Genomic DNA, 56,241 nt, shown 5'->3' on the forward strand with positions numbered 1-56,241 from the left:
GTTGGTCCACATGGAGAAGCCCCCCATGCCCACCAGCTCACCGGTGTCCTTTCGATAGACAAAACCATTGGCGGCATCGACGGTGACTTCATCCATCAGGTACATCGTGGTTCTTCCCACGCCGCTTCCAACGTACATCTGTGGCGCGATGCCGATCACCACGCTCGGGGTCACCGTCGGTGCGCCCTTCTGGATGTGAACGTCCCGGTTGTTGACCTGCCCCATCGAGATGGACATGTTGCCCAGTGACTCGATGTCCGCACTCAGGTTGTTGAGTTCCGCCCCCTGTCCCGTGGCATAGCGATTCGCGTCCAGCGAGCCACCGATGTGCATATCACCGGCGCTGAAGATCAGCGCGTGCTCTCGGTTGCTGATCGTGCTGGCGCCGATGTCCAAGTCGGCCCGCGCCGCGATGGTCGCGGCCTTGGTCACACCATTCGCCGTCTCTGCATCGTTATTGAGCGTGCCCACCGCAATGGAAACGGCGTCGCCGTAGACTCGCCCGGTACCGATGTTGTTGAGCGTGCCCGCATTGATCTGCGTCGCCCCCTTGCTGTCGATCAGGCCACGATTGTTCAGTGTCCCGGCCGCATTGACGATGGTGTCGGTCCCCGACATCTCCGCGTTGGCGGTGTTCTCGACGTTGTTGCCGCCCACCGTCAGGGTTTGGCCCGCCAGCAGCTTGCCGTTGTTGGTGAAGTTGCCGGTCGTGGTGTAGCTGAGGTTGCCGTTGGCGGCCACCTCGCCGTTGTTGACGATGTCCTGGCGCAGCGCAATGCTCAGGTCCTGGCCCGACACCGCCTTGCCATCCCCACTGAAGATCGCCGCATCGATCTTCAAGCTCTTGTCAGCCACCAGCGTGCCGTTGGTGTTGACGAGGTTCAGGCTCTTGGCCCCGGGGTTCGCGCGATTCGGGTCGAGGATGCTCAGCGCGTTGCCCGCGGAGATCAGACCGCCGGTGTTATCGACCGTGCCGCCGCTGGTGATGGTGGCATCGACGTCGGCACGAATGGCTCCGTTCGTATTGCTCAGGTTGCCGGCGTCAATGACGACGTTCTTGCCTTCGATCCCCTGGTCCGTTCCCTGTGTGCCGTCGTTTCCGATGTTGACGGCGCGAATCGTGGTCGTCGCCCCGGAGCGAATCAAGCCCTGGGTATTTCCGAGGCCGACGGTGCCGATCTCGAGGTCGCCCATTGCGAGCGTTTTGCCACCGTTGTTGTCATACCCCGAGAGACCTGTGCTAATCGCAACGCTCGATTGCCCCAACACCATGCCGCCGCCGGCATTGGAGAAGCCATCTGTCTTGGCGGTCAGCGCATTCTTCGCGCCGATGAAGCCGGCAGCGTTGTCGAGGCCGCCGCTCTTGATGTCGAGCGTATCCGAACTCGTGATGCCACCCTGCTTGTTGTCGTAGCCGGCGGCGTTGGTGTTGCGCAGCGTCTGGCCGTTCGTGTCGATGACCATCGCACCGCCGGACTGGATCAAGCCGGCATCGTTCGTGAGTGCGCCCGAACCGATGGTGACCGTGGTGGTTGCGGCCAATGTTCCGAGCGCGTTGTTCAACGTGCCCTTTTGCGTATCGATGGTCAGACTTGCGCCAAAGACCTTGCCCCCGACGTTGCTCAGCCCAGCATTCGCCAGCGTTGCATTTGCACCCGCTTGCATCGTGCCTTTGTCGTTGATGGTTGAGCCCGTGGTGGTTACGCCCAGATCGCCTTCGACCGCCACCACGGTGCCACGGGTGTTGTCCAAGGTGCCAGCTGCGACCGTGGTGTTTCCATTCGCGGCCAGCGTGCCGCCGATGTTGGTGGCGGCGCCGCCGACGGCAACATGAAGATCGCTGACGGCTGTCGCTCTGCCGTCGTCATTGCTCAGGCCGCCAGCAGTGATCGTCATATCACTGCCCGCGCCGATCACGCCTTTGTTGCTGTTGTCGAGTAAGCCGATGACCGTCAAGCTGAGGCTCGAATCTTCGGCCGCGCGGATCGTTCCGCCTTGGTTCGTGAGCCTGCCCGCGGAAATGGTGGTGTTGCCATTGCTGGCGAGGACTCCGCCATTGCTGTTGTCAACCGCCCCCTTCACCGTGATGCGGGTGGCTTCAGTGCCGGTCTGGACGATCTGGCCACCTCTGTTGCTCAAGGAGCCCGCATCGATGGTGATCTGCTTCGCGCTGGTGACGCCGCCATCCTGATTGAACGCGCTCGAAAGAGCGACCACCAGTGCGCCGTTCGTGGTGATCTGCCCGTTGGCGCCGTCGAACCGACCACCGGCGATGGTCAGCCTGCCAGGGCCTGCATGTTCGATCTTTCCTTCGGCGTTTCCGATCTTCGCGGCTTGCAGCGTCAGGTCTTGCCCGTTGCTGGCAATGCGTCCGCCGTCGTTGTTCAGCGTTCCGCTCATCGCGATCGTGGTCGCGCCTTTGCCGACCTGCACGATCTCACCGCCTTGCGTGTTCGTGAGATTCGAGAGCTTCAGGTCCAGTTGGTTCGCGTTGATCTTGCCGGCCTCGTTGACCAAGGCCTGCGCGGCATTGCTGTTGGCGGCGATGGCGAGCGTTCCGGGTGTGACGACGGTAGCCTTGCTGGTGGTCACGTTACCCTGCGTGGCCGTGATCGCGATATTGGTCGCACTGGTTTGGCTAGCCGACACGTCAACACTCGCGCCCTGCAGCACGGCGTCACCGGCCGCCAAGCTGGTGCCGTTCGCAACCAATGCGCCCGAGGTCGTGACCCTCAACTCGCCCACATCGCCGAGCTTGCCGTCGTTCTGAATGCCGGCACCGAGCACGCCGGTGCTGCCACTTCGCAAGCTTCCTGCCGTGATCGTGGTGTCCTGCCCCGCCGTGATGCTGCCGTCGCTTGCCAACTGGCCGCTCACGGCGATCGTGGTGTCGTGGGTGCCGCGCAAACTGCCACCCGCACCATTTGTCAGGCTGCCAGCGTGGATGTCCAGATCAGTAGCAGCGCCGATGTTGCCTTGAGCATTCGTCAGGGCCCCGCTCACATTCAGTGAGGTCGCAGCTTCAGTGGATTGAATCGAGCCCTTGTCATTGTTCAAAGCGGCGGCATTGAGCAAGACCGCCTGTTTTGCAACCAGCGTACCTCCAGTGTTGTCGGCCATCCCTTGGACGTTGACCGTCAACTGCTGGAGTCCGGAGACGGCGCCACCGTTGTTGTTCAGGCTTCCAGCGTTCAGGGTGGTATCGCCGTTCGCAGCAATCGTGCCACTCTGATTGCTGGTGGCGCCGCTCGTGGTGCTCGATACATCGCCTGCCGCGGTGATCCGGCCGCCATCGTTGTCGAGGCTGCCGGCATTCAGGGTCGTCGTGCCACCCGCGCTCATCTCGCCCTGGCGGTTGTCCGCCAGGCCTGCCACCGTGACCGTCAGGTCCGATGTCTGGGCTGCGCGCAAGGTGCCACCCTTGTTGTTCAGACTGGCAGCGGTGAAGGCAAAACTGCCGTTGCTTGCCAGCGTGCCGCCGCTGTTGTCGATAGCTCCGGAGGTCACGATGTGGGTGGCGCCAGTGCCAGTCTGCACGATCTCACCGCCCTGGGTGTTCGCGATGTTCGAGACCTTCAGGTCCAACTGGTTTGCGTTGAGCTTGCCGCCTTCGTTGACCAGGGTCTGGCCAGGCTGCTCATTGGCCGTCACGCTCAGGGTGCCCGGTGTGACGACGGTGGCCTTGCTCGTGGTCACATTGCCCTGCGTCGCAGTGATGGCGATGTTGGCCGCGCTGGTCTGACTACCCGACACATCGACGCTTGCGCCTTGCAGCACGGCATCGCCCGCTGCAAGGTTGGTGCCGTTCGCAACCAGCGCCCCGGACGTCGTGACACGCAAGTCGCCCACACCGCCGAGCTTGCCGTCGCTCTGGACGCCTGCTCCGAGGACACCTGTCGTTCCACCTTGCACACTGCCTGCCGCGACCGTCGTGTGGCGGCCTGCAGTGATGCTGCCGTCGTTTGCCAGTTGGTCATCAGCCACGACACTGACATCGTTCTCGCCCCGCAAGCTGCCGCTGTTGGCGACCGAACCCGCCTTGACATTCAGATCGGTCGCCGCGCCGAGCGAGCCACCGCTGCCATTGATCAGCACATTGACCACGTTGACCTGCACGCCGGCCTGCGCCGACTGGATGCTGCCCTTCGTGTTGTCGAGGCTGCCAGCGCCCAGCACCACCGCTTGATTGGCAATCAGCGTGCCGGCGTTGTTGTTCATGGCCCCTACCACCTGCGCCATCAGGCTGCCAGTGGCCGAGATCGTGCCGCGCGTGTTGTCCGCCTTACCGCCAACCGTGAGGCTGGCATCGCTGCCGCTGGCGAGCGATCCATCGACGTTGATCAGGTCGCCGCTCGTGACGATGTTCAGTGACCCCGCATTGAGCCTGCCGCCGGTGTTGTCGAACTGCCCGACGTTGGCGCTGAAGCCGTTGCTGACGTTGAGCGTGCCGCCGTGGTTGTCGAAGGTCGGCTGGTTGACGCTCATGCTGGCGAGGCTCAGGGTCCCGCCGTTGTTGTTGATGTTCGCGCTCTGCAGCGTGATCGGACCGCCTGCGTAGATTTTTCCGCCATCGTTCAGGATGGCTCCAGCCGCCTGGATGACACCGGGCGACGGTGGCACATAGGGCGCCGGCGTGATCGCTCCGCCGGTGCTCGTGCCGGCCCCAGAGCCGCCGCCGTCGGTTGGTGTTCCGGCGGTGCCGCCGCCCGTGCTGCCTTCAGAACCAGTGCCCGTACCACCACCGGGCTGCGATGGCGTCTGCGCAACAGGCTCCAGCCCGATCACGCCACCGCTGGTGTTGCTCAGTGCCGGCGCAGAAATCTCCAGCGCAGCACTGCTGGTCTGGCGGATCGTGCCGCCATTGCGGTTGTCGATGTTGCCTGCGGCACTGCTCAACTCGACGCGCGCCCCCTCCAACGTGCCGCCCTTGCCGTCGATCGAATTGGCCAGCGTGTCCTGCGCGGCAATCTTCAGATTGCCGCCGCTGCTGATGCGGCCGCTGTTGGCCACGCTCGACACAGCCAAGTTCGCATCGGCCATGGCCTGAAGGGTTCCGATGTTCTCGAGACGGCCGGCGCTCGTCACGACGAGCTGGCCGGCACCGCCCAGTACAGGCGTCCCCGGCGCGGCCTGGATGGTTCCTGCATTGCGCACGCCCAGGCCCGCTTCGGTGCCGATCAATGTGATCTTGCCGGCGTACATGCCGCCCAGCGCCGCCACATCGAGCGCAAAGGTGGGCGCGGCGCCGGTGCCGGCGGTCGGCGCAACCTGGCTGTGATCGGCCGAGACCTGGTTGGCCCCGGTCACCACTTTCAACTCGCTGGCCCAGATGCCCGCGTTGGCTTGCACGGCGCGGGCCAGGATGGCAGCGTAGTCGGTCTTGCTGGCGTCAAGGCCCGCGCCGTCGATGGTGACCGTGCCGCCGCGCACAAGGAAACTGTCGAGCCCGCCCATCGCATTGAACTGGGGCGTCCCGGTGGTGAGCGTGGCGCGGCTCGCGTTGATGAAGCCGCCGCCGTCGACGCTGATGCCGGCCGGGTTGGCAATGATCACTTCGGCCCTCGCCCCGCCGACTTCAATGTAGCCGCGCAACTGGCTCGGGTTGCCGCCGTTGACCTCGTTCAGGATGATCCGCGCGGGCCCGGTCGCGAGGAACGGGTTGCCCTGGACGAAACCGCCCAGTTGCGTCTGCACGTTGGTGCGGCTGTTGTTCAGGATCGCCCCGTTGGGGCCGACGTTGAACTGGTTGTAGATGTTGCGCGAGACGCCTGCGGTCGACGGCGTCTGGATGTTGATCAACGGCACGCCATTGGGGGCAACAAGAACTGTGGGCCGCTGATTGCCCGGAACGTTGGGTGCGCCAACTATCTGCGCATGAACCGGATTCGCGGCGAACATGCCGGCCAGTGCAGCGCCCACAAGCATCGGAGCAAACGCGGCAGACCCGACCAACGCGGCGCCTGCAACCAAGGTCGCTTTGGAGCGCCCTTTGCCCGTGCTGGACGCCGTCTCCTGAACCACCATGCGCATGCCTCGGGCGGCATTGAAGACGATGCGATACAGATGACGATTCATGTCCAGAACTCCCTGAGATTTCTTATTTAGTGCTCGCGTCAACGTTGTATCAAAACGCGTCGCGATCGAATTGTCAGGGGCGGACAGCCTATTGAGCGTGGCGCTACATGCCAGCCCTGCGCACAAGGTCACGAATTGAGGCTTGGCAAATGTCGAGAATTCTTGAATTGATTTTTCAATTAATTCTTAGGTATTCATGTCGACTCAGGCCTGGCCTTGCTGCAGAACAGCGCCGATTCGAGCGATCGACAAGCCGGGGAGCGACCCGATAGGGAGTCCATCACCGTTCAATGCCTCCTGGATATCCGCGTAGTGGATTCATGTCCGGTCCGTCATCCGCAATACGCCGTTTACCTACGCAGTTCTCCGGGCGCGCACGGTGGATGCCGGTGAGCCGTGGTTCCAGCGACGCGATAGCCAACGCCCAGGCGAACGCGGCGAAAAAACCATCATCTGCGTAAGGCTCGCCGGCGTCGCACCCGTGGTCGCAGGGAAGATTTTTCTCGCTCAGCGCATAGGCGTCCGCCGTGGCGCTTGAGTGCTTTCCAGCCACTGCGCCACCGCCACACGCGAAATGTGGCTTGGCGGCCGATCTAGTGGCTTGGCGACGGTGTTGGTGGCTCGAATCCGGTCACCGCTGATTTTCTGGCGCTGATGCCCGTTTCGTCCATCTGAAGTACACGCTAGTCAGACATCTTCGATGGCGTCGTTTCGTGTCTAGATAGGCTCATTTTTGGAATTTATCGACATTTTCCAAAATACCTTATAGAGTCAATCCGGACATTGACTCTCGGAGCGAAAGCCCATGACATCATCGAAAAAATCCGCTAACGGCCAAAGGATCGGCTACGTCCGCGTCTCCAGCGCCGACCAGAACGACGCGCGCCAGCTCGAAGGCTTGGAGCTTGAAAAAATCTTCACTGACAAGGCCAGCGGCAAAGACACGAACCGTCCACAGCTTCAAGCCATGCTCAGCCACGTGCGCGATGGCGATCATCTGTACGTCCACAGCATGGACCGACTCTCGCGCAGCCTTGTGGACTTGCAGCGAGTCGTGGAGTCGCTTGTGGCGAAGGGCGTGAGCGTGATGTTTGTGAAAGAAAACCTGACGTTTGAGAAACCGAGGGACGGCGCTGGCGATCACGCGACCAGCTACGCGCGATTGCTGCTCCAGCTGCTCGGAGCTGTCGGCGAGTTCGAGCGCGCGCTGATCAAGGAGCGCCAGCGCGAAGGCATTGCCATCGCCAAAACCAAGGGCGTCTACAAGGGGCGCAAGCCGTCGCTCAATGCGGAGGCCATCGTGACGCTCAAGGAGATGGCGGCGAGCGGGGTGGCGAAGGTTGATATCGCAACAGCGCTTGGCATCTCGCGGGCCAGTGTCTACGAATATCTCAAGCAGTGAGGCATTGTTCGTAGTCGCTCCATCGTGCCTGCCCATATCATCATGCCAACGAGCCAACGGAGAACCGCATCGTGCTTCTGCATCAGATACAAAACCGGACCTGCGTCAACTGCAACGCGATCGCATCGTTCTCTGTATTGCACGCCGCCCCCGAATCCGTCAAGGTCCCCGCGCAACACGGGCAAATGCGCTGGTCGGAAGGCCCGCGCATCCGCGCGTTCGTCGCATGCGGAAATTGCCGGCAACCGAGCATGCTGACGTTGGAGCCGCACGCATTTCATCGAGGACATGGCATGAACGGTAACTCCCACCTTCAATCGGCGTTCTTGAATAGGTTGCGCCCCTTGTCCACGATTTTTCAGAATGCGCCAGAGAGCATCAAGAACCATTGGGCAGTTGTTGGCAATGAACCGGGGGTTGCGATCAACGACTTCTACGATGTGGTCCGTGAGTTTCCGTCCGCAGCAGTTCAAACCCCCGACGAGGGCGCGCTCCCCCCGAGCGTCAGCACTCAATTGAACCGGTTGGTCAAGGTGCTGCATGAGCCCGTATCAGCCATGTTCGGCTGTCGTCGCACGCTCGAGATCGCATGCAAGGAAAAATTGGGAACTGCCGCCAACGGAAAGAAGCTTTACGAGCTGATTGATGCAGCACTGGCCGACATCGAGGCGACCAAAGAGATTTCGCAATGGGCGCATGCGATACGCCATCTCGGCAACGAAGCCGCTCATGACGTCGAGACAGAACCTACAGAACAAGATGCGCAGGAGGCCTACGAAGTCGTTCGGCTGATGCTCGATCTCTTGTTCGCATATCCAGCGCGAATTCGAAAGCTCCGGCCGTCACCTTGACGTCGTGGTGGCCGGGCCTCCCTGTAGAGGGAGCTTGAACTACTGCTCAGAATAGCCGCATCATCAGGAGAGCCCATGCAAGCAATTACGTCGGTTCCCCGTTTCTCAGCGGAAAACGAAAGCGACCCGCCCCCACCCGAATGGGTGAGCGAATCCGAGCAATGGCCGTGGTGGCGTCGCCGCTTCAAGCACCCTTCGATCCAGGCTCGAATGCGAATAGATGCTTGGAACTCGTTGCGCGCACTCTTGAACCGTCCAGCCACTACGTTGCGGTGGGGTACTTCCGAGGCCCAAGGCATCTTCGGCAATGCTGTCAGCCGTGTTGATACCTTCGGCGACCACGGATGCTCTGCGCTGAATTTTGACGGCTGGACCTTGATCGACGGTCGGTTTCGCCGCATGACGGTGCGATCGCCATATGGCCCGCTCACTATCTCGGCAACCACAGAGAACTTTGTCTTCGATATCACCGAGATCGACGGCATTTCGGAAAGCAAATCTTCAGACAGATACTTCGCCACTGTCCAAGACTTCGGCGCCGATTTCACGACCTATAAGCGAACGCCGGTCGACGCAAATGGACTCGCAACCATGCTCGCTCACGGCGAGGTACGCATCGGCAACCCCGGGACCTCCGACAGCGTAGGTTCGCGTCTCTGGGACGGCAAGCTCTTTCTCTATAACGCTGGGGGATCGCATCACTTCGCAGGGGCAGCGTACATCGCGAAGCAGTTGAACTTCCACGTTCCGCTGCGGGCGCTCCATAAGGCCATTGCACTCAATCCAAAAGCGGTGAGATGGCTGCTATCGACATTCGTATTGCTGGCTGTCCCCAAAGCACTCGCCGCACCGACACAGGTTGCCAAGCTGACCGGCTCTTGCTTCGAGTTGAGCGTGCCCGACTGCATATGCCGGGATGCAACGCTGCTCTTGATTCCGCACGGCAACGAGTCGACGCTGAGGATTGTCGACGCCTTGAGCGGCGCTGGCGCTCGCGATATCGGTCCGTGGTTCAGTGAACTTCTGGCATTGCAATCCGATAGCTTGCGTCGGCTCAAGGAACGCTTCGGTGATCGGATCGAGTACCCATCAACATTCGACGAGTAGGGAAGACCGTAGTTATTGCCAGCAAGGAATGGGGCCGCAGTTGCTCTAGTAACCGAGGAGGGAAACGTATGGGTGAGATCAACATTCCGCGCGCCGAGCAGGAAGCCTTGAGAGCGGTCGACACCGAGGCGCTGAGAAAACTCATCGAGCAGAGTCTGCGTGAAGAGCGGCCGTATGCCTTGCGGGATCTCCGCCTCGAGAACTGCGGGCTATACGTCGTTTCCCGGCTTCGGCAATACGAGACTGCGCTGGCAGAGCATGGCAAGGCGAAGGCGGAAAAAAAGCGTGCGGAGACGGGATATCGCGCTCGTCGCGCCGGCAGTGATCTGCTGGATGCCATCCAGCAGATGAAGGATCGCGTAGAAACGGAAGAGAAAGAGGGGCAGTACTTCTACGTCGACGACCTGATCATGCCGCCCTCCCGCTTCAGCGAACGGGTGACAGTTCGGGTGAACTACAACTGGCGCCGATCAGTGGAGGACAAGTGGGCATACGGCAGCATAACTTTTGTCCACGATGTCGACTCTCGGCCTGACTACACCTTGCCCCAACCAAGCCGGAAGCCGAGCGCCGCCAAACAGGAGCGGGATCGACAGGAGAAGCTATATGACGAATGGAACCACCTTATGAAATTGGGTCTCCATTCAGTCAGAGAATATTTCCGCGAGGGCGGTGACGGAGCGGCGATCCCGCAAACGTTCCAGGCGAAAGCTGATTCCTATACTCGAGGTCTGAACAATTTCAGTGCCAGATTCTGGCTTGCGCGGTCTTCGGCCTCCGAATAGGTGGCCTCAACGCATTGCGCTCGGCTCTCTGTTGGTGCCACGAACTGCCGTTCGCAGCCTCCAGTCGGCAATGGGTGAAGGCGAACACCCGGCCTTCCGCTCTGCTAGCTCGTCCTCGATTTCTTAGGCCACCGCATCTCTCCGACGCGGCAACTGATCAGCGGGTACCGGTCGACGACGAAGAGACCAGGGTCATGAGCGTCTTGGCTGCCGACGAAGAACAGCCAAGCCTTCTCGCGAAGGCCTTTCTTTCCAACGACCTCCTTGCGCGCACGTAGAAGCTCGTGCTGCAACGTCGCCCGTTGCAAGCTGGTCCAGCCCGACCAGTTGATGCGCACGCGGTACTGCATGGTCGGCCGCTTGGCTCCCTTCGGCCACGCACCGGCGTTGAGCGTCCATTCTTCGTAGCCAGTGCCCTTGGTAGCGAAGCCCCAACTCAGAGGAGCATAGAACAAGCCAGTTGGCACAGGTTGAGCACGAACACCAGCGAAGCCAAGTTGTCTGAATGCCGTGCCATACGTACGACCTGCCACTCCGGGGATTCGGATCGCCAGCTGCATTCGGTCATTCGGGAACTCCATGAAGATTCGGCAGATCGGTCGCAGTGTCGTGACCGTGTGGCCGTGATAGACGGGGGCGCCGTGTTGAAGGGCCGGCGGCGAAGGTCTGAGCTTTACAGCCATCGACTGCTTGGCACGCTGCGGCGCGGTCGCGAGAACAGTCCCGAGCACTGAGTCCACGACCAGTCGCGAGGGGAAGGGAATCGGCAGCCCGCCGGAAGCTCGCGTCATGCCGCGCTTACGAGCGGTCGATGTTTTTGCGCTCAAGAAGCCTGCGATACCGCAGCCGTGAGCATGAGTACTGCCCTTGCCGATCTTGAAGTACGGCCGCCGCTTGCTGATGTCCTTGAGGTACGACGCCGGGAACACATCGACCGCACAGCCGGGGCACACAAAGCTACCTCTCTCAATGACCTCCATGTCCCACAGTTGCTCCGCATCGATGATGTGGCTGGTCCGGCGGTCACGTGCGCTGTCCATGACCAGGCCCTCCACTTGCGGATGCTGCCCGGACATTTCGAGCGCGGTGGAGAGCCGTGGGGTGCGCGTGCGCCGCAGTCACCGCCGATCCTTGCGCTGAGCCGTGACGTTACCCATGAGCTTGCGCTTTGGACTTAGCTTCGGCTTGGCCTTGACTTCAACGTTGACGTGGCGCGCCGTCTGGTGTCGGCGCCGGCTCAGCATCTTGCGAACTTGAGGAAGCATCGACTCGGGCACACGCACGGCCACAGTCCTTTCACGGTAAGGGCTGCGCTGGTATGGCGGTCGAGGTTGAGAAGCGGCGGTCCCGGCGATCACAGGCTTGCCGGCGGGTGATGAAGACATATTGATGTTCTCAAGAGTTACGGTTACATCAAATTAGTCGCCGGGCCGGTGCGACCGGCTCAATCCGACCAGGCCAATTCCTTGCAGGAGCTTTCTTCAACGCTCAGCCGTAGGTCGGCATCCGCATGTGAGCCGTGGGGCTCCCGGTCGTCGAGATCGGGCGACCTTTCCCTCCAGTAGCGCGTGAGAACCGCGGCGTCACCAGAATGCGGGCACATGAGGGGTTGCTTGTCCTTCGGAGGCTCGAGTCCGCAGCAACGACTTGGATGCTGCGGAGGTGGGCTGCACGTCTGCGTGCGTCTTGTATCAACGGCGCTTCTTCGGACGAGCTGCCGGTTGCTCATCGTCGTCCACAAACGCTTCGGCCGGGAACAAACCGAGATCGCGTAGAGCGTCGCATGCTTGCTGCCACATCGGCTCGGGCTTCCACCACGTGGCTTGCCGATCGCGCCAGAACTTGCGGACCTTCCGAGCTTGCCGGCTGTTCTTGAATGCGGTCAGCGCGGTCTTCAAGTCGTATTGTTGGCAGATGGAGATGAACGCCAGCTTGGTCAGCTCGTCCAACCCGGCACCGTCAGCATCGAGCATGGTGAAGCCAAAGCGCTTGAACCGGTTGCTTAGTTGGGCGAGCTTGGCAAGGTGGAGGCCGCGCAGCTTTTTGCCGCGGACTTCGACGCGCATCCGCTCCGGTTCGTCGAGCGCAGCATGGAATTGCTTGATCAGGTTGGCTTTCAGGGACTCGCGTCCGAGGCCGCCGCCGTTGCGGTGCTTGGCAAGCTGGCAGAGCGCGGCGTGGATGCGTTCCGCTCGCTTGTCGTACACCGAGGTCATGTAGTCGCTGCTGACGCTGCCGAAGTTGTATGTCTCGACACGGCCATTCTTGGACATGCGTTTGCCGAACACCGTGTGTTGCTGCGCGTTCGTGTACGTCACAAGCATTCGGTCCAGGTTGGCATGCTGGATGTCAACGGCAAAGTCCACAACGTTGATGCGGGGGTGCTTCATCAACTCGTCGTACTCGACTTCGCCGATCAGTCGACGCAGCGTCCGGTGCAGCAACTCGACGTCACCGGGCAACCACTTCGACGGATTGACCAAGACGCGAATGCCACCCTTCTGCCGTTGGGGCTGCAACGCACCGACTTGCACCAACGCTTTGCTGCCGCTGTGGAGCTTGATGTTGAAGTTCAAGTGGTACCGTGCTCCCTTGACAAAGGTGTACTCGCAACGACCAGCCTCGATTGCTTTGGCCAGGCGGCGCTCTACCGCCGCGACCATCTGCTTTTGGTGATCGAAGATGCGGCTGCCCCAGGACAAGATGTAGGCAAGGCGATCACAAACGGGAAGCGCCACGATTGGCTTGAGTTTCATATCGGTTTCCAGATTGGGGAGAGATGTGGAGCCGGTGTCCGGAATGAACATCGACTGCATCGGCCATGCATGACGGATGCGCTCAAGAGAAGCCACAAGGCGTAGCTGATCGCTGCTCGATCTCGATAGCCGAGGCTCTCAGTGCGATTGAGGTACTGGAGCGCAGCTACATGCGCTGGCGATGCACAAAGTATTTACAGCAACCGTCTGAGTGCAGATCGGCACGGTTGGACCGGGCACGCGAACAGCTCCCGATGGCCCAGGGAAAGCAGGAAACGTGGGGGATCGCGAGGAATCGCGGATACGAATGAGATTGCGGGATTCGCCCGGTCAGCGTGGCATCTCTCTCAGACCGTTTACTTCATCTAGTTGGTGAAGATCAGACGATCAGAAGTTGCTTAGCTGTTCTTCACCAGATATCAGCTATCTGTACATATCAAGCATGAGCTAGCCGTAGTTCAACAGCTACATCACCAACAGACCATCTACTGGTCTACATGCACTGACTACACTCTTATTAGTTCCAGGCGACTTGCGCTCGATCCGCGTGGTGCAGACAGCTTCCAACCACACTCAGAGCGAACAGTTCCAGAGCCCGACCGTCGTCTTGCAGTTGCTCGCGCATGCTCGGAGGGAGAGAGGGCGTTCTCCTTCTCTCCCTCCGAATACGCCATATCTGCATATTTGGCGCACAGGATCAGTCCGCGAGGATCGCGCGTCGGATCACGTAGAACGAGCGGTTGACGCCATCCCCGCCCGGCATGTGCACCTGCACCTTCGGACTGCTGCGCGGCCCCCTCTGGAGCAAGCCGCGATCGGTCAACGCGGACACGACGAGGTTCATGTCGACGCCCTTGCAGACGGTCTGCTCGAAGAAAGCGGGCAGCACCAGAAAGCACGCCTCAGTCTCGCCACGGAACGTGTGCTCGTAGCCGCCGAGCGTGCCCGCATGGTCGGCTCCATGCTCCGCCAGCGGCGGGAACTGATTGCCACGCTGCGACTGGAAGTACAGGCGCAACTGGCGCATGACGTCCTCCTGCTTGGCAGGGCGCTCGCGCATGTATTCGCGGTGCCAGAGCTTGAACACGTGAGCGAGCGACTTGGCAATGTTGTCATTTTTCCACGGCACCGCCTTGGCTTCGGTGGCCATCAAGCCCGCATAGAAATAGAGCGCGAAGTCTTTGAGCACCCGATGTGCGACAGGGTCTTGCTCCAAGTCCAAGCCTTTGGATAGCTCGGCTTCCAGAACGCCGATCTCGCCCGCGAAGTCCTCCGGAAGCGAACGAACCTGCTCGATCATGTACGGCAAGAAACGCGAGGCGAAGGCTCCGGCGCTGGCATGGGAAAGCTGCTCGACGGCAGCGGATTTCTCGGCGCCGTTCGCGAACTTACCGAGTTCAGTCCAAACGCCATACCGCTCTTCGACCGGCACGGACACCAATCGGGCGTACTGGCCGCCCTTCACATCGCGGCCAGACTTCCGGATCAGCGACAAAGGCGTTTCCTCACCACCGGAGAGGACGACATTGACATTGCGGAATGTCGCGGCCAAGCCGCCCGATGCGGTCCCGCGCAGCTTGCTGCTGTCGTTGGTCAAGTCATATGCCAGTTCCGAGAAGGCGGCGCCGGTGCTTTGGCTGACCTCGTCGATCGGGCAAACGCGATCTTGATAGTTGCGTACAGCCGCGTTTACGCCGTTCTTTGTCGACTGCCACGTCAAGGTCGTGGCCGGGCCATACAGTGATGCGGCGAAGCGCAGCAGCTTCGATTTGCCCAAACTGGACTTGCCGACCAGGAACACCAAGCTCGCGCCCAAACGCAACGGTCTCAGCAGCATCGATGCGACCGAAGCGCACAGCGTGAACACCGCCAGATGGTCGCGCGCGACGATGCGCAACAACTGATCGAGCGCAACGCCATTACCCGATGCACTTGGCTCAGCGAGACCATCGCGGCGGCACAAGCTGAATGACGCGTTCTTGGGATGAACGATGCGCTCGCCCAACGCGTAGACCGCAAACGGCTCCACGCCATCGGGGTTCGGAATGATGTGCCACCCGTCGCCGGCCACGATCACGAACTTCTTCGTTGACCCCATGACGTCTAGGTACTGGAGGATGGCATCCCCGTGCCCAGCGGCATTCAAGGTCGGCATGCTCAGACCCAGTGCGCTCAGGTACGCATAGGTCTTGAGGGGCGACATCAGCTTGTCGACCGGAATGGTTGCGCGCTTACGCTGGCGCAGCGCATCGACGATCTCGACACGGATACCGGCGTTGCGGCCCTCGGCGTCGATGCTGACCCCAAGGGGACGCAAGTGTCCGCAGATGTATTGCTGCTTGCCATTTCGGAGCCGCGCGTACACGCCGGGGTTCGGGCCAGTCGTCACTAAGGTGAAAGGCGACTCCGAGCTTTGAACTGTTGCTGCTGCATTCAGCGCCTCAACGCTGACGGCTACAGACTTGGCCGCGCGCTTGCCGATCGAGCGTTTGGTGGGCTTGGTCTTGGCGCTCATGCTCGCCGCGCCTCCGCCTTGCCTGCCAGCGCTTGGTCGCGGGCAGCGATGCTTGCTGAGATGATCGACTGGATTTCGTGCGATGGCCATACGGTCACCCGAGGCGATAGCTTGACGCCGGGCGGATAACGGCCTTCCCGTATGCCATTCCACCATGCGGATTTTCCCACTGGTATTACTTTGAGCACCTGCGGCAGCCGAAGCAACGCGTGCTGCTCAAGGAAACTTGGGACTGGCCGCATCTCGGTTTCGCAGCCCGTTTTGCAGCTGCCTTGCAGGCCAGCTGCTTCTTTCGCACCCACCGCACTCAATGGCAGGTCACTCACATTTTTATTTCGCGCTTTCATCTCGTCCTTTCAGAGCTTTCTGGGATTGCCAGTGGCCACTGACGGACTAAGTTTCGTATCCGGGAACGCCTAAATTTGAGTCGAAAATTGTGCTGGCGCTGGCGTCACTAAACGCCGATGCACACGTCGCCGTAGCTACTACATGTTGAGAAAGGCAAGGCCAAGGTAGCCCCAGTCGCGCAAGTTCAGAGCACGCTCAGCCTGCTTTCTGATGTCACCAGTTGCTTTCGACGACGCTGTGATTTCTTCACCATAGGCATCCACCCATGAGTACGTGGTGAGAATCTTTCCGCGCTCCAATCTCGAATGAGATTTCTTCTTCACCCCTTTGAAAAGCACTGCAATCTCCGCGTAGTCGGCTCCATCAGCTAGTAAGTCCAAGATATCGAGGTAGGCCGCATACTTGCCGCCGCGGTCTATGCGGTCGGGAAATTTCAAACATAGCCCCTCTTGTTCAAGCTCTGCCCTGTACTTGGCGAGGCTTTCGGTGAAAGCCTCCATTTGCGGAGCAAGCGGACGATTCAGGTCAATTCGTAGCAACACATCCGTTGACCGATTGACCTGCATCGATGGGATGGGATTCGCACTTCTGAATTTTTTCCCACTCGTGCCATCCGCTCCTGAGAACGAGTACCGAGGCGTTTTCGCGCGCGAATTTTTCCGAAGTGGGGGCTCGAAGAAAAGACTCCCACCGTCCTCATATTGCTCAGGATCGATCGACTCATCTTCGCCGTCGTAGGCGTACGGGGAAAGGCCATCACCGTCATCACCCGCATTCAGCTCGGTCGGCTCGAAGTCAAGATCATCATCGAACGAATCAGCCCCTTCGAGCAGCTCTTCGCTTGATTCATTTGCAATCGCCTCGGCCTCGTCAACTGATGTCCATGGATGGAAATATCTGACCTCCTCAAGACGGAGGAGCCCAAGTTTTCGAAGTCCCTCCGGAGGTAGGGGGGACACGTTCGGGTCGATCCAGTCGGCAAGGGCGTAAGTTTCCAGGTCGAATCTGGAGTGCAAAGAAACCCAAGGCGCAGGCTCCCAATGCCTTGCTCTCTCGATGAACTCCTGCAGCGTTTCCCCGCGACGTCTTGGGCTATACGGAAATGTGAAGCTGAACCACTTGATCGACAGGTGGGCAACGTTTCGTAGTGCTTCGAAGCCATTTTCCTTCACGGCTTCGAGGCCCGTCCTATCAGACGCTGAAAGCGCCTGCAGCTCAGCGTAGGCGGCCCGATACTTCGGATTGCGGCGCAAAAACTCCCACGCCCACTCCTTTGCACTGAGCTGCTGGTGTGTAGGCCTAACCTTCTTCTCGTACGGCATGATTCATTTGGCGACAGGGTCGCTGCCATTGTGAATCGAGAAGGAGTCGTTCTCGAAACTCTAGATGGGCAGGCTTACACGCCAAGCAGTTCGGCGCCGTCGCTACGCCGTTGCGAGACTCAGTTGAGGGCGCGTGCCCTCGGCGCCTTTTTTTGAGGGGCACCGCTGGTGGTGATGATGGCAATAGTCCAAGAAGCACCTCACATGTCCGCTAGATGCGGCGAGCTTGTTTACCCCTTTGTTTACCCCTTGGCCCAGAAACGAAAAAGCCGGTTAGCGTACGCTAACCGGCTATCCGTTACTGTCATTGGTCGGTGTGAAAGGATTCGAACCTTCGACCCCTTGCACCCCATGCAAGTGCGCTACCAGGCTGCGCCACACACCGAAGCTCTCGATTATAGCGGGCTAAATTCAGTGTCCGACAGTCAGGAGCTCACGAATTTCAAAGAGTTCGCGGCGAAGGTGCAACAACTGCGACAGATCGACGCTCTGCGCGACCGCCGCGGACCCCGGTTCCTCGTGCACGGCGGCGTCAAATTCCTCCTGGCCGATCTCGATGGCCTCCAGGCCTTCGAGCGGCACTTCGCCCGCCTTGCGGCGGTCGCGCTCGCCCTGCGTGAGTTCCTGCAGCTTGTTGCGCGCACCGCTGATGGTGAAGCCCTGGTCGTAGAGCAGGTCGCGGATGCGGCGGATCATCAGCACTTCGTGGTGCTGGTAGTAGCGGCGGTTGCCGCGCCGCTTCATCGGGCGCAGCTGGGTGAACTCCTGCTCCCAATAGCGCAGCACATGCGGCTTCACACCGCAGAGCTCGCCGACCTCACCGATGGTGAAGTAGCGTTTGACGGGAATCGGCGGGAGCGTTTTCTCCATTGAAATCAAGACTGTGCGCGGGAAACCTCATAGATTACTCTACGCGGCCGCACAGCACCAAGCACTATTCCGCGCCCAGGCTCCACTCGACTTCGGAAGTGCCGCCCTGCGGCTCGACGCTGCCCTGGATCTGCTCCTTGAGCTTGGCGCTCGCATGGAAGGTGGCCACGCGGCGCTCGCCGATCGGAATGGCTTCGCCGGTGCGCGGGTTGCGCCCGGGACGCGGCGCCTTCACGCGAATCTGGAAGTTGCCGAAGCCCGAGATCTTCACATCCGTGCCTTCGATCAGGCTGCTGGCGACGAGCTCGAAGAACGCCTCCACCATGTCCTTCGACTCACGCTTGTTCAGGCCGATCTGCTCGAACAGCAGGTCGGCCAAGTGCGCCTTGGTGAGCGCCGGCGTTTCAAGGGCTTCGAGCGTGAATTCGGCGGCGTTCATCTTCATCCTCTCAAGCGGCCGCCCAGGGTGGCGCCCAGTTGTTCGACGATTGCACGGACAGCGGGTTCGACCTGCTCGTCCGTCAGCGTGGCGGCATCGCTCTGGAAGGTCAGGCGCACGGCCATGCTCTTCTCGCCCGGTGCCAGCGCACCCGGCGCCGCCACGGCGCCTTCGCGCAACGGCTGCGGACGGTAGATGTCGAACAGCGTCGCATCGCGCAGCAGGCCCGAGGCGGACGCGCCCGCGCGGATGGCCTGCATCAGCGCGTCATGCGACACCGCTTCGGCCACGACCACCGCGATGTCACGTTCGACGGCCTGGTGCTTGGGCACCGGCTGCACCACGGGCACGGGCCGCGCCGTGACGGCGTCGAGGTCGAGTTCGAACAGCACGGGCGCCTGGGTGAAGTCCCACTTCTGGCGCCAGCGCGGATGCAGTTCGCCGATGACGCCGATGGCCTGGCCGTCGAGCAGCACGCGGGCCGAACGGCCGGGGTGCAGCGCGGGGTGCTCGGCCGCTTCGAAGGTCGGCACGCGCGGTGCGAGCAGCGCTTCGACATCGCCCTTGACGTCGTAGAAATCGACACGTTGCGGCTTGCCGTCCCAGCGCGACGCCTCGGCATCGCCCCAGGCCAGTCCGGCCACGCGCATGGGCTGGTTCACGCCGCGCACGGTGCTGTCGGTGGTGACGACGCTGTCGTCGCGCAGGAACACGCGGCCCAGCTCGAACACGCGCACGCGCGGTGCCTTGCGGTCGAGGTTGAACTTGAGCACCTGCAGCAGCGAGCCGAGCAGCGACGAGCGCATCACGCTCATCTGGCTGGCGATGGGGTTCAGCAGCTTGACCGGGTTGGCGTTGCCCGCCAGGTCCTGCTCCCAGTGCGCTTCGACAAAGCTGAAGTTGATGGTTTCCTGGTAACCCAGCGCTGCAACGCTGCGGCGCACCGCGAAGCGGCTGCGCTGCGCCTCGGGGCGCACGCGGGCCGTGATGGGCGCGAGCGGCGCGGTGGTCGGCAGGTTGTTGAAGCCGATCAGGCGCGCCACCTCTTCGATGAGGTCTTCCTCGATCAGCAGGTCGAAGCGGTGCGGCGGCGGCGTGACGGTCAGCGTGCCTTCGCCCTCGGTGATTTCGAAACCGAGGCGGTGGAGCGCGTCGGTGCATTGCGCCTGCGTCAGCGGCATGCCGATGACGCGCGCGGCACGGGCCACGCGCAGCGTGACGGGTGCGGCCTCGGGCAGGCGCAGCGTCTGGTCGTCCATCTTGCCGGCTTCGCCGCCGCAGATCTCGACAACCAGTTGCGTGATGCGCTCGATGATCTGCACCGTGCGGCTCGGGTCGACGCCGCGCTCGTAGCGGTGGCCGGCGTCGGTCGAGAAGTTGAAGCGACGCGAGCGGCCCTGCACGGCCTCGGGCCACCAGAACGCGGCCTCGACGTAGATGTTGCGCGTGTCGTCGGTCACCGAGGTGGCGTCGCCGCCCATGATGCCGGCGAGCGATTCGACTTCGCGGTCGTCGGCGATCACGCCGACCTTTTCGTCGACGGTGATCGTCATGCCGTTGAGCAGCTTGAGCTGTTCGCCCGCCTTGCCCCAACGCACCGTGAGGCCGCCGTGGATCTTGTCGAGGTCGAAGATGTGGCTGGGCTGGCCGTACTCGAACATCACGTAGTTCGAGATGTCGACCAGCGGCGTCACGCTGCGCTGACCGCAGCGCGCGAGGCGCTCGACCATCCACGCGGGCGTGGCGACCTTGGTGTTCACGCCGCGCACGATGCGGCCCGAGAAGCGGCCGCACAGGTCGGGCGCCTCGACCTTGACGGGCAGCACATCGGAGAACGACGCGGCCACGGCCGCGATGGCCGGCGTCTTCAGCGGTGCGCCAGCGAGTGCGGCGAGTTCGCGCGCCACGCCGTACACGCTCAGGCCGTGCGCCAGGTTCGGCGTGAGCTTGAGCGTGAGTAGCGCGTCGTCGAGCTTGAGCACGTCGCGCACATCGGCGCCGAGGGGCGCATCGGCGTCGAGTTCGAGCAGGCCGCCGTGGTCTTCGCTCAGCTTCAGCTCGCGCGCCGAGCACAGCATGCCCTGGCTCTCGACGCCGCGCAGCTTGCCCAGCTTGATGAGGAAGGGCTTGCCGTCTTCACCCGGCGGCAGTTCGGCGCCGACAAGGGCGCACGGCACCTTGATGCCGACGCGCGCATTGGGCGCGCCGCACACGATGTTCAGCAAGGCGCCCTGCCCCACGTCGACCTGGCACACGCGCAGGCGATCGGCATTCGGGTGCTGCTCGGCTTCCTTGATTTCGCCGACCACGATGCGCGTGAAAGGCGGCGCCACCGGACGACGCTCTTCGACTTCGAAGCCGCCCATGGTGAGCGTTTCGGCCAGTGCGGCGCTGTCGAGGGGCGGGTTGCAGAACTCGCGCAGCCAGGATTCCGGGAATTGCATCTCTTCGATCTCGATCTGGTTTTTCTATCTGTGGAAAGGACGTGCTTACTGGAACTGCGAGAGAAAACGCAGGTCGCCGTCGAAGAACAGGCGCAGGTCGTTCACGCCGTAGCGCAGCATCGTGAGCCGGTCGGGGCCCATGCCGAAGGCAAAGCCGATGTAGCGCTCGGGGTCCAGGCCCATGTTGCGCACCACGTTCGGGTGCACCTGGCCCGAGCCGGCGACTTCGAGCCAGCGGCCGGCCAGCGGGCCGCTCGCGAACTGGATGTCGATCTCGGCGCTCGGCTCGGTGAACGGAAAGAAGCTCGGGCGGAAGCGCAGCACGAGGTCGTCGCGCTCGAAGAAGGTGCGGCAGAAGTCGGTGAAGACGACCTTCAGGTCCTTGAAGCTGACGTTCTCGCCAAGCCACAGGCCTTCGCACTGGTGGAACATGGGCGAGTGGGTGGCGTCGCTGTCGACACGGTAGGTGCGGCCGGGCGCGATCACGCGAATCTCGGGCGCCTTCACGGTGCCGGTGGTGTCGGCGGCAGCAGCGGCGAACTCGGCCGCGTACTTCTTGGTGTGCTGGTGGGCGTAGCGCACCTGCATCGGGCTGGTGTGCGGGCGCAGGTTGTAGGCAATGCCGTCGTCGCCCTTGAGGTCGACGTAGAAGGTGTCCTGCATCGAACGCGCCGGGTGGTTCGGCGGGTTGTTGAGCGAGGTGAAGCTGTGCCAGTCGCTCTCGATCTCGGGGCCGTCGGCCACGTCGAAGCCCATGCTCGAGAAGATCTCCTCGATGCGCTCCAGCGTGCGGCTCACGGGGTGCAGTCCGCCGCCGGCGCGGTGGCGGCCGGGCAGGCTCACGTCGAGCGCTTCGGCGCGCAGCTGCAGTGAAAGTTCTTCGTCGGCGAGTTGCTGGCGGCGATCGGTCAATGCAGCCTCGATGGCCTGCTTGCCGACGTTGATCGCAGCGCCGCGGGACTTCTTCTCTTCGACACTCAGCGCAGCCATGCCCTTCATCAGCTCGGTGATGCGGCCCGACTTGCCAAGGAACTGGGCCTTGGCGTTTTCGAGCTCTGCGGGCGTTTTCGCTTCGGCGAAGGCGGCGCGTGCGGTGTCGACCAGGGAGTCCAACTCGTTCATAGCAACAAAAATCTTCGAGGGGAAATAAAAAAGAGCTGGAGCCTTTTCAAGCGCCAGCCCTTGAGCCGTGGGCGCAAGAAGCCGTCCGGAGACGGCAACCTGCTGTGCAAAATCAAGCAGCCAGCTTGGCCTTGACCTGCTCCACGATGCCGGCAAAAGCGGCCTTGTCGTGCACGGCGATGTCCGCAAGCATCTTGCGGTCGATCTCGATACCGGCCTTGCGGATGCCGTTGGCGAACTGGCTGTAGGTCAGGCCCAGTTCACGCGAGGCGGCGTTGATACGCGCGATCCACAGCTGACGGAACACGCGCTTCTTGGTACGGCGGTCACGGTAGGCATATTGCCCAGCCTTCATCACCGCCTGTTTGGCGACGCGGAAGACATTACCGCGGCGACCGCGAAAACCCTTGGCGAGTGCGAGAACTTTTTTGTGGCGGGCGCGAGCCGTTACACCACGTTTGACGCGAGGCATGTGTGTACTCCTTGTTCGTCTGAGTTAAATGCCACGACCGGGCAGCATGGCGGCGACAGAAACCATGTTGGTCTCATGCACTGCGACTGCACCACGCAGGTGACGCTTGTTCTTGGTGGTCTTCTTCGTCAAGATGTGACGCTTGAAGGCTTGACCGCGCTTGACGGTGCCACCGGGACGAACGCGGAAACGTTTTTTCGCGCTGCTCTTGGTCTTCATTTTGGGCATGTAAATGCTCCTTTAGTTTGTGCTCGTGAGGCGCCGCGGATACTCCACGGACTTGTTGGCCCCGAGACACTTCTTTATCTCGCCCCCGCCTGCACTTCTTTCGAAATGCGGGCCAGGGCGAAATCCCTTCAAAACCCGTCTACTGCAAATGCCTCAGGCGGTTGCCGTGGGCGCTGCTGCCGGCGCAGCATCTGCTGCCGGCTTCGGCGCCGCGCCGCCAACCTTCTTGCGACCCGGAGCGATCATCATGATCATCTGACGGCCTTCCAGCTTCGGGAACTGCTCGACCATGATCGTGTCGCCCAGCTCGTCGCGAATGCGCTGCAAGAGTGCCAGACCGAGCTCCTGGTGCGTGATCTCGCGGCCGCGGAAGCGCAGCGTGATCTTGCATTTGTCGCCCTCTTCAAGAAAGCGCCTGATGTTGCGCATCTTGATGTTGTAGTCGCCATCGTCGGTACCGGGCCGGAACTTGATTTCCTTGACCTCGATGACCTTCTGCTTCGACTTCGCCTCGGCTGCCTTCTTCTGCTCGTGGTACTTGAACTTTCCGTACTCGATCAGGCGGCACACGGGCGGATTGGCCGCAGCAACGACCTCCACCAGATCCACGTCAGCCTCACCCGCAAGGCGCAAGGCTTCGGAAAGGCTCATGACACCCAATGGCTCGTTTTCCGGGCCGACCAGGCGGACTTCCGGGGCCATGATTTCCCGGTTCAGGCGGTGTTGGCGTTCCTCGCGGTGGCGGCGGTCGCGAAATGCAGTAGCGATGGTCAGAATCCTTCAAAGTTTGCTACAAAATCTGTAGCGATCGCCGCTCAGTCTTCGCGGACAGGCGGCACGATATGGCAGAGAAACATATGGGGTGTTTCAGAGACAAATCAACGCTTGTCAGCAACGTCCTGGACGAGCCGTTGCGTGAACGATTCGAGGGACATTGCACCGAGGTCTTGATTGCCCCGGGCGCGCACTGCGACGGCACCTGCTTCCTTTTCCTTGTCACCCACGACGAGGATGTAAGGGAGCTTTTGCAACGAATGCTTCCGTATTTTATACGTAATCTTTTCGTTGTGCAGATCCAGCTGAACTCTAAGCCCTTGATTTTGCAGCGTTTTCGCAACTTGCGCCGCGTAGTCGGCCTGTCCTTCGCTGATATTGAGCACCGCCACCTGCACCGGAGCGAGCCATGCGGGCATGGCGCCGGAGTGGTGTTCGATGAGCATGCCGATGAAGCGCTCGAGGCTGCCGACGATGGCGCGGTGCAGCATCACCGGGTGGGCGCGGCCGCTCGATTCCGTGACGTACTCCCCACCCAGGCGCTCGGCCGTGTTGAAGTCGACCTGCATCGTGCCGCACTGCCAGTGACGGCCAATGGCGTCGCGCAGCGTGTACTCGATCTTCGGGCCGTAGAAGGCACCGTCGCCGGGCGAGATGACGAAGTCCACGCCCGAACGGCGCAGCGATTCCATCACCGCGTGCTCGGCCTTGTCCCACAGTTCGTCGGAACCGACGCGATTCTCGGGCCGCGTCGCGACCTTGTAGAGGATGTCCGTGAAACCGAAGTCGGCATAGACCTTCTGCAGCTGCGCCGTGTAGGCGATGCATTCGTCGAGGATCTGGTCTTCCGTGCAGAAGATGTGGCCATCGTCCTGCGTGAAGCCGCGCACGCGCATGATGCCGTGCAGCGCACCGCTGGGTTCGTTGCGGTGGCACTGGCCGAACTCGCCATAGCGCAGCGGCAGGTCGCGGTAGCTGCGCAGGTCGCTCTTGAAGATCAGCACGTGGCCCGGGCAGTTCATCGGCTTGAGCGCGTACTCGCGCTTCTCCGACTCCGTCGTGAACATGTTGTCACGGTAGTTCTGCCAGTGGCCCGTCTTCTCCCACAGGCTCTTGTCCAGGATCTGCGGGCCCTTCACTTCCCAGTAGCCCGTGTCGCGGTAGATGCCGCGCATGTACTGCTCGACCTGCTGCCAGACCGCCCAGCCCTTGGGGTGCCAGAACACCACGCCCGGCGCCACTTCGTCGATGTGGAACAGGTCGAGTTCCTTGCCCAGCTTGCGGTGGTCGCGCTTCTCGGCTTCCTCGATGCGCTGGATGTACTGGTCGAGCTGCTTCTTGTCGGCCCAGGCCGTGCCGTAGATGCGCTGCAGCTGCTCGTTCTTGGCATCGCCGCGCCAGTAGGCGCCGGCCAGCTTCGTGAGCTTGAAGACCTTCAGGAAACGCGTGTTCGGCACGTGCGGGCCGCGGCACATGTCAACGTATTCCTGGTGGTAGTACAGGCCCATGGCCTGCTCGTCGGGCATGTCTTCGACCAGGCGCAGCTTGTAGTCCTCGCCGCGCGACTTGAAGACCTCGATGACTTCCGCGCGCGGCGTCATCTTCTTGATCACGTCGTAGTCCTGCGCGATCAGCTCGCGCATGCGCGCCTCGATGGCGGCCATGTCCTCGGGCGTGAACGGGCGCTCGAACGAGATGTCGTAGTAGAAGCCTTCGTCGATCACCGGCCCGATGACCATCTTGGCCGTCGGATACAGCTGCTTCACCGCGTGGCCGACCAAGTGGGCCGTCGAGTGGCGGATGATCTCCAGGCCCTCGTCGTCCTTGGGCGTGATGATCTGCAGCCTGGCATCGCGGTCGATGATGTCGCTGGCATCGACGAGCTTGCCGTCGATCTTGCCGGCCACCGTCATCTTGGCGAGGCCAGGGCCGATGGACTGGGCCACTTCGGCCACCGAAACCGGGCCGGGGAACTCGCGGCGCGAGTTGTCGGGGAGCGTGATCTGGATCATTTGAAAACCTCGGGGAGAAAAACAAAAAAGCGCGGTGGATGCCGCGCTTTGCTTGGTTGGTGCGCTGGAAAAACCAGCGAGCGCGGGGCTACCGGCCCTTTCCTTCGAAGAAGAAAAAGCCGCTGAATCCTTGCGGGGTAGTTCGCGGTGTCATAACCAAGGTGCCTTTCTCGCTCTTGTTGAGTGCAGAGTGGGCGATTCTAGCCGCTGCCCGCTTCAGCCGCGTGCCTCGAACAGGAGGCTGGAAACGCACTGCCCGACCGGCCCGTCGCGGTCGTGCAGCTGCCCGACGGCATAGCCCGTACCCATCGGGCCCGCAAGCGTGAGGGCATCGACCAGCACCCAGTCGCCGCGCGGCGCCCGCCGCAGGTTGATCGTCAGGTCGGCATTGACGAAACCCAGCCGCGCCGGATGCGCCCATTGCGAGATGCCTGCCACGAGATCGGCCGCCGAGGCCACCTGGGCCAGCGGCGAAGCGGCCTCGGCGTCGACCAGCGGCCGGCCCAGGCGCAACCATGCGGCAGCCGGGCCGGGCTCGAGGATCTGCCCGCGTGCCATGCGCACGTCCACGCCGGCAAAGAACGGGCTCATGCGGGACGCCACCGCGGGAATGGGCGCACCCTCTTCCGGCGGCGCGAACGTCGCGGCGGCGAAGGCGTCGGCGGCCGGCAGTGCGGGCGTCTGCCCGCTGCGCAGCAGCAAGGCAGTGCAACGCAGCACGGACTTGCCATCCTGGACCATGTCGAACGCCACCGTGCGCGCCTTGGCGCCGTCTCGCAGCAGGGTGAATTCGAGCGTGATCGGCGCCCGGCTCGCCGGGCGCCAGAAATCGAAGCTCAACCGCGCCACCTCGCGGCCGCGGCTCGCCTCATGCGCCTGGAGCGCGCGCACGAGCAGCGCGGCGGTCGCGCTGCCCTGCAGGGCATCGGCGGACCACGGGCCGATGGCCGCCTCGGTGGGCACGAAGCGTTCGCCATCGCTGACGAACACCGGGTCGCCGATAGGTGTCGTCATGGGCTGCACCTGCACGCTCACGACGCCGCGGCCGCCACGTTCTTGAAGCCCAGCACCTCGATCGGCTCGATCGAGGGCGGCCCGGCGAACAGCTCGGGCGCCTGCGCTATCAGGGCCTGGGCGATCGGGCCGCTCAGGTGCGCCTGGCGGCCGGCTTCGTCCTCGAACGCGTCGAACACGCCGAAGGTGCTGGGCGACAGCCGCAGCGCAAACCAGATCGGCGTGGTCTTTTCCTCGCGCGCCATGGCCAGGCCGGCCTCGAGGAATTGCTGGACGGCGGCTTCCTTGCCGGGCTTGGCTTCGAGGCGGGCAAACAGTGCGAACTTGATCATGGGACATCTCCTGGGTGGACAACAACGGCGCACGGGATTGCGCAGCGCTGGCATGGACTCTAGGCAAGCCCCGCCCTCTGGGCCATTGGCTTTTTTGACATCTTTGGTATCGTTATTGCCATGAAACTCGATGTCCTCGCCCTCGACGGCGTGTTCGACTCCGGCCTGGCCACGGTGCTCGACGTCTTCACCACCGCGAACGAACTCGCCGCCATGCTGCAGCTCGACGTGGCGCCTTTCGACGTCACCATCGTGGGCACCCGCAAGCGCGTGCGCACCGCCCAGGGTTTCACCGTGCCGGTGACGCACACGCTGGCCGGCACCGGCGCCGCCACCGACTGGCTCGTCGTCCCTGCGCTCGGCTGCAAGATGCCCGAGACGCTGGAGCCCGCCTTGCAACGCGCCGATGTCCGCGATGCCTGCGCGGCGCTGCGCGCGCGCGCCGAAGACGGCGGCTGCATCGCCGCCGCGTGCATCGGCACCTTCGTGCTGGCGGAAGCCGGCGTGCTCGCGGGCCACAAGGCGACCACCACCTGGTGGCTGGCCACCCTCTTCCGGCAGCGCTACCCGGCGGTGCTGCTCGACGATTCGCGCATGCTGGTCAGCTCGGGGCCGCTCGTCACGGCGGGCGCGGCGCTGAGCCACGTCGACATGGCGCTGTGGCTGGTGCGCCAGGCCAGCCCCGAACTCGCGGCGCTGGTCGCGCGCTATCTGATCGTGGACTCGCGCCCCTCGCAGTCGGCCTACGTGATCTCCGACCACCTCTCGCACGCCGACCCGCTGGTGGAGCGCTTCGAACGCTGGGCGCGCGGCCGGCTGGCCGAGGGTTTCTCGCTCGACGAAGCGGCGCAAGCCGCGGGCACCAGCAAGCGCACGCTGGCCCGGCGCATGCAGCAGGTGCTGGGCAAGAGCCCGCTGTCGTACGTGCAGGACCTGCGCGTCGAACGCGCCGTGCACCTGCTCAAGACCAGCAACAAGAGCCTCGAGCAGATCGCGGGCATGGTCGGCTACGCAGACGGCGTCACCTTGCGCACGCTGCTGCGCCAGCGGCTGGGGCGCGGCGTGCGCGAGGTGCGGCTCGAAGCCTGAGCCCCCCGCCCATCGAGCGCCCACGAAAAAGCCCGGCACGGGGCCGGGCTTTGGGGGCGACAGCGCAACGCGCCGTCACTCAGCGATCAGCGAAGGCAGCTCAGTGGAACTGCTCTTCTTCGGTCGAACCGGTCAGCGCCTTCACGCTGGACGAGCCGCCCTGGATCACGGTGGTCACGTCGTCGAAGTAGCCGGCGCCGACTTCCTGCTGGTGCGACACGAAGGTGTAGCCCTTGTCGCGTGCGGCGAACTCGGGTTCCTGCACCATGTTCACGTAGTGCTTCATGCCTTCGCCGTTGGCATACGCGTGGGCGAACTGGAAGGTGTTGAACCAGTTGATGTGGATGCCGGCCAGCGTGATGAACTGGTACTTGTAGCCCAGCGCCGACAGGTCTTCCTGGAACGAGGCGATCTGCTTGTCGTCCAGGTTCTTCTTCCAGTTGAACGACGGCGAGCAGTTGTACGACAGCAGCTTGCCGGGGCAGGCGGCGTGCACGGCTTGCGCGAATTCACGGGCGAAGCCGATGTCCGGCACGCCGGTTTCACACCACACCAGGTCGGCGTACGGTGCGTAGGCGACGCCGCGGCTGATGGCTTGCTCCAGGCCGTTCTTGACGCGGTAGAAGCCTTCTTGCGTGCGCTCGCCGGTCAGGAAAGGCTTGTCGTTGGCGTCGTGGTCGGACGTGATCAGGTTCGCGGCTTCCGCATCGGTGCGGGCCAGAACGATGGTCGACACGCCCATGACGTCGGCGGCGAAACGCGCCGAGATCAGCTTCTCGCAGGCTTCCTGCGTCGGCACGAGCACCTTGCCGCCCATGTGGCCGCACTTCTTGACGGCGGCCAACTGGTCTTCGAAGTGCACGCCGGCAGCGCCCGACGCGATCATGTTCTTCATCAGTTCGAAGGCGTTCAGCACGCCGCCGAAGCCGGCTTCAGCGTCCGCGACGATCGGCAGGAAGTAGTCGATGAATTCCTTGTCGCCCGGGTTGATGCCACGGCCCCACTGGATTTCGTCGGCGCGCTTGAAGGTGTTGTTGATGCGACGGACCATCGTCGGCACCGAGTCGTAGGCGTACAGCGACTGGTCGGGGTACATCGTTTCCGAGGTGTTGCCGTCGGCGGCGACTTGCCAGCCCGACAGGTACACGGCTTCGAGGCCAGCCTTGGCTTGCTGCATGGCTTGGCCAGCAGAGATCGCGCCGAAGGCGTTCACGTAGCCCTTCTTGGCACCGCCGTTGATCTTGGCCCAGAGCTTTTCAGCGCCGCGCTTGGCCAGCGTGTGCTCGATGGGGAGCGAACCGCGCAGGCGAACCACGTCGGCCGCGCTGTAGCCGCGCTTCACGCCCTTCCAGCGCGGGTTGGTGGCCCAGTCCTTTTCGAGGGCGGCAATTTGCTGTTCGCGGCTCAGTTGTTCGTTCAGGGTCTGGGGCATGGTCACTCCGTGAGGTTGATTGAAGGTTGGCGTTGCGGCCGTGAGGTTACTGTAATCCGATTGCGGACTCTTATGTCTTATAGAAGACATATTTTTGAACCAACAAAATCAACAACTTACGGAGATATTTCTCAATGAGAAATTATTTTTCTCATATCGAGAAAAAATATTGCGGCGCAGCAGTTTGAATTTTCGCGATGCGAAACCGTTCTTTCGGTTGTGAAAACCTGCGCCTATCCCGCGACGCCCGCCGCATGCGCGATCCAGTCGCCGCTGTCGATCACATGGCGGCCCGCGATGCGCGTCGGATGGATCTCGTAGACCAGGCAGTCGATCGATTGCGTTCCCACCGCCACGCGCACGCGGCGCCGGATGTACTCGCCCGAATCGTCGTCGGCCACTTCCTCGAGCCGGTCGAGTTCGCGCTCGACCTCCGGCGTGATGCGGTAGACCTCGCCCTTCACGCGCCCTGCCCCGCCGAGCACCACGCCCGGGTACGCACCCAGGTCGTACAGCGTGCCCGCGATGACGGCCTCGCCGACGAACACCGGCGCCGGCCGGTAGCGCGCGATGTCGTTGCGCCCGCCGCGCCGCAGCGTGCCGTAGACAAGAACGTGGGGCATCATCGAATCCATCCGATCAACAACCAGCGCCCAGTCTATTGAACCCCGCCGCATCCACCTCCGGCCGCCTCGTGGCCTACGGCTGCCTGGCCTTGAGCATGTCGCTCGTCGGCATCTACGTCGCCCTCTCCAAGCCGCTGGTGGCAGCCTTCCCGGTGCTGCTGCTGGCCTGGCTGCGCTTCGGCATCGCGGCGCTCGCCATGCCGCATTGGCTCCAGCCCACGCCGGACGAACCGCCCATGAGCGCACGCACGCGCGGGCTCGTCTTCCTGGAGTCCTTCCTCGGCAACTTCCTGTTCTCGATCTGCATGCTGTTCGGCGTGAGCCTCACGAGCGCCGTGTCGGCGGGCGTGATCATGGCGTCGATCCCCGCCGTGGTCGCGGTGGCGAGCTGGCTCTTCCTGCGCGAGCGCATCACGGCGCGCATCGGGCTGGCCATCGGCTGCGCCGCGCTCGGCATCGGCCTGCTCGCTTTCACGCCGACGCATGCACCGGCCACCACCGGCAGTGGGGTCGGCGCGCCGTCGATGCCCTGGCTGGGCAACCTGCTCGTGTTCTGCGCGGTGCTCTGCGAGGCCGCCTACGCGGTGATCGGCAAGTCGCTCACCGGCAAGCTGGGGCCCAAGCGCATCGCCTCGCTCATCAACCTGTGGGGCTTCGTGCTGTCGATGCCCTTCGGCATCTGGTTCGCGCTGCAGTTCGACTTCACCGCCGTGCGCTTCGGCACCTGGGCGCTGCTCGTGGCCTACGCGCTGGCCGCCAGCATCTGGACCGTGTGGCTGTGGATGACCGGACTTCGCCACGTACCAGCGGCACAAGCGGGTGTCTTCACTGTCTTGCTGCCCGTCAGCGCGGCGCTCGTGGGCGTGCTCGTGCTCGGGGAAAACCTCACTTCGCCGCAGCTGCTTGCGTTCGCGATCGCCCTCGTGGGCGTGGTGCTGGCGACGTGGCCGGGGCGACGAACGTGAACAACGTCCCTTCTCCCCTCTGAAAAAACAACAGCTCCCAATGAAAAAAGCGCTTTTTCCCTTGGAAACGCGTTTTTTCTCATTTAGCATCCGCATTGCCACTGGAGACGCAAGTTTTTCATTGGTGAACGTTCAACCAAAAAAGGAAATCAACCATGGCAACTGCAAAGAAGGCTCCGGCCAAGAAAGCTCCGGCAAAGAAGGCCGCTCCCGCAAAGAAGGCTGCGGCTCCTGCAAAGAAGGCCGCTCCGGCCAAGAAGGCAGCGGCGCCCGCCAAGAAGGCTGCGGCTCCTGCAAAGAAGGCTGCACCGGCGAAGAAGGCTGCTCCTGCAAAGAAGGCTGCTCCCGCCAAGAAGCGCACCCCCAACGCTGCGTTCATGAAGGCCCTGACCCCCAGCCCGGCACTGGCCGCTGTGGTCGGTTCGACGCCTCTGCCGCGCACCGCTGTGGTGAGCAAGCTGTGGGACTACATCAAGAAGAACAACCTGCAAGACAAGGCCAACAAGCGCAACATCAACGCCGACGCCAAGCTGAAGGAAATCTTCGGCAAGGCCCAGGTTTCGATGTTTGAACTGGCTGCGCTGATTGGCAAGCACGTCAAGTAAGCGTTCGGGGGCCTCGTGCTCCTGAGTCAAAAAGCCCGCGTCATGCGGGCTTTTTTTTCGCCTGCAGCAAGCCCTCGCCCGCCTCGAAGAAGCGCGCGGGCGTGCAGCCGAAGTGCTTGCGGAAGGCCTCGATGAAGGCACTCACCGAGCTGTAGCCCACCGTCAGCGCCACCGCCGTCACCGGCTCATGCAGGCTCAGCAGCTCGACGCCCTTGAGCAGGCGCGCCTGCTGGCGCCATTGCGTGAAGCTCAGTCCGGTCTCTGCGGCGAAGCGGCGCGTGAGCGTGCGACGGGCCATGCCGATGCGATCGGCCCAGTCGTCGATGCCGTCGGCCAGTGACGGATCGTCTGCCAGCGCACGCGCCATCGCCACCAGCCGCGGGTCCTGCGGCATGGGCAGGTGCAGCGACTCGCGCCCGCCGGCCGCCAACTCGTCGACCAGCACACCCACCAATCGCGCGCGGCGGGGCTCCAGCAGTGCGTCGGATGGCGCCAGCGACATCAGCCGCGTCACCAGCTCCCGCACCAGCGGCGTGGCGGCAAAGACATGCAGCCCCTCCGGCAAGGCCTGCGCCACCGACGCATCGATGTGCAGGTGCCATCCCGCCGTGGCCCCGAAGCTCTGCGCGGCATGCGCACAGCGCGGCGCGATCCAGCCAATCCATCCCGGCGGCTGCACCCAGCGCCCTGCGGGCGTCTCGATGACCTGCAGGCCCTCACGCAGCGCGAACAGCTGACCAGTCTCGTGCGCGTGATAGCCCGTGACGCGCGGTGCTTCGTGCGCGTAGCGCCAGAGCGTCGCGGGCGACTCAACCGCCATGGCTGGCCCGCGGGCGGTATCGATTGGCCCCGCGCCGCAAGCCGGGCACCGCCCTGCTGCCTAGCATTGGACGCATCTCCACCAAGGAACCGCCATGAAAGCGCAAGACATCATTCCCGACGGACAGGACTTCACCGTCATCGACGGCCACACCGTGCGCAAGGGCTCGGTCGGCGCCTTCCTCGCCAATGCGCGCGTGCTCGAGGACCCGAACGCCACGGCCGACGAACGCCGCGTCGCCCGCGACGACCTCGCGGCGCTGATTCCCACGCTCGACGCGCTCGGCCTGTTCGACGTCTTCGAACTGCGCTCGCCCGCGCTGCGCGACGAGGTGGCCCGCCATCGCGTGACGCTCAGCCCTGCGCCTGCTGCTTCGCCGCGCGCGTGATCGACGCCAGCGTGCCGCGCGTGGTGATCACCTCGGGGTCGAGCGGGATCTCGATCAGCGTGCCCGTGTCGGCCGCCAGCGCGCGCAGCAGCGCGGCCTCGAACTGCGCCGTCTCGGTGACGCGCTCGGCCGCGTAGCCATAGGCGCGTGCCAGCCCGCAGAAGTCCGGGTTGCGCAGCGCGGTGCCGCTGGTGCGCTCGGGGTACTCGCGCTCCTGGTGCATGCGGATCGTGCCGAACATGCCGTTGTTGAGCAGCACGACGATGCTCTTGCCGCCGTGCTGCGAGGCCGTGGCCAGCTCCTGCCCGTTCATCAGGAAGTCGCCGTCGCCCGCGATGGTGAAGGCCACGCGCCCGGTGGCGATGCTCGCGGCAATGCCCGCCGGCACGCCGTAGCCCATCGCCCCGCTGGTGGGTGCCAGCTGCGTCTTGGCGCCCTTGGCCAGGCCGTGGTAGCGGAAGTAGCGATGCACCCAGCTCGCGAAGTTGCCAGCGCCGTTGGTGATGGCCGCATCGGCCGGCAGGTGCTTCTGCAGCAGTGCCACCACGGCGGCCATGTCGACCGAACCACGCGGCGTCTCGGCCGGCATGCCGGCGAGCGCCTGCGGCTGCAGCCAGGCTTCGTAGTCGGCGTGCAGCTGCTGCGTCCAGGCTTCCCACGGCAGCGAGGGCGGCGCGCTCAGCACCTCGAGGCTGCGCGCCGCGGCGCTCATGCCGGCGTTGATCGCCAGGTCGGCCTGGTAGACGCGGTTCAGTTCCTCGGCGCTCGCATGGATGTGCACCAGCGTCTGCTTGGCCTTCGGCGCTTCGAGCAGCGTGTAGCCGCCGGTCGTCATCTCGCCCAGGCGCGGGCCGATGGCCAGGACCAGGTCGGCGTCCTTCACGTGCTGCGCGAGCTTCGGGTTGATGGCGATGCCGACGTCGCCCGCGTACTGCGGGTGGTGGTTGTCGAAGGTGTCCTGGAAGCGGAAGGCGTTTGCCACCGGCAGGCGCCAGTTCTCGGCGAAGCGCTGCAGCGCCTGCGCGGCCTGCGGCGTCCAGCCGCCGCCGCCGGCGATCAGCAGCGGGCGCTGCGACTTCAGCAGCAACTCGCGCAACGTGCGCAGCGCGCCCGGGTCGCTCCACGGCTGGACCGCCTCCACGCGCGCCAGCGGCCGCGCCGCCGTCTCGGTGCGCAGCATGTCCTCGGGCAGCACCAGCACGACCGGGCCCGGCCGGCCGTTCATCGCGGTGGCGAAGGCGCGCGCGATGTACTCGGGAATGCGGTCGGCGTCATCGATGCGCTCCACGCGCTTGGCGAAACCCTTGGTGCTCGGCCCGAAGAAGCTGGCGTAGTCCACTTCCTGGAAGGCCTCGCGGTCGCGGAAGTCGCTGCCGACGTCGCCCACGAACAGCACCATCGGCGTCGAATCCTGGAACGCGTTGTGCACGCCGATCGAGGCATTGGTCGCGCCCGGCCCACGCGTCACGAAGCACACGCCCGGGCGCCCCGTGAGCTTGCCGTGCGCCTCGGCCATGAAGGCCGCGCCGCCCTCCTGCCGGTTCACCACGAAGCGTGCGCGATCGCGGTAGGCATGGAAGCCGTCGAGCACCGCCAGGAAGCTCTCGCCCGGCACGCCGAAGGCGAGTTGCATGCCTTGTTCGACCAGGCACTCGACGATCAGGTGGCCCGCGGGTTGTGATGTACTCATGGAAAGTTCGAACCTCAGTTGCAAATGTCTCCGGCGATTATGTGTGCCTGCCTTCCACGCCTTGTCTTAATTCACCAATTGGTTAAATTCGCGTCATGAAGGCCCCCAAGGACTCTTTGCCCGAAACGCTCGAGCCGCGCTCGCGCGACGCCGACCGCTCGCAACTGGCCATCCTCGCCTCGGCGCGCGACGAGTTCGCCGCACGCGGACTGGCCGGTGCGCGCATGGACAGCATCGCCGAGCGCGCGGGCCTGAACAAGCGCCTCATCTACTACTACTTCGGCAGCAAGGACGACCTGTTCCTGGCCGTGCTGGAGCGCGTGTACGCCGACATCCGCGCCGCCGAGCAGCGCCTGCACCTGGACGAGATCGAGCCCGTCGAGGCGATCCGCCAGCTGGTGTCCTTCACCTGGCACTACTACCTGGAGCATCCCGAGTTCATCACGCTGCTCAACAGCGAGAACCTGCACGGCGCGGCGCACCTGAAGCGCTCCGAGCGCATCCAGGAGATGAACTCGCCGCTGGTGCAGCTGCTCGACACCGTGCTGGAGCGCGGCAAGAAAGACAACCTCTTTCGCGCCGGCGTCGACCCCGTGCAGCTGTACATCTCGATCGCCTCGCTGTGCTACTTCTACCTCTCGAACAACCACACGCTGTCGGCCATCTTCGGGCGTGACCTGCGTGCCCCCAAGGCGATGGCGCAACGCCTCTCGCACATGACCGACCTCGTGCTGGGCTACGTCCTGCACTGAGCCTTCGGGCGCTGCAGGCGCCCTTTTCCACGCCTCCGGGTTTCCACCAAGCAGCGTCGGTTGACGCTGCGGCGCAGCCGTTCCTACAATTCACTAATTCACTCAATGGTGAATTGATGACTCAAGAACTGCGGCCCGACCGCGCGGAGACAACCTTGAAGCAACTTGCACGCACCACCCTCCTGGCCTCGCTGACCTGCCTGGCCGCCCTGCTGCCAGGCCTGGCGACCGCGCAGAACGGCTACCCCACCAAGCCGATCCGCGTGATCGTTCCGTTCGCCGCCGGCAGCACGACGGACATCATTGCCCGCGCCATCGCCGACAAGATGGGCACCAGCATGGGCCAGGCACTGATCATCGAGAACCGCGGCGGCGCCAGCGGCACCATCGGCCAGCAGGCGGTGGCCACGGCCGCGCCCGACGGGTACACGGTGATGATCCATTCGTCGTCGCACACGGTGAGCCCGTCGACCTTCGCCAAGCTGCCCTTCGACACGGTGCACGACTTCGCGGGCGTCACGCCGATCTCGTCGCTGCCCAACGCGCTGGTCATCTCGCCCAGCAAGAACATCAAGACCCTGCCGCAGCTGCTGGCCGCCGCGCGCGCCAAGCCCGGCAGCATGAACTTCGCCTCGGCCGGCCAGGGCAGCGCCACGCACCTGAACGCCGAAAAATTCAAGATGGCAGCGAAGATCGACGCCACCAACATCCCGTTCAAGGGATCGGGCGAGGCCGTCACCGAAGTGCTGTCGGGCCGCGTCGACTACTACTTCTCGCCCATCGCGCCCGTCATCGGCCAGATCAAGGAAGGCCAGCTGCTCGCGCTGGCCGTGGGCTCGCCCAAGCGCGCCGCCGCCCTGCCCGACGTGCCCACCACCACCGAGGCCGGCGTGCCCGGCTCCGAGTTCAACTTCTGGATCGGCATGATGGCGCCCGCCAAGACGCCGCGCGACGTCGTCAACCGCCTGCACGACGAAGTGGTCAAGGCCCTGGCCACGCCCGAGGTGAAGGAGCGTTTTCTCAAGCTGGGCGCCGACGCCTGGACGCTCAAGCCCGAGCAGTTCGACGCCTACATCAAGGACGAGATCACCAGCAACGCGCAGCTCGTGAAGGCCGCCGGCCTCGCGGTCCAGCAGTAACAGCAGACACACCGAGGTCTCGCGCCGCGTCGTGCACGCGGGGCAGCCCGGCCTGCCCCGGCGTTGCCACGCGCCACGCCGATCGAAGACCCTTTCTTTTTTCCCCTGCATCTCCCCAAGGAACCCACGATGGCCACCCAACGTCTCGGAATCATCATGCACGGCGTCACCGGACGCATGGGCATGAACCAGCACCTGATCCGCTCCATCTGCGCCATCCGCGCCCAGGGCGGCGTGACGCTGTCCAACGGCGACAAGGTCATGCCCGACCCGATTCTCATCGGCCGCAACGCCGAGAAAATGGAAGCGCTCGCCAAGGCCCACAACATCCCGCGCTGGGGCACCGACCTCGACCAGGCGCTCGCGAACAAGGACGACACCGTCTTCTTCGACGCCGGCACCACGCAGATGCGCCCCACGCTGCTGGCCAAGGCCATCCGCGCCGGCAAGCACGTGTACTGCGAGAAGCCGATCGCCACCAACCTCAACGAAGCCGTCGAGATCGCCCGCCTGGCCGACGAAGCCGGCAAGGCCACGGGCCTGAAGCACGGCGCGGTGCAGGACAAGCTCTTCCTGCCCGGCCTGCGCAAGCTCGACATGCTGCGCCGCGCGGGCTTTTTCGGCCGCATGCTCAGCGTGCGCCTGGAGTTCGGCTACTGGGTGTTCGAGGGCGACCTGCAGCCCATCCAGCGCCCGAGCTGGAACTACCGCAAGGAAGACGGCGGCGGCATGATCCTGGACATGATGTGCCACTGGCGCTACGTGCTGGACAACCTGTTCGGCGAGGTGAAGTCGGTGTCGTGCATCGGCGCCACGCACATCCCCACGCGCTGGGACGAAGCCGGCAAGCCCTACGAGGCCACCGCCGATGACGCGGCCTACGCCACCTGCGAACTCACGGGCCACAACGGCGAGCCGGTGATCGCGCAGCTCAACATGAGCTGGGCCACGCGCGTGCGCCGCGACGACCTCGTGACCTTCCACGTCGACGGCACCGACGGCTCGGCCGTGGCCGGCCTGTCGAGCTGCCGCGCCCAGTCGCGCGTGGCCACGCCGCGCCCGGTGTGGAACCCCGACGAGAAGCAGACGATGAACTTCTTCGACCAGTGGCAGGAAATTCCGGACTCGCAGGTCTACGACAACGGCTTCAAGATCCAGTGGGAACACTTCATTCGCCACGTGGTGGAAGACGCGCCCTACAAGTGGACGCTGCCCGAAGGCGCCAAGGGCGTGCAGCTGGTCGAGGCCGCGCTCGCGTCCTGGCAGGAGCGTCGCTGGATCGACGTGCCCACGCTGAAGGTCTGAAAAAAGCCATGGAACTGTCGCTGACCCTCCCCACCGCGAGCGGCGCGCTCGCGCCCTACGCCCTGCGCGGCACCGCGCCGGTGAAGCCCGACGCGGGCGTGAAGTTCAACCGCATCGCCTACTCGGCCGCGCACGTCGTGGCCGACCCGCTCGCCGCCATCGACCCGTGGCTGCAATGCGCGGTCGACTGGGACACCACCATCGCCTACCGCCGCCACCTGTTCTCGCTGGGCCTGGGCGTGGCCGAGGCGATGGACACCGCGCAGCGGGGCATGGGCCTCGACTGGCCCACGTCGCTCGAACTGATCCGCCGCTCGCTCGACGCCGCGAAGGACGTGCCCGGCGCGCTCGTCGCCTCGGGCTGCGGCACCGACCACCTGAACATCGACGACGTGAAGAGCGTCGACGACGTGATCCGCGGCTACGAGGAGCAGATGGCCGCCATCGAGGCGCTCGGCGGCAAGCTGATCGTGATGGCAAGCCGCGCACTGGCCCGCGTGGCCAAGAGCCCCGCCGACTACGAGCGCGTGTACGACCGCATCCTGAGCCAGGCCAAGCAACCCGTGGTGCTGCACTGGCTGGGCGACATGTTCGACCCGGCGCTCGCGGGCTACTGGGGCACCAAGGATGTCGATGCGGCGATGGACACCGCCGTGGGCATCATCGCGGCGCATCCAGACAAGGTCGATGGCATCAAGATTTCGCTGCTCGACAAGGACAAGGAAATCGCGATGCGCCGCCGCCTGCCCAAGGGCGTGCGCATGTACACAGGCGACGACTTCAACTACGCCGAACTGATCGCCGGCGACGGCTTCGGCAGCGAGCCGACGCACGGCAAGAGCGATGCCCTGCTGGGCATCTTCGACGCCATCGCGCCCGCCGCGAGTGCCGCGCTGGGCGCACTGGCCCAGGGCAACAGCGAGAAGTTCCACGCGATCCTCGGCCCCACGGTGCCGCTGTCGCGCCACATCTTCGCGGCGCCCACGCGCTTCTACAAGACGGGCGTGGTGTTCATGGCCTGGCTCAACGGCCACCAGAAGCACTTCACGATGGTGGGCGGGCAGCAGAGCACGCGTTCGCTGCAGCACTTCGCTGAACTCTTCCGTCTCGCGGATGCGGCCAACCTGCTGGAGCAACCGGAGCTCGCGGTGCGGCGCATGAAGACGCTGCTGGCGCTGCACGGCGTGGAAGGTTGATGGCGACCATGCGCGACTTTTCGCAGAACCACGACTGGCTGTCGATCAACACGGCGACCATCCGCAAGCAGTCGGGCGCCGAGGTGCCGCTGGACCGCCTCATCGACCAGTGCGCCGAACGCGGCATCCGCGCCATCAGCCCATGGCGCGACCAGGTCGCGGCCGTCGGGCTCAACAAGGTGGCCAAGCAGTTGAAGGCGCACGGCATCGGCCTCTCGGGCTACTGCCGGGGCGGCTTCTTTCCCGCGCCCGACGCGGCCGGCCTGAAGGCCGCGCTCGACGACAACCGCCGCGCCATCGACGAGGCCAAGACGCTCGATGCGCCCTGCCTCGTGCTGGTCGTCGGCGCCCTGCCTGGCGCGCTCGACGGCAAGGCCGCATACAAGGACATCGCCCGCGCGCGCAGCGAAGTGCGCGACGGCATCGCCGCCTCGCTCGACTACGCGCGCGAGGTCGGCATGCCGCTGGCCATCGAGCCCCTGCACCCGATGCAGGCGGCCGACCGCGCCTGCATCAACACGCTCGAGCACGCGCTCGACCTGTGCGACGAACTCGATGCGGGCAAGACCGGCATGCTCGGCGTTGCGCTCGACATCTACCACGTGTGGTGGGACCCGAAGCTGCAACAGCAGATCGCCCGCGCCGGCCGCGAACGGCTGCTGGCGTACCACGTCTGCGACTGGCTCACGCCGACGCGCGACCTGCTCTCCGATCGCGGGATGATGGGCGACGGCGTGGTCGAGCTGAAGAAGATTCGCGGCTGGGTCGAGGATGCTGGCTTCGCGGGTTTCAGCGAGGTCGAGATCTTCTCGAACCTCGACTGGTGGCAGCGCCCCGGCGCCGAGACGCTCGACGTCTGCATCGAACGACACCGCAGCGCGGTCTGATCGATCCGGCCGAAGCGAAAGGCAGCCGCTTGTGCTGCAATTCGCCCCATGGCTGACCCCACCCTCGACGACCTGCGCCGCTACGCCGTCGCGCGCACCCTCTTCACGCCGACGACGCTGCTCGCCGCCATCCGCAAGCTCGGCTTCGTGCAGGCCGACCCGATCCGTGCGCCGGCGCGTGCGCAAGACCTCACGCTGCGCCACCGCGTGAAGGACTACCGCGCAGGCGATCTCGAAAGCCGCTACGCGCGGCTCGCGATCGAGGAAGACTGCCTCGTCAACTACGGCTTCCTGCCGCGTGAGCACCTGGCGCTGATGCATCCGCGCGAGGCCAGGAAAGCCTGGGACGCCGACACGCGCCGCAAGGCCGCCGACGTGCTGGCCTATGTGCGCGAGCACGGCCCGGTGCATCCGCGCCAGGTCGAGCAGCACTTCGCGCATGGCCGCATCCAGAACTACTGGGGCGGCTCCAGCAACGCCACCACGCACCTGCTCGACGGCATGCACTACCGCGGCCTGCTGCGCGTGGTGCGGCGCGACAGCGGCACGCGGGTCTATGAAGCGGTGAGCCATCCGCCCGCCGACGACAGCCCCGCCGGGCGCGCGCAGCGTGCGGCGGCGCTCATCGAACTGGTGGTGCGCAAGTACGCGCCGCTGCCGGCCACGAGCCTGACCTACCTCGTTCGCCTGCTCGGCTATGGCGCGCCGCACCTGGCTGCGCAGACGCAGGCGGCGCTGCGGCTGGCGCGCGAGGAGCTGGCCAGTTGCCGCATCGACGGCACGACGTGGTACTGGCCCGCCGACGAGAACCCCGTCTCGCGCCGTCATGCGCCCGACGATGCGGTGCGGCTGCTCGCGCCCTTCGACCCGGTGGTGTGGGACCGCCGCCGCTTCGAGCTGCTGTGGGGCTGGACGTACAAGTTCGAGGCCTACACGCCCGCGCCGAAACGGCAGTTCGGCTACTACGCGCTGCCGATGCTGTGGCACGACCGCGTGATCGGCTGGGCCAACGTGAGTGCCCCTGAGGGCCGCTTGCAGCCCACCTTCGGCTACGCCGACGCGAAGAAGCCGCACGGCGCGGCCTTCCGCACGGGCCTCGACGAAGAACTGCACCGCATGACGCAGTTCCTCGCGGGCCGCTGACGCGGCCTTTTATAATCGCCCGCCTCAGCCAGCCGCCCGCGCCCGCCGCGAGCCCGCCAGCCGTCTTCGAAGGAACGAAGACGCAGCAGCCCGAGCGACGACACCCCCCGTCATCGCCCCCGGCCACTGCCCCCACGACGCCGTAGACACACAACACCAGCCGGATGCGCTTTCCTTTCGGAATGCGCCACGGCACGCGCTCGTTCGTTTCCGCTTTTTTCGATCGCACCCGAGAAGCCATGGCGCGCCTGACCGCGCCGCAGCCACTCCCCCGCCCTAGACACGTCCGAAGCAGGACACAGGAGAAGCTGCACATGACACTCAAGAATCGCCGCCCCGGAACGCCGCTCACGCGGCGGGGCTATGCCTCGCTCGCGGTCACCGCCGCGGCGCTCGCCGCCAGCGCACATGCCCACGCGCAAGAAACCGCCGCTGCCGAAACGCGGCAGGCGCTGCCCACCGTCACCGTCTCGGGCGATGCCGGCGAGACCGCCACCGGCCCCGTGACGGGCTTCGTCGCCAGGCGCGGCAGCACCGCCACCAAGACCGACACGCCGCTGATCGAGACGCCGCAGGCCATCTCGGTCGTCACGCGCGACCAGATCGAAGCCCAGGGCGCGCTCACCCTGCGCGAGACCACCAACTACACGGCCGGCGTGGTGTCGAGCTACTTCGACAGCCGCGTGGATTCGTTCAAGGCCCGCGGCGGCGACGCCGTGCAGTATCTCGACGGCCTGCAACGCACCTACGGCACCTACAACGCCAGCCGGCCCGACCCGTACATGCTGGAGCGCGTGGAGCTGCTGCGCGGCCCTTCGTCGGTGCTGTACGGCCAGGGCGGCATCGGCGGCGTGCTCAACCTCGTGTCGAAGCGTCCGCAGGCCGAGACGCAGCGCGAGGTGCAGCTGCAGCTGGGCAACAACGCGCGCAAGCAGATCGCCGCCGATTTCACCGGCTCGCTCGATCCCGAGAGCAAGTGGATGTACCGCCTCGTGGCCGTGAACCGCGACAGCGGCACGCAGGTCGACCACGTGTCGGACGACCGCATCGCGATCGCGCCCTCGCTCACCTGGCGCCCGAACGCCGACACCTCGCTCACGCTGCAGGCGTCCTACCAGAAGGACAAGAGCGGCTCGCTGATCGGCTTCTTCCCGTGGCAGGGCACGCTGCTGCCCTCGCTGTACGGCCGCATCCCGACCTCGACCTTCACCGGCGAGCCGGGCTTCGACCGCTTCGACACGCGCAGCACCTCGCTGGGCTACCTGTTCAGCCACCGCCTCAACGACACCTGGACGGTGCGCCAGAACCTGCGCTCGACCGAGAGCAAGGTCTGGTACAACACCTCGTACACCAGCTTCACGGCCAACCGCCTCACGGGCCGTCCGGCACGCCCGGTGTTCAACGCCGACCAGCGCACCATCGAACGCGACCTGAGCAGCGACATCAACGGCGGCAAGATGCTGCTGCTCGACAACCAGGCCGAAGCGCACTTCAAGACCGGCGAGGTCGAGCACACGCTGCTGCTGGGCGCCGACTTCCAGCGCAACACCACCTCCAAACTCTCGGGCCGCGGCCGCGCGGGCGCGCTCGACGTGTACGCGCCGGTGTACGGCAACTACACGGCCCCCACCAGCTTCACGCGCGCACCCGAGGTGGTGCAGAAGCAGGCGGGCCTGTACGTGCAGGACCAGGTCAAGTACGGCCGCTGGATCGGCCTGCTGGGCCTGCGCCACGACAAGGCCACCACCGACACCGAAGGCCGCCCCGCCGCGGCGGCCGACGACAAGGCCACCACCAAGCGCGCCGGCCTGGTCTACCTGGCCGACGGCGGCTGGGCGCCGTACCTGAGCTATGCCGAATCGTTCCTGCCGCTGGGCGGCGTCGACACGTCGAACAACCCCTTCAAGCCCCAGCGCGGCAAGCAGTGGGAAGCCGGCGTGAAGTGGGAGCCCGCGGGCCAGCGCACCTCGTTCATGGCGGCGGTGTACGACCTGCGCGACACCAACCGCAAGACCACCGACCCGACCAACCCGCTCAACAGCGTGCAGCTCGGCGAAGTGCACGTGAAGGGCCTGGAGCTCGAGTACAAGGGCAGCATCGCGCGCGACTGGGACTGGATCGCCTCGTACGCCTACACCGACGCGCGCGTGTCGAAGAGCAACGGCGCCGACCTGGGCAAGCGCATCTCGGGCGTGCCCAAGCACACGGCCTCTGCCTGGGTGACCAAGCGCTTCTCGATCGGCGGCCTGCACGGCTTCTCGGCCGGCGGCGGCGTGCGCTACCTGGGCAAGTCGTACGACGGCATGGACAGCACCCCCGCGCCCGCGGTCACGCTGTTCGACGCGATGTTCGCGTGGGACAACGGCCCGCTGCGCCTGGCGCTCAATGTGGCCAACCTGACCGACAAGGTGCAGATCACCACCTGCCTGGCACGCGGCGACTGCTTCTACGGCCAGCGCCGTACCCTGACCGCGAGCGCGACGTACCGCTTCTGAAGCAAATCCCCGCGCGCTCGAAGGTCTGGCGCGCGGGCGACAACCGGCCCGGCGGCGTGCTTCTAGAATCGCGCCGTCGTCCGGTTCGCCGGACGGCAAGCGTTCTCAGGGCGGGGTGCAATTCCCCACCGGCGGTGATGGCAACGAAAGTTGCACAAGCCCGCGAGCGCCTCGGACCTGCCACAGGTTCGAGGGTCAGCAGATTTCGGTGCGATTCCGAAGCCGACGGTCACAGTCCGGATGAAAGAGAGCGCGAAATGCGGGCATGCCCGCGCGCCTTGCTTTGCTTCTTTTGGCAAACCGGCGCGCGAGCGGGCCTGTGGTTTCGTGCGCCCTGATTCAGGAAACCTGCTTTCAAGAGGCACACCATGAGTCAGATCAACGACCTTCCCCTTTCTGCCGTCACCGCGTCGGGTTCGCCGCGCGGCCAGCGCATCGCATTCGTCGAGGCGCAATGGCATTCCGACATCGTCCACCAGGCACGCGACGCTTTTCTCGAAGAGATGGCGCGGCTCGGCGTGGCGCGCGAACTCATCGACATCTTCGATGTGCCTGGCGCCTTCGAGATTCCGCTGCACGCCAAGCGCCTGGCCAACTCGGGCAAGTACGCGGCCATCATCGGCTGCGCGCTGGTGGTGGACGGCGGCATCTACCGCCACGAGTTCGTCGCCAACACCGTCGTCAGCACGCTGATGTCGCTGCAGCTGGAGACCGACGTGCCGATCTTCTCGGCCGTGCTCACGCCGCACCACTTCCACGAGCACGTGGAGCACCGCAAGTACTTCCACCGCCACTTCGCAATCAAGGGCACCGAAGTGGCCGAGGCCTGCTTCAAGACGCTCGAGGCGCTGGACAAGGTCGACGCCCTGCTGGCCGCCTGAGCGGGTTGGCAAGAGGCGCAAGCGTGCAGTAACCTGCGCGGATGGCCTCTCCATCCGCCCCGGCGGTCGCAGCAGCAGCCGCCGACCGCTACACCCTCTATGGGGCGCCCGGCTCGGGCGCCACGCCCATCCATGCCGCGCTGACGCTGATCGGCGCGCAGGTCGACACGGTCGACATCGCCCCCTGGGAGGGCGAGTCCGAGCGCGAGCGACTGACCGGCGTCAACCCGATGCAGCAGGTGCCCGCGCTCGTGCTGCCTTCGGGCGAAGTCATGACCGAGAGCGCGGCCATCCTCATCTGGCTGGGCGACCGCTATCCCGAGGCCGGGCTTTGCCCCGCGCCCGGCGATCCGCGCCGCGCGCAGTACCTGCGATGGATGGTCTACCTGCCGGCCTCGATCTATTCGATGTTCTGGGTGCGCGACGAGCCGTCGCGCCTCGCGGCCGACGCCGCCGCGCAGGCCGTGGTGCTCGAACGCACGGCCGCGCGCATCGCGCACTGCTGGCACCTCATGGACACGCAGATCGACGAACCCGCGCCCTACCTGCTCGGCGACACGCTCAGCATGCTCGACCTGTACGTGACTGTGGTGTCGCGCTGGACGCCGACCCGCCGGCGCTTCTACCGCGTGGCGCCGCGCATGGCGCGCGTGGTGCGGCGCGTGGACGCCGACCCACGGCTGGCGGCGTTCTGGGCGGCACGCTTTCCGTTCTCGATGGATGCGGACGAAGAGACAAGCTGAGGCCCGTTCGTCTCTTCTCATAATCGACGCCATGACCGCACGCACACCGACCACCGCCTACCCGATGACGATCTACCACAAGCCCAACTGCAGCACGTCGCGCAACGTGCTGGGCTTGATCCGCGAAAGCGGCGTGGAGCCCGAGATCGTCCTGTACCTGGAAACGCCGCCCTCGAAGAAGAAGCTGCGCGAGCTGGCGAAGGCCATGGGCCTGACGGCGCGCGACCTGCTGCGCACGAAGGAAGCGCCCTACGAAGAACTGAAGCTGGCGGACGAGAAACTGACGGACGACCAGCTGTTCGACGCGATCGTGGCGAACCCGATCCTGTTGCAGCGGCCCATCGTCGTGTCGCCGCGCGGCACGCTCATGTGCCGCCCTTGGGAACGCGTGCGCGAGATTCTTCCCGCTTAAGTCGGTTGATCTTCGGGCTGCTGCGCCAGCCCCCACGCGACATGCTCGCGCACCAGCTCGCTCGGATGTTCGGCGCGCGTGGCCAGCGCTTCCTTCGCGCCGCCCTCGCCTGAGCGCACCGCATTGCCCAGCGCCACCGCGATGTTGCGCAGCCAGCGCTCGTGGCCGATGCGGCGGATCGGGCTGCCTTCGGTGCGGCGCAAGAAATCTTCCTCGCTCCACGCGAACAGCTCGGCCAGCGTGCGGCCCGTGAGCCCCTCGCGCGCGTCGAAGTCGGGCAGCGTGCTCTTCTTCGCGAACTTGTTCCAGGGGCAGATCAGCTGGCAGTCGTCGCAGCCGTAGATGCGGTTGGCCATGAGCGGGCGCAGCTCCACCGGAATGGCGCCGGCGTGCTCGATCGTCAGGTAGGAGATGCAGCGGCGCGCATCGAGCCGCTGCGGCGCGACGATGGCACGCGTCGGGCACACGTCGATGCAGGCGCTGCAGCTGCCACAGTGCGCGCTGACGGGCTCGCTCGGCGGCAGCGCCATGTCGACGTAGATTTCGCCCAGGAAGAACATCGAGCCCGCGTCGCGGTCGAGCACCAGCGTGTGCTTGCCGCGCCAGCCCTGGCCGCTGCGCGAGGCGAGCTCGGCCTCGAGCACCGGCGCCGAATCGGTGAAGGCGCGGTGGCCGAAGGGGCCGACCTCTTCGGCGATCTTCTCGGCCAGTTTGGCCAGGCGGTTGCGCAGCACCTTGTGATAGTCGCGGCCCCGCGCGTACAGCGACACGATGGCCTCGCCGGGCCGGCGCAGCCGGTCGAACTCGATGGCCTGCCACTCGGCGTCGGTGTCGCGCGGCAGGTAGTCCATGCGCGCGGTGATCACGCTCACCGTGCCCGGCACCAGCTCCGCGGGCCGCGCGCGGCGCGTGCCGTGCGTTGCCATGTATTGCATTTCTCCATGGAACCCATGGGCCAGCCATTGCATCAGACCGTCTTCGGCGCTCGACAGATCGACGCCCGCGATTCCGATTTGGGAGAATCCGAGTTCCCGGGCCAAGGCCTGAATACGAGCAACGAGTGGATGGCTGACGATCACTTGCCGATTGTAGAAACGCGCACCCTGCGCTGGCAGGGCGAAGACGACACCGACGCGCTGGCGCGCGCGCTCGCCGCATCGCCCGCGTTGCGCGACGCTTTCATCGCGCTGCAGGGCGACCTGGGCGCCGGCAAGACCACCTTCGTGCGTCACCTGCTGCGCGCGCTCGGCATCACCGGACGCATCAAGAGCCCCACCTACGCGGTGGTCGAGCCGCACGAGGCGCCCGACGGGCTGGCCATCTACCACTTCGATTTCTACCGTTTCGCCGACCCGCGCGAATGGGACGACGCGGGCTTCCGCGACATCTTCGCGGGCCCGGGCCTCAAGCTGGCCGAGTGGCCGGAAAACGCCGCGGGGCGCACCCCACCTGCCGACCTAGCTATTAAAATAGAAGCAATGACCGACGACACCCGCAGCGTGACCCTCCTGGCGAACACCCCTCGCGGCAGCGATCTGCTGGCGTGCCTGGCCGCATGAAGGCGACCGGCCTGAAACGGCGCGTGCTGCTGCAAGGCGGCAGCATCGCGCTGATGCTGGGCGTGCACCAGATCGCGCGCGGCGCCAGCATCCTCGCCGTGCGCGTGTGGCCCGCCGCCGACTACACCCGCGTGACCATCGAGTCCGACGCCCGCCTCAACTCGCAGCAGCTCGTGGTCGGCAGCCCGCCCCGGCTGGCCGTGGACATCGAGGGCATCGACCTGAACACCGAGCTGCGCGACCTGGTCGGCAAGATCAAGCCCGGCGACCCGTACATCAACGGCCTGCGCATCGGGCAGAACGCACCGAAGGTGGTGCGCATCGTGTTCGACCTGAAGCAGACCGTGCGCCCGCAGGTGTTCTCGCTGGCGCCCGTCGCCGCCTACAAGCACCGGCTGGTGCTCGACCTGTACCCCGAACAGGCCATCGACCCGATGGAAGCGCTGATCGCCGAGCGGCTGCGCGATGCGCCCAAGAACGGCAGCAGCACCACCCCCAGCAACGGCCCGGTCGTCGCCACCGCCCCGCCCGCCCCCGCCACGCCGTCGCCGGCCCCCGCGCCCGTGCGCCCCGCGATGCCGCCCGGCGACCCGCTGGGCGACCTGATGGCGCAGCAGGCCGCGCGCCCCGCGCCCTCCGCGCCCGCACCGGCCTTGCCGCCCGGCGGCATGCCGCTGCCGCCGGCACCGCCGCCCGTGGTGGCCGCTGCGCCCCCGGCTCGGCCCGTGACGCCGCCCGGTCCGCCGCCGCGCGCCACGGCCAGCCGCACCGACCGCATCATCATCGTGGCGCTCGACCCCGGCCACGGCGGTGAAGACCCCGGCGCCATCGGCCCGAACGGCACGCGCGAGAAAGACATCGTGCTGCAGGTGGCGCACCGCCTGCGCGAGCGCATCAACGCGGCCAGCGTCAACGGCAGCCCGATGCGCGCCTTTCTCACGCGCGATGCCGACTTCTTCGTGCCGCTGGGCGTGCGCGTGCAGAAGGCGCGGCGCGTGCAGGCCGACCTGTTCGTGAGCATCCATGCCGACGCCTTCACCACGCCCGCCGCGCGCGGCGCCAGCGTGTTCGCACTGAGCCAGAGCGGCGCCTCCAGCAGCGCCGCGCGCTGGCTGGCCAACAAGGAAAACGACGCCGACAAGGTCGGCGGCGTGAACGTGGGCAACCACGAGGCGCAGGTGCAGCGCGCGCTGCTCGACATGAGCACCACCGCGCAGATCAACGACAGCCTGAAGCTCGGCGGCGCGATGCTCGGCGAAATCAAGGGCATCGGCGCGCGGCTGCACAAGGCGCAGGTCGAGCAGGCCGGTTTCGCGGTGCTGAAGGCGCCCGACATCCCGAGCGTGCTGGTCGAGACGGCCTTCATCAGCAACCCCGAGGAAGAGGCCAACCTGCGCCGCGCCGACTACCAGGAGAACCTGGCCGACGCGCTGATGCGCGGCATCCAGCGCTACTTTGCGCAGAACCCGCCGCTGGCGCGCAGCCGCCAGCTGTGACCTAGAAGCCCGCCACGCGGGCGACCCACGCGGCCAGATAAAGGCCGACGCCGAAGACCGCGTGCGTGACCAAGCTCTGGAACCGCGCCATCGCCGGGCGCGGCGTGCGGCGCGCCGCAAAGCCCGCCCCCATCGCCGGCTGCATCACGCAGAACGGCAGGAGCACGGTGCCGACGCCGACGATCAACGCAGGCACCAGCGTCGGCTGGCGCGCCCACGCCAGCCCCCAACCTACGAGCAGCACGGCCGCGAACGCGATGCCGAGCAGGTAGTGCGCGGTCCAGCCGATGACGCCCTCGCCCGCCACGCGCGGCGACTTGCCGATGGGGTCGTGAAAGAAGCGCCCGCGCGTCAGGTGCACGAGCCAGCGACCGACGAGCGCGTAGTCCAGCGAGGGGATGCCGAACAGGCGCTGGCGCAGCACGGCCCACAGGTCCATCACCACCGTCGCGCCGGCGCCGATCCACAGCGTGCGCAGCGCGCATTCGACGGCCTCAGACATGGCCACGCTCCCGCCCCGGCGCGCGCGCCGCGATCATCCAGCAGGCCGCGACAAAGCGCACGTCGTCGCCCTGCACATAGGGCGCGAAGGCGGCATGCAGCGTCTCGACGACCTGCGCGCGCGTTGTGGCATCCACCTCCTGCAGGACCAGGCCGACCGGCCCGAGCCGCGTGAAGTAGTCGGCCAGCGCCGTCGCGGGGAACGCGCACTCGACCTCGAAGGGCTGGATGTCGACCTCGCCCCATCCGCTCGCCTCGAGGATGCCCGCGACCCGCGCGCGGTCAGCGAACGCGAACTGGCCCGGTGCGTTCGGCTGGCGCGGCGGCAGGCCGGGCAGCAGCGGCGCGGCGGCGCGCTCGGCCGTGGTCATGAACGGGTTGTCAGCCCCGCCGCGCCAGGCGATGCAGCGCAGGGCCGCACCGTCGGTCGACGCGTGCCGCAGGTTCGTGAAGGCCCGCACCGGGTCGTCGAAGAACATCACGCCCAGGCGCGAGATGACCGTGTCGAACGCGGCCGGCTCGAAGGCATGGCCCTGCACGTCGGCGCAGACGAAGCGGGCCGACGGGAGCACCTCGCGTGCAGCGCGGGCCTTCGCCGCCTCGATCATCGGCGCCGAGATGTCGACGCCAAGGCATTGGCCCGCCGGGCCGAGTTGCCGCGCCACGGCGAGCGTCGTGCGACCGGTGCCGCAGCCGACGTCGAGCACGCGGCGTGCGCCCACGGCGCGCACCGCGTCGGTCAGCCGCGCTTCGAGCGGCTGGAACATCGCGTCGAGCACGGCCTGCGTCCGGACCCAGGCGCTGCCAGCGTGGCCGTTCCACAAGGCGGCCTGCTCGGCATTGGCGGGAGATGTGTCGTCCATGATCGTTTTCCTTCAGGTGCCTTCAAGCGGCGAGAGCTAGACTGTGCCAATTCAAGTCGACTTGAAGTCAAGAGGGGGCCGGCACATGGACATTTCGGAAGTGGCGCAACGCGCCGGCGTTCCCGCCTCGACGCTGCGCTTCTATGAAGAAAAAGGGCTGATCGCCTCGACCGGCCGGCACGGCCTGCGCCGCGTGTTCGCGCCCGAGGTGCTGGAGCGGCTGGCGCTCATCGCGCTGGGGCGCGCCGCCGGTTTCTCGCTGGAGGAAATCGGCCACATGTTCTCGCCCGAAGGCAAGCCGCGCATCGACCGGCAGGTGCTCGCGGACAAGGCGCAGGACCTGGACCGCACGATCCGCCAGCTCACGGCGATGCGCGACGGCCTGCGGCATGCGGCGGTCTGCCCCGCGCCCAGCCACATGGAATGCCCCACCTTCCGCCGCATCCTGCGGGCGGCGTCGTCGGGTGCGCTGGAAGCCCCGAAGAAGAAGGCGCCGAAGCCGCGCACCCCATAGCACCACCTGGCCACACCCGCTTTCAGGCGTTGCGTTCCGCAACACGCGCCCCTGCGCACAGGCAAGCGCGGCAGGCTCCTACACCGCGAAATGCATACTTTTGACCATGATGAGCCATCACTCTCGAAAGGTGGACCTCATGTTGAAGACACGTCTCTGGATCGCCGCTGCAGCTGCCACTTCGGTCATGACGCTGGCAGGTTGTGCGAGCGGTCCGAACCAGAACCTCGGCACCGGCATTGGCGCACTCGGCGGCGCGGCGGTGGGCCATGCGATCGGCGGCAACACGGGCAGCACGCTCGGCGGCGCGGCCATCGGCGGCATCATCGGCAACCAGGTGGGCCGCAACGTCGACGAGCGCAACTACTACAACCAGCAACGCTACCCGCGCGGCAGTGGCTACTACCCGGACAACGGGCCGCGCTACTGATTGATCCTTCCAACCCTCAACGAAAAAACGCGCCCTCCGGCGCGTTTTTTCTTGGCGGCGAGCCGGGAGCCGCTCAGGCCTGCGATGCCGCCGCCCGCGCCTTCTCGGCCTTCGAGGCGCGCCACGCGCCGAAGATGGCCAGCAGGCCGGGCACGAAGATCAGCGCCCAGATGATCTTGTCCAGGTGCTGACGCACGAACGGCAGGTTGCCGAAGAAGTAGCCCGCGGTGGCGATGCCCAGCACCCAGATGAGCGCACCGCCCACGTTGTAGGCCGTGAACTTCGCGCGGTTCATCTCGGCCACGCCGGCCACGAAGGGCGCGAAGGTGCGAATGAAGGGCATGAAGCGCGCCAGCACGATGGTGATGCCGCCGTAGCGTTCGTAGAAGCTGTGGGCCTGGTCGAAGGCCTTGCGGTTGAAGAAGCGCGAGTTCTCCCACTGGAACACCTTGGGCCCGAAGTAGCGCCCGATCGAGTAGTTGCACTGGTCGCCCAGGATGGCCGCCGCGATCAGGATGCCGCAGGCCAGCGGAAAACTCATGAGCCCCACGCCGCACAGCGCCCCGACGATGAACAGCAGCGAGTCGCCCGGCAGGAACGGCATGACCACCGCGCCGGTCTCGACGAACACGATCAGGAACAGCAGCGCATAGACCCAGGGGCCGTAGGCGACCACGAAGGCCTCGAGGTGTTTGTCGACGTGAAGGATGAAGTCGACGAGAAAGCTGATGATTTCCATGGGCGCGGATTATCCTTGTTGGCATGCCGCACCTTTTCCGAATCACCCCATGATCCAGATCCGCGAAGCCCTCGATACCGACTGGCCCAGCCTCTGGGCCGTTCTCGAACCGACGTTCCGCCGCGGCGACACCTACACCTACCCGCCCGATGTGACGGAAGAACAGGCCCGCCATTCGTGGATGAAGGTGCCCACCCTGACCTTCGTGGCCTGCAACGACGAAGGCGCCGTGCTCGGCACCTATGTGATCCGCCCCAACCAGCCCGGCCAGGGCGCGCACGTGAGCAACTGCGGGTACGTGGTGTCCGAGGCGGCGCGCGGCCTGGGCGTGGCCTCGGCGCTGTGCGAACACTCGCAGCAGCAGGCCCTGCGCATGGGCTTCCTGGCGATGCAGTTCAACTTCGTCGTCTCCACCAACGAGCGCGCGGTGCGGCTGTGGCAGCACATGGGCTTCGCCATCGTCGGCACGCTGCCGGGCGCATTCAGGCATCCGCAGCTGGGCTTCGTGGACGCCTTCGTCATGTACAAGCAGCTGCAGCCTTTCCCCGGCGCGGCATGAAGAAGATCGAGCCCCGGCTCCTGCAGGCCTTCGTGGCCGTGGCCCGCGAGGGCTCGGTGTCGCGCGGCGCGCAGCGCCTGTTCCTCACGCAGCCGGCCGTGAGCCTGCAGCTCAAGGAGCTGGGCGCGCTGGTCGAGCTGGAGCTGTTCCAGCGCACGCCCACCGGCCTGCTGCTCACGCGCGACGGCGCGGCGCTGCTCAACCACGCCGAACATGCGCTCGAGAGCCTGAGCGATTTCGCGGTGGCCGCCGAGCGGCTCAAGGGCGGCGTGCGCGGCTCGCTGCGCATCGGCACCATCCTCGACCCCGACTTCACGCGGCTCAGCCCCTTCCTCACCGAACTGGTGGCGCTGGCGCCCGAGCTCGAGACCGAGCTGCATCAGGGCACGAGCGGCGACGTGCTGGCCCAACTGCTGAACAAGGAACTCGACATCGGCTTCTACCTCGGCGACCCCGAGGCCACCGACCTGCCGCAGGCCAGCGCCGCCTCACGGCGTCACGACGGCGAGCTGTTCCATTCGCAGGTGCTGGCGCGCTTCAACTACCAGGTGATCGGCCCGAGCGGCTGGGCGCCCCAGGTGCTGGGCCGCGACTGGCCCGAGCTGGCGTACCTGCCGTGGGTGCTGGCACCGGCGACCTCCTCACATTCGCGGCTGCTGGCGCCGGTGCTGCAGGCCCACAAGCTGGTGCTGAAGAAAGCCGCGCAGGCCGACCAGGAGATGTCGATGCTGGCGCTGGTGCGCGCCGGCGTGGGCATTTCGCTGGCGCGCGATGCACTGGCACTGCAGGCCAGCCAGCGCGACGGCCTGGTCATTGCCGACCGGGTGAGCATCGGCTGCGACCTGCGCTTTGTCTGCCTGGCCGGCGCGCTCAAGCGGCCGGAGGTGGACTGCGCGTGGCAGGCCCTGTCGCGCGTCTGGCGACAGGCCTTCTGAACGACTAGGCGCGCGCCCGGCCGTCGAGCACGGCCGCCGGCGCCGCCGCAGCCCCGCCCTTCTTCGCCACGCGCCAGCCCTTCGGCATGAGCGCCAGCATCAGCGCAGCCAGCAGCGCCGCGCTGCCCAGCGTGTACAGCCCCGCAGCCGAGCCGCCGTGGTTCTGCTCCACGTAGGTCCGCAGGTTGGGCGCCACGAAGCCGCCCAGGTTGCCGATGGAATTGACCAGCGCGATGCCCGTGGCAATGCCCAGGCCCGACAGCCGCTCCGACAGGAAGGCATAGAAGATCGGCGTGCCCGACAGGTAGGTCGACGCGCCGATCGACAGCGCCGCGATCGCGAAGATCGGCGAGCCGTGCGCCGACAGGCACACGCACACGCCGAAGATCGTGTACAGCGTGGCCACGGTGACGCGGCGGCGGTCGTGGTGCCGGTCGGACCAGCGCGTGACGAAGTACACGACGAACAGTGCCAGCAGCCACGGGATGCTGGTGACGAAGCCGACCAGCAGGCCGATCTTCTGGCCCAGGATCTGCCCCACCTGGGTCGGGAGATAGAAGATGAGGCCGTAGGCGGCGATCTGCACGATGAAGAAATTCAGCGCGAAGAACATGACGCGCGGATTGCACAGCGTCTGCCACACGGTCTGCGGGCTGTCGGCCGACTTCTCCGCCGCTTCCTGGTCGAGCACGGCCTGCAGTGCGTTCTGCTGCGCGGTCGTGAGCCAGGGCGCGTTGTGCGGCCGGTCGACGATGACGAAGAAGGCCACGACGCCCACCACCACGGCCATCAGGCCCTCGATGAGGAACATCCACTCCCAGCCCTTGAGGCCGCCGATGCCGTTCATGTCGAGCAGCGCGCCGGAGATCGGCCCGCCGATGACGAGCGCGCCCGCAAAGCCGAACAGCAAAATGCCGTTGGCCTGCGCGCGCACCTTGGCGGGAAACCAGTAGGTCAGCGTGAGCAGCACGCCGGGGTAGAAGCCCGCCTCCGCGATGCCGAGCAGGAAGCGCAGCACGTAGAAGGAGGTCTCGGTGGTGGCGAACATCATGGCCGAGGCCACGAGCCCCCAGGTGACCATGATCCGGCACAGCCAGATGCGCGGGCCGACGCGCGACAGGATCACGTTGCTCGGCACTTCGAAGATCGCGTAGCTCACGAAGAAGATGCCGGCGCCGAGCGCGAAGGCGCTGTTGCTCAGGCCGGTGTCGATCTGCAGCGCCTGCTTGGCGAAGCCGACGTTCACGCGATCAAGAATCGACATGATGTACATGACGATCAGCATGGGCAGCAGGCGCCAGCGCGCCTTGTGGATGGCGCCTGTGACCAGCTCGCCGTAGGGACTCGTGGTTGTCATTGTTGTTGTCTCCTGAATAGTTAGGTCTGTCTGGAAGCCGTGGAGGCTAGCCGCGTGCGACCGCGCCATGGACCGGGTTCGTCACCGAACCCAGCCCGTCGATCTCGACCGAGACCACGTCGCCGCGCTTCAGGAAGCGTGGCGGCTTCAGGCCCAGGCCGACGCCCGCGGGCGTGCCGGTGAGGATCAGGTCGCCGGGTTCGAGCGTGATGGCGCGCGAGAGGTACGCCACGAGGAACGCGACCGAGAAGATCATTTCGCTGGTGTTGGACGACTGCACGGCCTCGCCGTTGACGAGGCAGCGGATGCCCAGCGATTGCACGTCGGCCACTTCGTCGCGCGTGACGACGGTGGGCGCGAGCGGGCAGAAGCCGTCGAGTGACTTGCCGCGCACCCATTGCGCCTCGCCCAGTTGCACGTCGCGCGCGCTCACGTCGTTGGCGGCGACGTAGCCGAACACATGCGAGAGCGCATCCGCTTCGCTCACGCCTTGTGCGCGCTGGCCGATGACGACGCCGAGTTCGGCTTCCCAGTCGACCTTCTCGGTGAAGCCTTCGGGCCAGGTGATCGCGTCGCCTTCGGCCGCCAGCGTGTTGGTGAACTTGGCGAAGACGACGGGCTTCTCGGGGATGGCCAGGCCGGTCTCGATGCAATGGTCGCGGTAGTTGGCGCCGATGCAGATGATGTTTCTCGGTGCGAACGGCAAGGTGGGCTTGACGTCGGCGAGCGGGATCGGCTGGCCTGCGTCGCGCCAGGGCTGGCCTTCGACGATGTCCTGCATGCGGGCCGCATCGACGGGCTGCAGTGCGCCGTCCTTGATGTAGCCCACGCGGGGGCCCTGCGGCGTTTGAACGCTCATCCACTTCATGTCTGACTCCTTCTTCTGATTTAAAAAATTCTGGGTGCGGGGGTGGGTTCATTCAGGGCGTGTGCTCAGGCCACCGGGTACTTCCCTCCGCGAATGTCCCCCGGGGCTTCGCCCCTCCTCCTTGATTTCGCTGCGGGAAGCACCCAGTGTCCTGAGCACGGGACACATCGCTGGTGCGCGCCGATCAACAACCGCTCGGCTCGACGATCACGTCGATGGGTGCCTTGCGCAGCGAAATCAAGGGGGAGGCCGCAGGCCGGAGGACATTCGCGGAGCAAGGCACCCGTCGGCGGGATCGCGCCCTGAACAGCAACCGTCCTCAGTGATTCCGACGAGGAATCCCCGCCGTCTGCGCCACGCGCTGGTACTTGGTCGCCGGCTTCAGCACCATGCCTTCAGAGAGCGTGTCCACCATCGCGCGCTGGATTTCCTGCCACGGTGTCTGGCTCGCGGGAATCGGGTAGCCGCCCTTCGCTTCGAGGTCACGGGCGCGCGCTTGCAGCACCGCGTCGTCGACGAGCATGTTGACGGTGCGCTCCTTCAAATCCACGCGCACCTTGTCGCCGGTCTGCAGCAGTGCCAGGCCCGCGCCCGCAGCGGCTTCGGGCGAGGCGTTGAGGATCGACGGCGAACCCGAGGTGCCCGACTGCCGGCCGTCGCCGATGCAGGGCAAGGCCGACACGCCGCTCTTGAGCAGATGCGACGGCGCGCGCATGTTGACCACCTCCGACGAGCCCGGGTGCCCGATGGGGCCGACGCCGCGCATGAACAGGATGCAGCTCGCGTCGATGTCCAGCGACGGGTCTTCGATGCGGGCTTCGAAATCTTCCGGGCCGTCGAACACGATGGCGCGGCCCACGAAGGCGTCGAGGTCGCCGGCCCGGCTCAGGTAGCGCGCGCGGAACTCGTCGGAGATCACGCTGGTCTTCATGATCGCGCTGTCGAAGAGGTTTCCCGACATCACGAGGAAGCCGGCGTTCTCGC

The 56,241-nt window shown here is 65.4% G+C and carries 52 protein-coding genes, 1 tRNA gene and 1 riboswitch (2 of these 54 cut by a window edge); of the genes, 24 read left to right on the forward strand and 29 right to left on the reverse strand.

Going from position 1 to position 56,241, the window contains the following annotated elements:
• Positions 1–6,075: the 5' portion of a hemagglutinin repeat-containing protein gene (locus tag ACAM42_RS22070; protein ID WP_369629415.1), read on the reverse strand. 5,415 nt of this gene lie to the left of the window's left edge; 6,075 of the gene's 11,490 nt are visible here — the first part of the coding sequence; its start codon is at positions 6,073–6,075; its stop codon lies beyond the left edge, outside the window.
• 805 nt (positions 6,076–6,880) lie between these two features.
• Here ACAM42_RS22070 and ACAM42_RS22075 point away from each other — a divergent pair.
• The 4 genes from ACAM42_RS22075 to ACAM42_RS22090 all read left to right on the forward strand — a co-directional run bounded on the left by ACAM42_RS22075 (position 6,881) and on the right by ACAM42_RS22090 (position 10,220).
• The gene (locus ACAM42_RS22075) at positions 6,881–7,477 is read left to right on the forward strand and encodes a recombinase family protein (RefSeq protein ID WP_369629416.1); all 597 of its coding nucleotides are present in this window, start codon (positions 6,881–6,883) and stop codon (positions 7,475–7,477) included.
• Positions 7,478–7,548: 71 nt separating this feature from the next.
• Positions 7,549–8,328, forward strand: a complete 780-nt coding sequence (locus ACAM42_RS22080) for a DUF4145 domain-containing protein (RefSeq protein ID WP_369629417.1) — start codon at positions 7,549–7,551, stop codon at positions 8,326–8,328.
• Between the two features lie 75 nt (positions 8,329–8,403).
• A complete protein-coding gene (locus tag ACAM42_RS22085) occupies positions 8,404–9,435 on the forward strand; it encodes a DUF6685 family protein (protein ID WP_369629418.1) in 1,032 nt (343 codons plus the stop codon).
• A 68-nt stretch (positions 9,436–9,503) separates the two neighbouring features.
• A complete protein-coding gene (locus ACAM42_RS22090; protein WP_369629419.1) occupies positions 9,504–10,220 on the forward strand; it encodes a hypothetical protein in 717 nt (238 codons plus the stop codon).
• Positions 10,221–10,324: 104 nt separating this feature from the next.
• Here ACAM42_RS22090 and ACAM42_RS22095 read toward each other — a convergent pair whose 3' ends face one another.
• The 17 genes from ACAM42_RS22095 to ACAM42_RS22175 form a co-directional block, all read right to left on the reverse strand.
• Positions 10,325–11,260, reverse strand: coding sequence for a hypothetical protein (locus ACAM42_RS22095; protein ID WP_369629420.1), 936 nt, complete (start codon positions 11,258–11,260; stop codon positions 10,325–10,327).
• A 78-nt stretch (positions 11,261–11,338) separates the two neighbouring features.
• Complete coding sequence (locus tag ACAM42_RS22100; protein ID WP_369629421.1) at positions 11,339–11,605, reverse strand: hypothetical protein; 267 nt, start codon at positions 11,603–11,605, stop codon at positions 11,339–11,341.
• Positions 11,606–11,911: 306 nt separating this feature from the next.
• Positions 11,912–13,036, reverse strand: coding sequence for a hypothetical protein (locus tag ACAM42_RS22105; RefSeq protein WP_369629422.1), 1,125 nt, complete (start codon positions 13,034–13,036; stop codon positions 11,912–11,914).
• A gap of 637 nt (positions 13,037–13,673) precedes the next feature.
• A complete protein-coding gene (locus ACAM42_RS22110; protein ID WP_369629423.1) occupies positions 13,674–15,491 on the reverse strand; it encodes a DUF927 domain-containing protein in 1,818 nt (605 codons plus the stop codon).
• Positions 15,488–15,838: a helix-turn-helix transcriptional regulator gene (locus ACAM42_RS22115; protein ID WP_369629424.1), complete on the reverse strand. Its 351-nt coding sequence runs from the start codon at positions 15,836–15,838 to the stop codon at positions 15,488–15,490. The genes ACAM42_RS22110 and ACAM42_RS22115 overlap by 4 nt, the downstream gene beginning before the upstream one ends.
• A 138-nt stretch (positions 15,839–15,976) precedes the next feature.
• A complete protein-coding gene (locus tag ACAM42_RS22120; protein ID WP_369629425.1) occupies positions 15,977–17,161 on the reverse strand; it encodes a DUF6499 domain-containing protein in 1,185 nt (394 codons plus the stop codon).
• Between the two features lie 308 nt (positions 17,162–17,469).
• Positions 17,470–17,546 (reverse strand) — tRNA-Pro (locus ACAM42_RS22125).
• Positions 17,547–17,572: 26 nt separating this feature from the next.
• On the reverse strand, positions 17,573–18,031 hold the full coding sequence (locus tag ACAM42_RS22130) for a MerR family transcriptional regulator (protein WP_369629426.1): 459 nt from the start codon (positions 18,029–18,031) through the stop codon (positions 17,573–17,575).
• A 64-nt stretch (positions 18,032–18,095) separates the two neighbouring features.
• Entirely contained in the window at positions 18,096–18,470 is a 375-nt protein-coding gene (locus ACAM42_RS22135) for an integration host factor subunit alpha (RefSeq protein WP_095747662.1), read from the reverse strand.
• Between the two features lie 2 nt (positions 18,471–18,472).
• Positions 18,473–20,914 carry a phenylalanine--tRNA ligase subunit beta gene (gene pheT / locus ACAM42_RS22140; protein ID WP_369629427.1) on the reverse strand — a complete coding sequence of 814 codons (2,442 nt, stop codon included), beginning with the start codon at positions 20,912–20,914 and terminating at the stop codon, positions 18,473–18,475.
• Between the two features lie 45 nt (positions 20,915–20,959).
• Positions 20,960–22,036, reverse strand: coding sequence for a phenylalanine--tRNA ligase subunit alpha (gene pheS / locus ACAM42_RS22145; protein ID WP_369629428.1), 1,077 nt, complete (start codon positions 22,034–22,036; stop codon positions 20,960–20,962).
• A gap of 112 nt (positions 22,037–22,148) precedes the next feature.
• Positions 22,149–22,508 (reverse strand): 50S ribosomal protein L20, encoded by a 360-nt coding sequence (gene rplT / locus ACAM42_RS22150; protein WP_007832499.1) that lies wholly within the window; start codon positions 22,506–22,508, stop codon positions 22,149–22,151.
• 24 nt (positions 22,509–22,532) lie between these two features.
• Entirely contained in the window at positions 22,533–22,736 is a 204-nt protein-coding gene (gene rpmI / locus ACAM42_RS22155) for a 50S ribosomal protein L35 (RefSeq protein ID WP_007832497.1), read from the reverse strand.
• A gap of 153 nt (positions 22,737–22,889) precedes the next feature.
• Positions 22,890–23,513, reverse strand: a complete 624-nt coding sequence (infC, locus tag ACAM42_RS22160; protein ID WP_082818065.1) for a translation initiation factor IF-3 — start codon at positions 23,511–23,513, stop codon at positions 22,890–22,892.
• 101 nt (positions 23,514–23,614) lie between these two features.
• Positions 23,615–25,522 carry a threonine--tRNA ligase gene (gene thrS, locus ACAM42_RS22165; protein ID WP_139702243.1) on the reverse strand — a complete coding sequence of 636 codons (1,908 nt, stop codon included), beginning with the start codon at positions 25,520–25,522 and terminating at the stop codon, positions 23,615–23,617.
• 216 nt (positions 25,523–25,738) lie between these two features.
• Positions 25,739–26,536 (reverse strand): thioesterase family protein, encoded by a 798-nt coding sequence (locus ACAM42_RS22170; RefSeq protein WP_369629429.1) that lies wholly within the window; start codon positions 26,534–26,536, stop codon positions 25,739–25,741.
• A 17-nt stretch (positions 26,537–26,553) separates the two neighbouring features.
• Positions 26,554–26,868, reverse strand: a complete 315-nt coding sequence (locus ACAM42_RS22175) for a putative quinol monooxygenase (protein ID WP_369629430.1) — start codon at positions 26,866–26,868, stop codon at positions 26,554–26,556.
• Between the two features lie 120 nt (positions 26,869–26,988).
• On the opposite strand from ACAM42_RS22175, the gene ACAM42_RS22180 reads away from it, so the two are divergent.
• Positions 26,989–27,957: a GlxA family transcriptional regulator gene (locus tag ACAM42_RS22180; RefSeq protein WP_369629431.1), complete on the forward strand. Its 969-nt coding sequence runs from the start codon at positions 26,989–26,991 to the stop codon at positions 27,955–27,957.
• Between the two features lie 100 nt (positions 27,958–28,057).
• On the opposite strand, the gene aceA is transcribed toward ACAM42_RS22180, so the two are convergent.
• Together aceA and ACAM42_RS22190 are read right to left on the reverse strand one after the other, a co-directional pair.
• Positions 28,058–29,389, reverse strand: coding sequence for an isocitrate lyase (gene aceA / locus ACAM42_RS22185; protein WP_056579731.1), 1,332 nt, complete (start codon positions 29,387–29,389; stop codon positions 28,058–28,060).
• A 233-nt stretch (positions 29,390–29,622) separates the two neighbouring features.
• Complete coding sequence (locus ACAM42_RS22190) at positions 29,623–30,012, reverse strand: gamma-glutamylcyclotransferase (RefSeq protein WP_369629432.1); 390 nt, start codon at positions 30,010–30,012, stop codon at positions 29,623–29,625.
• 38 nt (positions 30,013–30,050) lie between these two features.
• Between ACAM42_RS22190 and ACAM42_RS22195 the strand changes: the two genes are divergently transcribed.
• Together ACAM42_RS22195 and ACAM42_RS22200 are read left to right on the forward strand one after the other, a co-directional pair.
• On the forward strand, positions 30,051–30,980 hold the full coding sequence (locus ACAM42_RS22195) for a DMT family transporter (RefSeq protein WP_307693380.1): 930 nt from the start codon (positions 30,051–30,053) through the stop codon (positions 30,978–30,980).
• A 155-nt stretch (positions 30,981–31,135) separates the two neighbouring features.
• Positions 31,136–31,585 carry an SWIB/MDM2 domain-containing protein gene (locus tag ACAM42_RS22200; RefSeq protein ID WP_153283126.1) on the forward strand — a complete coding sequence of 150 codons (450 nt, stop codon included), beginning with the start codon at positions 31,136–31,138 and terminating at the stop codon, positions 31,583–31,585.
• A gap of 40 nt (positions 31,586–31,625) precedes the next feature.
• On the opposite strand, the gene ACAM42_RS22205 is transcribed toward ACAM42_RS22200, so the two are convergent.
• Positions 31,626–32,405, reverse strand: a complete 780-nt coding sequence (locus ACAM42_RS22205; RefSeq protein WP_369629433.1) for a helix-turn-helix transcriptional regulator — start codon at positions 32,403–32,405, stop codon at positions 31,626–31,628.
• A 94-nt stretch (positions 32,406–32,499) separates the two neighbouring features.
• On the opposite strand from ACAM42_RS22205, the gene ACAM42_RS22210 reads away from it, so the two are divergent.
• Positions 32,500–32,793 carry a hypothetical protein gene (locus ACAM42_RS22210; protein ID WP_062473468.1) on the forward strand — a complete coding sequence of 98 codons (294 nt, stop codon included), beginning with the start codon at positions 32,500–32,502 and terminating at the stop codon, positions 32,791–32,793.
• On the opposite strand, the gene ACAM42_RS22215 is transcribed toward ACAM42_RS22210, so the two are convergent.
• Positions 32,759–34,483 (reverse strand): thiamine pyrophosphate-binding protein, encoded by a 1,725-nt coding sequence (locus ACAM42_RS22215; protein ID WP_369629434.1) that lies wholly within the window; start codon positions 34,481–34,483, stop codon positions 32,759–32,761. The genes ACAM42_RS22210 and ACAM42_RS22215 overlap by 35 nt on opposite strands.
• A gap of 95 nt (positions 34,484–34,578) precedes the next feature.
• Between ACAM42_RS22215 and ACAM42_RS22220 the strand changes: the two genes are divergently transcribed.
• The 10 genes from ACAM42_RS22220 (at position 34,579) to arsC (ending at position 45,436) form a co-directional block, all read left to right on the forward strand.
• Complete coding sequence (locus ACAM42_RS22220; RefSeq protein ID WP_070061270.1) at positions 34,579–35,235, forward strand: TetR/AcrR family transcriptional regulator; 657 nt, start codon at positions 34,579–34,581, stop codon at positions 35,233–35,235.
• A gap of 155 nt (positions 35,236–35,390) precedes the next feature.
• On the forward strand, positions 35,391–36,374 hold the full coding sequence (locus tag ACAM42_RS22225; RefSeq protein WP_070061271.1) for a tripartite tricarboxylate transporter substrate binding protein: 984 nt from the start codon (positions 35,391–35,393) through the stop codon (positions 36,372–36,374).
• A 129-nt stretch (positions 36,375–36,503) separates the two neighbouring features.
• Complete coding sequence (locus ACAM42_RS22230; RefSeq protein WP_369629435.1) at positions 36,504–37,679, forward strand: Gfo/Idh/MocA family protein; 1,176 nt, start codon at positions 36,504–36,506, stop codon at positions 37,677–37,679.
• An 8-nt stretch (positions 37,680–37,687) separates the two neighbouring features.
• On the forward strand, positions 37,688–38,875 hold the full coding sequence (locus ACAM42_RS22235) for a dihydrodipicolinate synthase family protein (protein ID WP_369629436.1): 1,188 nt from the start codon (positions 37,688–37,690) through the stop codon (positions 38,873–38,875).
• Between the two features lie 8 nt (positions 38,876–38,883).
• The gene (locus ACAM42_RS22240; protein ID WP_369629437.1) at positions 38,884–39,762 is read left to right on the forward strand and encodes a sugar phosphate isomerase/epimerase family protein; all 879 of its coding nucleotides are present in this window, start codon (positions 38,884–38,886) and stop codon (positions 39,760–39,762) included.
• Positions 39,763–39,810: 48 nt separating this feature from the next.
• Complete coding sequence (locus tag ACAM42_RS22245) at positions 39,811–40,905, forward strand: crosslink repair DNA glycosylase YcaQ family protein (RefSeq protein ID WP_369629438.1); 1,095 nt, start codon at positions 39,811–39,813, stop codon at positions 40,903–40,905.
• Between the two features lie 314 nt (positions 40,906–41,219).
• Positions 41,220–43,400, forward strand: a complete 2,181-nt coding sequence (locus ACAM42_RS22250) for a TonB-dependent siderophore receptor (RefSeq protein WP_369629439.1) — start codon at positions 41,220–41,222, stop codon at positions 43,398–43,400.
• Positions 43,401–43,497: 97 nt separating this feature from the next.
• Positions 43,498–43,656: riboswitch (FMN riboswitch) on the forward strand.
• Between the two features lie 112 nt (positions 43,657–43,768).
• Entirely contained in the window at positions 43,769–44,281 is a 513-nt protein-coding gene (locus tag ACAM42_RS22255; RefSeq protein WP_070061276.1) for a 6,7-dimethyl-8-ribityllumazine synthase, read from the forward strand.
• Positions 44,282–44,322: 41 nt separating this feature from the next.
• Positions 44,323–45,024, forward strand: coding sequence for a glutathione S-transferase family protein (locus tag ACAM42_RS22260; RefSeq protein WP_369629440.1), 702 nt, complete (start codon positions 44,323–44,325; stop codon positions 45,022–45,024).
• A 31-nt stretch (positions 45,025–45,055) separates the two neighbouring features.
• Positions 45,056–45,436, forward strand: a complete 381-nt coding sequence (gene arsC, locus ACAM42_RS22265; RefSeq protein ID WP_369629441.1) for an arsenate reductase (glutaredoxin) — start codon at positions 45,056–45,058, stop codon at positions 45,434–45,436.
• Here the strand turns inward: arsC and queG are convergent.
• The gene (gene queG / locus ACAM42_RS22270) at positions 45,433–46,515 is read right to left on the reverse strand and encodes a tRNA epoxyqueuosine(34) reductase QueG (protein ID WP_175497049.1); all 1,083 of its coding nucleotides are present in this window, start codon (positions 46,513–46,515) and stop codon (positions 45,433–45,435) included. The two genes, arsC and queG, sit on opposite strands and share 4 nt — an antisense overlap.
• Between queG and tsaE the strand changes: the two genes are divergently transcribed.
• Together tsaE and ACAM42_RS22280 are read left to right on the forward strand one after the other, a co-directional pair.
• A complete protein-coding gene (gene tsaE / locus ACAM42_RS22275; protein ID WP_056579690.1) occupies positions 46,501–46,995 on the forward strand; it encodes a tRNA (adenosine(37)-N6)-threonylcarbamoyltransferase complex ATPase subunit type 1 TsaE in 495 nt (164 codons plus the stop codon). The two genes, queG and tsaE, sit on opposite strands and share 15 nt — an antisense overlap.
• Positions 46,992–48,491, forward strand: a complete 1,500-nt coding sequence (locus tag ACAM42_RS22280) for an N-acetylmuramoyl-L-alanine amidase (RefSeq protein WP_369629442.1) — start codon at positions 46,992–46,994, stop codon at positions 48,489–48,491. The genes tsaE and ACAM42_RS22280 overlap by 4 nt, the downstream gene beginning before the upstream one ends.
• Position 48,492: 1 nt before the next feature.
• Here the strand turns inward: ACAM42_RS22280 and ACAM42_RS22285 are convergent, their stop codons facing one another.
• Together ACAM42_RS22285 and ACAM42_RS22290 are read right to left on the reverse strand one after the other, a co-directional pair.
• Positions 48,493–48,993 carry a DUF2938 domain-containing protein gene (locus ACAM42_RS22285; protein ID WP_369629443.1) on the reverse strand — a complete coding sequence of 167 codons (501 nt, stop codon included), beginning with the start codon at positions 48,991–48,993 and terminating at the stop codon, positions 48,493–48,495.
• The gene (locus ACAM42_RS22290; protein ID WP_369629444.1) at positions 48,986–49,855 is read right to left on the reverse strand and encodes a class I SAM-dependent methyltransferase; all 870 of its coding nucleotides are present in this window, start codon (positions 49,853–49,855) and stop codon (positions 48,986–48,988) included. Before ACAM42_RS22290 ends, ACAM42_RS22285 begins: the two co-directional genes overlap by 8 nt.
• Before the next feature lie 85 nt (positions 49,856–49,940).
• On the opposite strand from ACAM42_RS22290, the gene ACAM42_RS22295 reads away from it, so the two are divergent.
• Complete coding sequence (locus ACAM42_RS22295) at positions 49,941–50,369, forward strand: helix-turn-helix domain-containing protein (protein WP_159276157.1); 429 nt, start codon at positions 49,941–49,943, stop codon at positions 50,367–50,369.
• Positions 50,370–50,508: 139 nt separating this feature from the next.
• Positions 50,509–50,799, forward strand: coding sequence for a glycine zipper domain-containing protein (locus ACAM42_RS22300; protein WP_223301444.1), 291 nt, complete (start codon positions 50,509–50,511; stop codon positions 50,797–50,799).
• Between the two features lie 73 nt (positions 50,800–50,872).
• Here ACAM42_RS22300 and ACAM42_RS22305 read toward each other — a convergent pair whose 3' ends face one another.
• Positions 50,873–51,538, reverse strand: a complete 666-nt coding sequence (locus ACAM42_RS22305; RefSeq protein WP_062478522.1) for a DedA family protein — start codon at positions 51,536–51,538, stop codon at positions 50,873–50,875.
• 49 nt (positions 51,539–51,587) lie between these two features.
• Here ACAM42_RS22305 and ACAM42_RS22310 point away from each other — a divergent pair, with 49 nt between their 5' ends.
• The gene (locus tag ACAM42_RS22310; protein WP_369629445.1) at positions 51,588–52,097 is read left to right on the forward strand and encodes an N-acetyltransferase family protein; all 510 of its coding nucleotides are present in this window, start codon (positions 51,588–51,590) and stop codon (positions 52,095–52,097) included.
• The gene (locus ACAM42_RS22315; RefSeq protein ID WP_369629446.1) at positions 52,094–53,032 is read left to right on the forward strand and encodes a LysR family transcriptional regulator; all 939 of its coding nucleotides are present in this window, start codon (positions 52,094–52,096) and stop codon (positions 53,030–53,032) included. The genes ACAM42_RS22310 and ACAM42_RS22315 overlap by 4 nt, the downstream gene beginning before the upstream one ends.
• Before the next feature lie 4 nt (positions 53,033–53,036).
• Here ACAM42_RS22315 and ACAM42_RS22320 read toward each other — a convergent pair whose 3' ends face one another.
• The 3 genes from ACAM42_RS22320 to ACAM42_RS22330 all read right to left on the reverse strand — a co-directional run.
• Positions 53,037–54,389 carry an MFS transporter gene (locus ACAM42_RS22320; protein WP_369629447.1) on the reverse strand — a complete coding sequence of 451 codons (1,353 nt, stop codon included), beginning with the start codon at positions 54,387–54,389 and terminating at the stop codon, positions 53,037–53,039.
• A gap of 46 nt (positions 54,390–54,435) precedes the next feature.
• Positions 54,436–55,257 carry a fumarylacetoacetate hydrolase family protein gene (locus tag ACAM42_RS22325; RefSeq protein ID WP_369629448.1) on the reverse strand — a complete coding sequence of 274 codons (822 nt, stop codon included), beginning with the start codon at positions 55,255–55,257 and terminating at the stop codon, positions 54,436–54,438.
• A gap of 319 nt (positions 55,258–55,576) precedes the next feature.
• On the reverse strand, positions 55,577–56,241 hold the 3' end of the coding sequence (locus ACAM42_RS22330) for an IlvD/Edd family dehydratase (RefSeq protein WP_369629449.1). The gene runs 1,126 nt beyond the window's last position; only the last 665 of its 1,791 coding nucleotides appear in the window; the start codon falls outside the window, past its right edge; it ends in the stop codon at positions 55,577–55,579.

Source organism: Variovorax sp. V35 (assembly GCF_041154465.1).
Taxonomy (GTDB): Bacteria; Pseudomonadota; Gammaproteobacteria; order Burkholderiales; family Burkholderiaceae_C; genus Variovorax; species Variovorax boronicumulans.

What these genes read in the sequence shown, in the direction of transcription:
- rpmI (WP_007832497.1), bottom strand. Translation starts at nt 22,736, where the DNA reads ATGCCCAAAATGAAGACCAAGAGCAGCGCGAAAAAACGTTTCCGCGTT.
- thrS (WP_139702243.1), bottom strand. Translation starts at nt 25,522, where the DNA reads ATGATCCAGATCACGCTCCCCGACAACTCGCGCCGCGAGTTCCCCGGC.
- ACAM42_RS22095 (WP_369629420.1), bottom strand. Translation starts at nt 11,260, where the DNA reads ATGGACAGCGCACGTGACCGCCGGACCAGCCACATCATCGATGCGGAG.
- ACAM42_RS22180 (WP_369629431.1), top strand. Translation starts at nt 26,989, where the DNA reads ATGAAACTCGATGTCCTCGCCCTCGACGGCGTGTTCGACTCCGGCCTG.
- tsaE (WP_056579690.1), top strand. Translation starts at nt 46,501, where the DNA reads ATGGCTGACGATCACTTGCCGATTGTAGAAACGCGCACCCTGCGCTGG.
- ACAM42_RS22250 (WP_369629439.1), top strand. Translation starts at nt 41,220, where the DNA reads ATGACACTCAAGAATCGCCGCCCCGGAACGCCGCTCACGCGGCGGGGC.
- ACAM42_RS22105 (WP_369629422.1), bottom strand. Translation starts at nt 13,036, where the DNA reads ATGCAGTCGATGTTCATTCCGGACACCGGCTCCACATCTCTCCCCAAT.
- ACAM42_RS22285 (WP_369629443.1), bottom strand. Translation starts at nt 48,993, where the DNA reads ATGTCTGAGGCCGTCGAATGCGCGCTGCGCACGCTGTGGATCGGCGCC.
- ACAM42_RS22130 (WP_369629426.1), bottom strand. Translation starts at nt 18,031, where the DNA reads ATGGAGAAAACGCTCCCGCCGATTCCCGTCAAACGCTACTTCACCATC.
- ACAM42_RS22240 (WP_369629437.1), top strand. Translation starts at nt 38,884, where the DNA reads ATGCGCGACTTTTCGCAGAACCACGACTGGCTGTCGATCAACACGGCG.
- ACAM42_RS22260 (WP_369629440.1), top strand. Translation starts at nt 44,323, where the DNA reads ATGGCCTCTCCATCCGCCCCGGCGGTCGCAGCAGCAGCCGCCGACCGC.
- aceA (WP_056579731.1), bottom strand. Translation starts at nt 29,389, where the DNA reads ATGCCCCAGACCCTGAACGAACAACTGAGCCGCGAACAGCAAATTGCC.
- ACAM42_RS22170 (WP_369629429.1), bottom strand. Translation starts at nt 26,536, where the DNA reads ATGACGACACCTATCGGCGACCCGGTGTTCGTCAGCGATGGCGAACGC.
- ACAM42_RS22280 (WP_369629442.1), top strand. Translation starts at nt 46,992, where the DNA reads ATGAAGGCGACCGGCCTGAAACGGCGCGTGCTGCTGCAAGGCGGCAGC.
- ACAM42_RS22315 (WP_369629446.1), top strand. Translation starts at nt 52,094, where the DNA reads ATGAAGAAGATCGAGCCCCGGCTCCTGCAGGCCTTCGTGGCCGTGGCC.
- ACAM42_RS22200 (WP_153283126.1), top strand. Translation starts at nt 31,136, where the DNA reads ATGGCAACTGCAAAGAAGGCTCCGGCCAAGAAAGCTCCGGCAAAGAAG.
- rplT (WP_007832499.1), bottom strand. Translation starts at nt 22,508, where the DNA reads ATGCCTCGCGTCAAACGTGGTGTAACGGCTCGCGCCCGCCACAAAAAA.
- ACAM42_RS22295 (WP_159276157.1), top strand. Translation starts at nt 49,941, where the DNA reads ATGGACATTTCGGAAGTGGCGCAACGCGCCGGCGTTCCCGCCTCGACG.
- ACAM42_RS22305 (WP_062478522.1), bottom strand. Translation starts at nt 51,538, where the DNA reads ATGGAAATCATCAGCTTTCTCGTCGACTTCATCCTTCACGTCGACAAA.
- ACAM42_RS22120 (WP_369629425.1), bottom strand. Translation starts at nt 17,161, where the DNA reads ATGCCGTACGAGAAGAAGGTTAGGCCTACACACCAGCAGCTCAGTGCA.
- pheT (WP_369629427.1), bottom strand. Translation starts at nt 20,914, where the DNA reads ATGCAATTCCCGGAATCCTGGCTGCGCGAGTTCTGCAACCCGCCCCTC.
- ACAM42_RS22100 (WP_369629421.1), bottom strand. Translation starts at nt 11,605, where the DNA reads ATGTCTTCATCACCCGCCGGCAAGCCTGTGATCGCCGGGACCGCCGCT.
- ACAM42_RS22245 (WP_369629438.1), top strand. Translation starts at nt 39,811, where the DNA reads ATGGCTGACCCCACCCTCGACGACCTGCGCCGCTACGCCGTCGCGCGC.
- ACAM42_RS22085 (WP_369629418.1), top strand. Translation starts at nt 8,404, where the DNA reads ATGCAAGCAATTACGTCGGTTCCCCGTTTCTCAGCGGAAAACGAAAGC.
- ACAM42_RS22090 (WP_369629419.1), top strand. Translation starts at nt 9,504, where the DNA reads ATGGGTGAGATCAACATTCCGCGCGCCGAGCAGGAAGCCTTGAGAGCG.
- ACAM42_RS22075 (WP_369629416.1), top strand. Translation starts at nt 6,881, where the DNA reads ATGACATCATCGAAAAAATCCGCTAACGGCCAAAGGATCGGCTACGTC.
- ACAM42_RS22325 (WP_369629448.1), bottom strand. Translation starts at nt 55,257, where the DNA reads ATGAAGTGGATGAGCGTTCAAACGCCGCAGGGCCCCCGCGTGGGCTAC.
- ACAM42_RS22290 (WP_369629444.1), bottom strand. Translation starts at nt 49,855, where the DNA reads ATGGACGACACATCTCCCGCCAATGCCGAGCAGGCCGCCTTGTGGAAC.
- ACAM42_RS22190 (WP_369629432.1), bottom strand. Translation starts at nt 30,012, where the DNA reads ATGCCCCACGTTCTTGTCTACGGCACGCTGCGGCGCGGCGGGCGCAAC.
- ACAM42_RS22115 (WP_369629424.1), bottom strand. Translation starts at nt 15,838, where the DNA reads ATGAAAGCGCGAAATAAAAATGTGAGTGACCTGCCATTGAGTGCGGTG.
- ACAM42_RS22175 (WP_369629430.1), bottom strand. Translation starts at nt 26,868, where the DNA reads ATGATCAAGTTCGCACTGTTTGCCCGCCTCGAAGCCAAGCCCGGCAAG.
- ACAM42_RS22300 (WP_223301444.1), top strand. Translation starts at nt 50,509, where the DNA reads ATGTTGAAGACACGTCTCTGGATCGCCGCTGCAGCTGCCACTTCGGTC.
- ACAM42_RS22310 (WP_369629445.1), top strand. Translation starts at nt 51,588, where the DNA reads ATGATCCAGATCCGCGAAGCCCTCGATACCGACTGGCCCAGCCTCTGG.
- ACAM42_RS22110 (WP_369629423.1), bottom strand. Translation starts at nt 15,491, where the DNA reads ATGAGCGCCAAGACCAAGCCCACCAAACGCTCGATCGGCAAGCGCGCG.
- ACAM42_RS22205 (WP_369629433.1), bottom strand. Translation starts at nt 32,405, where the DNA reads ATGGCGGTTGAGTCGCCCGCGACGCTCTGGCGCTACGCGCACGAAGCA.
- ACAM42_RS22135 (WP_095747662.1), bottom strand. Translation starts at nt 18,470, where the DNA reads ATGAACGCCGCCGAATTCACGCTCGAAGCCCTTGAAACGCCGGCGCTC.
- ACAM42_RS22235 (WP_369629436.1), top strand. Translation starts at nt 37,688, where the DNA reads ATGGAACTGTCGCTGACCCTCCCCACCGCGAGCGGCGCGCTCGCGCCC.
- ACAM42_RS22210 (WP_062473468.1), top strand. Translation starts at nt 32,500, where the DNA reads ATGAAAGCGCAAGACATCATTCCCGACGGACAGGACTTCACCGTCATC.
- ACAM42_RS22215 (WP_369629434.1), bottom strand. Translation starts at nt 34,483, where the DNA reads ATGAGTACATCACAACCCGCGGGCCACCTGATCGTCGAGTGCCTGGTC.
- arsC (WP_369629441.1), top strand. Translation starts at nt 45,056, where the DNA reads ATGACCGCACGCACACCGACCACCGCCTACCCGATGACGATCTACCAC.
- ACAM42_RS22255 (WP_070061276.1), top strand. Translation starts at nt 43,769, where the DNA reads ATGAGTCAGATCAACGACCTTCCCCTTTCTGCCGTCACCGCGTCGGGT.
- ACAM42_RS22320 (WP_369629447.1), bottom strand. Translation starts at nt 54,389, where the DNA reads ATGACAACCACGAGTCCCTACGGCGAGCTGGTCACAGGCGCCATCCAC.
- pheS (WP_369629428.1), bottom strand. Translation starts at nt 22,036, where the DNA reads ATGAACGAGTTGGACTCCCTGGTCGACACCGCACGCGCCGCCTTCGCC.
- ACAM42_RS22230 (WP_369629435.1), top strand. Translation starts at nt 36,504, where the DNA reads ATGGCCACCCAACGTCTCGGAATCATCATGCACGGCGTCACCGGACGC.
- ACAM42_RS22220 (WP_070061270.1), top strand. Translation starts at nt 34,579, where the DNA reads ATGAAGGCCCCCAAGGACTCTTTGCCCGAAACGCTCGAGCCGCGCTCG.